Consider the following 55,588-nt stretch of genomic DNA (forward strand, 5'->3'; position numbering starts at 1 on the left):
AAATCCTTCTTCTCGCCGCGCTGCGGCACCGAGATCGACACTTTACGGCCGGCGCGGGTGGACAGCGCTTCGGCCAACAGTTCCTGATCCTGGACGCCTCGCGACAGAAGGATGTTCCGTGGCGTCGGCTTGTCGTCATAGAACTGCGCCAGGAACGAGCCCAGCACTTCCGCCCCCTCCAGTGCCGGATCGGCCTTGGGGAAATAGGCGCGGTTGCCCCAGTTCTGGCCGGTGCGGAAGAAAAACACCTGGATACAGACCTGGCCGCCCTCCTGATGGATGGCAAAGACATCGGCCTCGTCGACCGTGGCCGGGTTGATGCCCTGATGGCTCTGCACATGGGACAGTGCAGCCAACCGGTCGCGATAAATGGCGGCGCGTTCGAAATCGAGCTCCTGCGAGGCCTGCTGCATGGCGGCAGAGATTTCGGTCTTCACCTTCTGGCTGCGGCCCGACAGAAAATCCTTCGCCTCGCTGACCAGCTCGGCATAGTCGCTATGCGAGATCTCCCCGGTACATGGACCGGCACAGCGCTTGATCTGGTAGAGCAGGCACGGCCGGGTGCGGTTTTCGTAAAAGGAGTTGGTGCAGCTCCTGAGCAGGAAGGCGCGCTGCAGCGAATTGATGGTGCGCCCGACCGCGCCGGCCGACGCAAAAGGTCCGAAATAGTCGCCCTTGCGCGAGCGCGCACCGCGATGCTTGTAGATGCCGGGCGAGACGTGATCGCCGGTCAACAGGATGTAAGGGAACGACTTGTCGTCCCGCATCAGCACATTGAAACGCGGCCGCAAACGCTTGATGAGATTGGCCTCGAGCAGCAGCGCTTCGATTTCGGTGCGGGTGACGACGAACTCCATCGTCGATGTCTCGCGCACCATGCGGCCGATGCGGGCGGTGTGGAACCGGCCTTGCGCGTAGTTGGTCACCCGCTTCTTCAGGCTGCGCGCCTTGCCGACATAAAGCACGTCGCCGGCAGCGTTCATCATGCGGTAGACGCCGGGCGCATTGGGCAGCCGCTTGACCAGTGTCTGGATGACCTCCGCGCCGACCATGCCGTCGGCGTCGCTGGCATGCGGCTGCCAGTCTATCGCTGTGAAGGCGACATCGGGCCCGGTGGCCTCGGGCTCGACGATCTCCTCGACCGCTTCATCCTCAAGCTCGATGTCGGGCGGCATATCGTCGGCGGCGCCGGCGCGCGTCTTGTGTTTCTGGTCTGCGGGACTCATTCCACCATGCCTGTCACATCCGGCGTCTGCCATGCAAGATGCTGGCCGCCGTCGAGCGCGATCATCTGGCCGGTCACCGAGCGCGCCTCCCAGAGATAGCGGATGGTGGCGCCGAATTCGGCCAATTGCGGGCCGCGCTTCAGAATCAGGCCATCGACCTGCTTCTGGAAATCATCATCGTCCTGGCGGGCATTCTTCAGCGCCGGACCGGGACCGATGGCGTTGACGCGGATGCGCGGACCGAGCGCCTGTGCCAGCATTTCGGTCTGCGTCCACAAGGCCGACTTCGACAGCGCATAGGAGAAATAGCGCGGCGTCGGCCGCCAGACGCGCTGGTCGATGATGTTGACGATCAGCCCCTCCTGCCCTTGCGGCAAGGCGCGGGCGAAGTTTTGCGCCAACAGCGCCGGCGTCTTCACATGGATGGCGAAGTGAAGGTCCCATGCCGCCCAGTCGAAGTCCTCGACGCTATCGTCGACGAACAGCGACGCATTGTTGACAAGAAGCGTGACCGGGCCGAGCGCTGCCGCGGCGCGGCCGACGAGATCGCCAACCGCATCCATGTCGGTCAGATCGGCGGCTACCACGCCGGCGCGGCCGCCTCCGTCCCTGATGCTCGCAGCCAGCGCGTCGGCCTCGGCGGTCGAGCGGTTGGCGTGGATGGCGACGGCAAAACCGTGCGCGGCCAGATCCTCGACGATCGCCTTGCCGATCCGCTTCGCCCCGCCCGTCACCAGCGCCGTTCCGGCGGCTTCGATCATCTGTCAATCCTCAATCTGCGCCTCAATTCGGCTAGCGGCACATTGTGACGCGTCCAGGGGTTAAATGCCGTTTCCACCTGGGGCAGGAATGTGGCGAAACGGCTTTTTCGCCGCCGGCACCGCCCCGGATTCGGGTCGGCAGGACCGCAATATAGGACGCTGAACCCGTTGCACCAAGCCGAGTGCAGTGCAGCATCGCCTGCGTACTGACATTTCGCTGTTGCGAAGATGCAACGTCAAGCTTCGGCCTCATTCGTGCCGGGGAATGACCCATTTTCAGGTTCGCTGCCGCCGCATTTTGACACGACATTCGGAACCGTTGAGTGCCAGATCCGTTTCACCCCCCGGACGGGTTGATGGCGCTCAGGACAAACAAGCCTACGTGTCTTGTGGCTTAAGGAGTAAACAACAATGCAAACCAATCTCAAATTCGCGCCGCTCGCGGTTGCGCTCGGGCTCTTCGCCCTCAGCGGTACCGCTTTTGCTGCCGATGTCGTCTCGGAAGAGCCCCCGGCGCCAGCCCCGATCGCCGAGCTCCCCGTCGCTTCCTGGGCCGGCCCGTATGCCGGTCTCAGCGCCGGCTACGGCTTCAGCGGTCATGCCAAAGTCCACGACGGCGGCCCCGACATCAAGACCAAGGGCTTTGTCGGCGGCGTTTTCGGCGGCTACCAGTGGCAGCAGGAAAACTTCGTGTACGGTGCTGAAGCCGATCTCGGCTACAATGGCGTCAAGGGTGACAGCGGCGGCGTCAATTCCAAGGGCGGCTTCGAAGGCTCGCTGCGCGCCCGTCTGGGTTACGCCGTGACCCCGGAAATCCTGCTCTACGGCACCGGCGGCGGCGCCCTGAAGAACCAGAAGGTCTCGGTCCCCGGCGACAGCGACAGCAACACCATGCTCGGCTGGACGGCCGGCGTCGGCACCGACATCAAGATCACCGACAATGTGTTCGGCCGTGTCGAGTACCGCTACACCGACTTCGGTTCCAAGAGCTTCGACAGTGTCGGCACCAAGGTCAAAGAGAGCGACAACCGCGTCACCTTCGGCGTCGGTATGAAGTTCTAACTGTCGTTCAAGCCACGACACAAGAAAGCCGGGCCTCGCGCCCGGCTTTTTTTGTTTCGCCCGTCAGGCCGGCACAGCCACCTTCAGCCCCGGAAACTTCTCATCGAAACGCGCTGCCCAGCGGGTCAGGCGGCCGCGGCCCTTTTCCCATTTGCCGGCGAAGCGCAGAGAGAGGTAGCCGAGGCAGGCACGCAACGCCAGCTGGCCAAGCGTGATCTTCTTCGGCAGCTTCGGCGGATTGGCGTTGAGGAAATCGAGTGCGGCGGTGATCTTGGTCCACTGGCGATCGAGCCAGGGTTGATAGACCATCTCCTCCGGACGCGTGCGCCGCTCATAGACCATCGACAGCGCGCAGTCGCATATGCCGTCGGCCAGCGCCTCCAGCACTTCGGCCTTGAGGCGCTTGTCGGCATTGCGCGGCAACAACAGGCTCTTGGAAGCGCGGTTGAGATGCTGAGTGATCGCGCGGCTGTCGTGGATCGAGCGGCCGTCGTCGAGCACCAGCACCGGAATCTTGCCGAGGGGATTGGCTGACATCAGTTCAGCAGGCTTGTCCTCGGTCTTGACCGGCACCAGCTCGACGGCAATGCCGGCATGGAGTGCTGCCATGCGCACCTTGGAACTGTAGGGGGATGAGGACGCGTAGAGCAGCTTCGGCATGATCGGTTCCCTGTTTTCGGACGGCCAGTGCATGTCGCTCAACAATGCGGCTCCGGTCTTGAGAACGACGCGCGTAAAACAAAGGTCTAGAGCGCGTCGCCTGAACCCCATCGGATGCGACCGCCTTAGTGTTGGCCGATCTTCCCTGAGGGAGCAACTGCCAGAAGGGCAAAACCAGGCGGCCAATCCGCCGACAATGAAATCGCCAATGCATGTCTCACAGAAGTGGCGTCAATTTCGAGAGAACGACATGCATCAAAACAAGACCTAAATCACAACAAAAAAGCTCCCGGGAATCTGCCAGTCGGCAAAGTTCCCGGGAGCTTTGAGATGGTCCGCTGTTACTTCTTCTTGGCGGCTGGCTTTTTGGCCGGTGCAGCCTTCTTCACAGCTGCCGTCGACTTGGCGGCGGCGGCCTTCATCGGAGCCTTGGCGGCGGGTTTTGCCGCTGCCTTGGCTGCCGGCTTCTTGGCGGCGGGCTTGGCTGCTGCCTTCGCAGCAGGCTTCGCCACAGCCTTGGCGGCCGGCTTCTTGGCGGCGGGTTTCGCTGCTGCCTTGGCGGCGGGTTTTGCTACTGCCTTAGCTGCCGGCTTTGCCGCTGCCTTGGCGGCCGGCTTTGCCGCTGCCTTCGGTGCTGCCTTCTTTACTGCTGCAGGTTTCGCGGCAGCTTTCGGTGCCGCTTTCTTTGCCGGCGCTTTCGCCGCCGGCGCCTTCGTCGTGGTCTTTGCCATGCGATGCCCCTTGCGTTTGTGCCGATGGCCGTGAGTGACCCGGCGAGCTAATGCATATCTGACTCGTGCGTATCTAGCCAGCGAAGCATTACATAGAATTTCGCAGATTAAGTTTCGGTTACGCTGAGAGCATTATCGGAATGATCGGCACAGAAATCGGCAAGAAATCTTCCCGCTTCGCAGCGAACTGTTGCGAGAGAAATCTCTGATATCGCGACTCACACGTTCTTCTCGTCAAGCTCACATTCTCTTGCAACGCCGTCGATCTCACGCGGTCATCGGCGACCTATCGGATGGCAACCATCATCGCACCGCAGAGGCTGATCTTGCTTCATCCCAGCGGTCGCGGGAACAGCACTAAATTACACGCGAGCTTTTTACTCGTATATTGCGAGTGGGTGGACGGAAGCCAGGAAAGACAGCACTTGAAGGGACAGCCTGTTGTGTCGGACGTCTCCCCGACGAGAAGGGAGATCGCCAGCTTCGGCGCAAGAGATGCCAAACGGAAATGGGAAACGAAAGATCGGGGAATCCTCCTCCCGGGAAGCCGCGATCCCTTGGAAGCCAAGGGGTGCAGGCCCCTAAGCGCCAACCCGCTCGCGCACCTGCAGCCAGCGCAAGGCTCGGCGTGGTGGAGGTGGACGGCAAACGCATCCCACGGCGGCGCAATGCCGATCTGCATCAGGATCCGCCCGATCTCGCCGCGGTGATAGCCGCCATGCGTGACGACATGGGTCAGCATTTCCTTGCGTGACATCATCGCCCTGTCGCCGTCGGTGAAGGTGAAAGGCACAGGCTCTGACATGAGCTTTGGCGAGACGGCTTCGATATAGTCGAGATACCAACGATCCATCGCAGCGACATCAGCGCTCAATTCATCGAGTGCCGGTGTGTCCTCGGTGTTGTCGGACGCATAGCCATGACGCGTGCCGGAAAGATGCGCGGCGAATATCTTCGATACGACAAGGTTGTGGTTGATGAGACGGTTCGCCGTGTGGCGCTGATCGACATGCTCCTGCTGGTCGAGGCCCGCAAGCTTCTGCAGCAATTCACCATTCGCCCAGGCTTGATAAACGAAGAGGCTGCGGAGCAAATCCAGCGCGTCCATGGTCTGTATCCTTTCCAAAAAATGTGAGTATGTTATCTATATTCTTGGCTGCTGGAGCAGACATGTCTACTCGCATTGCAAAGCCGCGCTCACGCATGCGCAAGCAGCCGCGCCAGGCGCGTTCGAGAGCGACGGTCGAGGCGCTCATCGAAGCCGGTGCTCATGTTCTGAGCGCGCTCGGCTGGGCCGGCTTCACCACCAACAAGGTGGCCGATGCGGCCGGCGTCAGCATCGGCTCGCTCTATCAATATTTTCCCGACAAGCTGTCGCTGGTCGAAGCAATTCGCCGGCGACATTTCGATCAGGTGCTGTCGGTGATCGCCGAATCAGCAGAAGGCGACAAGCCGCTCAAGCGATTCGCGCAGGAGCTGGTGCGCGGCATGATCGATGCGCACAGCATCCATCCGACGCTGCATCAGGTGCTGCTCGACGAGGCGCCGGGCGATCGCGGCTCACGCGCCGCCCATGCCTCGTTCCAGTCGCGCTATCTTGATCACTACACGGCGGCGGTGGCGCAATATCGCAGGCGCAGAAAGGACAATGAGACCGTGGCCCGGGTGCTGTCCTCAGCGGTCGAGGGCGTCATCCACAATGCCGCGCGGCGAGACATGCTCGACTTGCCGGAGCTGCAGAAGCAGTTGGTCGAGCTGATCTGCGCTTACGTGTCTGGTGGGAAGGCGGTGTGAGGCAGCGGCAGCAGTTCGGAGATTGGCGAAACCGGTGCGACATCAGATCTCCCCCTTGCGGGGAGATAGCAGGTTCAACGGCGGTTCTTATCCGACCTTAGCGCAGGACGCGGCAGCGGCCGTTGTAGACCATCCAGCGGTCGAAGCCCGAGACGCAGAATTCGACATTGTCGCCGATCGAGGCAAAACCCTGGCCTTCCTCGATCAAGTACCAGATGGTGCGGGCGCGGCCATCGGAAAGGCTGACGGTGGCGCCGCAATAGCGGCGGCCGATCGGCCATTCTTCGCTGGCCGGGAGATAGCGATGCTGGTGGATGCGTTGGAAATCGGTGATCGAAACATCCGGCAGATGCGGCACGTGATGCACCTGGTAGGAGAAGCGGCTGGAGATCTTGCTTAGCACCCAGGCCTCGCCGCAAACGCCGCTGTCCTCGTCGGAATAGACGGAAAGATCGGCGGCCTGCGCTGGCTGGCCGAGGGGTGCGGCCAGCGGCGTGCAAAGCGAAATCAGGGCAGCAAGAGCGGATTTGGCAAAGCGAGTCATGGCAGCCTCTCAAAGGTCGACTGCGCCCACTTTGCGGATTCGGCGGCGCGCGGTCAAGCGGTCGCGCTGCCGATGGTTTCCCGCTCCGCAACCGGTTTTTCCGGTGCGAAGCTGCGAAACCACGTCCTGACGTTTGAAAAAGCTCGCCTTGCCCATTAGGAAAAGCGGCCTGCCCATGGCCGGCGGGCCGCCGAAACCCGGTTCAGCCTTGCTTGGCGTCGCCCTGCGGTATGGCGGCCGGGTCCATCCACATCGCTTCCCAGACGTGGCCGTCAGGATCGGCCAGGCTGCGATTGTACATGAAGCCATAATCCTGCTGGGCGTTGATGTCGGCGGCGCCGCCATTTTTAGCCGCCGCCTCATTCATCGCATCGACCGCCGCGCGGCTGTCGCAGGACACGGCAAGCATGACCTCGCTCGAGGTGGCCGGTGGGATGGGGCGATCGGTGAACTGACGCCATTTGGCATGGGTGAGCAGCATGACGTTGATCGTTTCGCTCAGCACCATGCAGGCTGCGGTGTCGTCGGTGAAGTGCGGGTTGTTGTCGAAACCGAGAGCTTTGTAGAAGGCCATCGACGCAGCGAGGTCGGCGACGGGCAGGTTGACGAAGATCATACGGGGCATAGGGTCTCCTTGACAGTACACAGTTGAAACCGGACCGGCGTTGCGCCGGACCATCCTTCGATGCCTTCTCTCAAGGCACCGGTTTTGCTTTGCCGCGCAGCCTCTCGGTCTACACCTTCTGCATCGCTTCGACCTCTTCGATGAAGCCGAGCAAAACTGCATCTCGGCCACCGTGTATTTCTCCAGCAATGCGGCACCTGCCTCGAAGATCGGATGGTAGCAGCGCCGGACGAGTTCCTCGGTCTTCTTGCCCGCCGCGACCATGACCTTGCGCCTGTCACCGGGATCCGGCTGGCGGCTGACGAAGCCGCGCTTTTCCAGCCGGTCAATCAACGTCGTAGCCGCCGCCGGCGTGAGATTTGTCTCCCTCGCTACGACGTTTGCCGGCCGCGGGCCGTGACTGATCGCGCCGAGACAGCGGCGCTCGGCAGCGCTCAGCACATAGATTTCGGCAACGGTCCCATCGAACGTTTCAATGGCATCCTGCCAGCGCGACATCGCGAAGCCTATCGCGTTGACCAGTTCCTTTTTTGTCGATCTTGGCTTCGATTCGAAATCTAATAATTAGATATCTATCTATCTGATTCTGGGATTAGCGTCAACGCCAAGCCGATTAGATGTGCATCTCCATGGTTTCGGTTCGTTCAACACAACTGAGCATTCGCGGATGGCGCCACCGTCAAAACTTCTAGCGACTTTGTGTCTTTGCCGCGGGCGTCGCCCGCTGCGAAGCGTCGCTACTCCCCGGCCAGCCATTCCAGCGACCAGTGCGCCGGCTTTTCGACCGCCAGCAATCTGTGCAGGACCGGCAGCACGATGCGCAGTTCGCGCTCCAGCGTGAAGGGCGGGTTGACCACCACCATGCCGCTGCCGTCGAGGCTTGGTTCACGCGATGCCGGCCGGATCTCGAACTCGATGTCGAGCAGTTTTGGAACGCCGGATTGCTTGAGCGCCTTGCGGAAGGCGATGATCGCTTTGCGGTCCTTGATCGGATACCACAGCGCGTAGATGCCACCCGGCCAGCGCCTGTGCGCTTTCTGCATGCCATCGACCAGGCGGTCGAATTCGCCGGCTTCTTCGAACGGCGGATCGATCAGCACCAGGCCGCGCTTTTCCTTTGGCGGCAGATGCGCGCCAAGCGCCAGCCAGCCGTCGAGTTCGATCACCCTTGTCTGGAAATCGCCGGCAAACAGCGTCTTCAGCCTGGCAGCATCTGCCTCGTGCAGTTCGATCGCCGACAACCGGTCCTGCTTTCGCATGAGGTGCCTGGCGATCAATGGCGAGCCCGGATATTTCTTCACCCCGCCATCGGGATTGAGCGAACGCACCGCTTCAAGATAGGGGGCAAGCAGCGCAGCCGCCGATTTTTCGATCGGGGCGTGGATGAGGTGGCCGATGCCGCCTTGCCATTCGCCGGTCTTTTGCGCTTCCGCCGACGAAAGATCGTAGCGGCCAATGCCGGCATGAGTGTCGACGACACGGAACGCCTTGTCCTTTTGCTTCAGATAGTCGAGCAGAAGGCTGAGCACGACATGCTTGACGACGTCGGCGAAATTGCCGGCGTGATAGGCGTGACGGTAGTTCATGCTGCGCTCATGTCGAGGAGCCTCTGCCCCAACGCGGCGGTGGCGGCTTCGAGTTCGGGTTCTCCGGCCGGCGACCGCCGAAAGCCAGAGTAAGCAGGAAGCCGATCAGGCCGACGGCCATCAGCCCATAGCCAACCGGCCGTGCGCGTTGATCGATCTCACCGGCGCCGGAGCGCAGTATCAGATCCACTGCGCGTATCGGGATATCGTCGGCGTCGCCCGGGCCGGCGGTGAAGAGATAGGCGCCGGGACTGACGGTTTCGATCACGCCGGCCTCGTCGCGAAAGATCTTGTCGGGCAGTTGCGGGCTGACCTGGCGCGGATTGTCGGCGTGGTTGAATTGCAGCGTCGAGGCAAGCACCGTGCGGCCGGCTGTGGCGGCAGTCAGCGTCAGCACAGTGCGCTGCTGCGAGACAATGCGCTCGGCCCTCGCCGTCAGGTCGACCAGCACTCTGACCGGCGCGTCGCCAGCTTTCAGCGTCACCGTCACAGGCCTAAACCGTCCCTGGTCGTAGACGCGCCAGGCGCCGATCTCGTGGCCGGAGAAATTGCTCATGGCCCAGGGATACACGAAGCCAATGGCGGCGCCGGCAAGCAGTATCAGGACAAACAGAAAGCGCATTGAGGAGATCCGGGTGTTCAACAGATTGCCAATAACGCCCCGAAGGCCAAAAAGCGATGGCTGACGCAGCGGAGCCACCTTTGTGGAGTCCGTTGGCGGCACGCAAGCCATGTGGCACTTATGGCGAATGAAGCCTTCCGCAGAAGCATCGACTCGTCTTTTCCAACCGATGCCGGTGGCTCATGCCCAATAGCACCGTGCTGATCACCGGTGCCCGCGCGCCGGTGGCGCTGCACCTGGCGCGGCTGCTGCATGGCGCCGGTCGCCGGGTGATCCTGGCCGACAGCCCGGCCCGGCCGATCGCCGCAGCGAGCACGGCCTGCGCCGCCTACCATCGCCTGCTGCCGCCGCGCTTTGCCGCCGACGCCTATGCCAAGGCGGTCGAAGCGCTTGTCCGCGCGGAAGGCATCGAACTCGTTATCCCGACCTGCGAGGAAGTCTTTTATCTCGGTCGTCTCTGGCAGCACCGCGCCATGCCGGCCCGCCTCTTCGCACCCGAGATGGCGATGCTCGCCAGCGTTCACGACAAGCATGCCTTCATCCGGCTGGCGCAGAGCCTTGGGCTCGACGTGCCGGAAACGATACTGCTGCAAAGCGAGGCCGATCTCGACGGCGTTCGTGGCCAATCGCGCGAATTGGTGTTCAAACCTGTGTGGTCACGTTTTGCCCGTGACGTACTGCTGCGGCCATCGCCGGACGAACTCGACGCCGTCCGCCCCTCGCCCGCCGCTCCTTGGGTGGCGCAGCGCTACATCGCCGGTGAAGAGATCAGCGCCTATGCGGTGGCGGTCGAGGGTGAACTCAAAGCGCTGGCGCTCTACCGTTCGCTCTATCGCGCCGGCAAGGGCGCCGGCATCTGTTTCGAGCCGGTCGAGGATATCGCGGCGCGGCGCTTCGTCGAAACCTTCGTCGCCGGCGCCGGCTGGACCGGCCAGATATCCTTCGACCTGATGCGCGAGAACAACGGCAGGGTGCTGCCACTGGAGTGCAATCCGCGCGCCGTGAGCGGCCTGCACTTCTTTCGCGATCCGCGGCGCTTCGCCGACGCGGTGCTGGAGGATGGCGCCGAGGTGAAGCCCGACGTGACGGCGCCGCAGACGGTGAGGCTGGCGATGTGGATCTACGGGATGCCGGCGGCACTGCGCTCCGGTGGTCTCGGCAGCTTTCGCCAGGCGATGCACGATGCCGATGAGCTGCTCGACTGGCCGGGCGACCCCGCGCCGAAGCGGGCGCAGTGGCGCACGCTGGCCGAGATCGCCGGCACAGCACTGCGCCAGCGCATCAGCCTTCAGGCTGCGTCGACGCGCGATATCGAGTGGAATGGGCCGGAGCAGGACTAGTCGAGTTGAAGCGGAACTTCCCGTTTTCAGCTGAGTGCGTAAGTCCTGCTAAGGTTGCCTAAACGGGATAACTGGCTTTGCGGACAATTGCAGGCCAAGCGCCTTGGTTACGCCCAGCAATGTACTGAGGCGCGGATCGCCCTTTTCGCTCAGCGCCTTGTAGAGTGCCTCTCGGGTCACGCCGGCGTCCTTCGCTATGCTTGTCATGCCGCGGGCGCGCGCGACAATGCCGAGGGCGTGCGCAATATAAGTCGCGTCCCCGGTCTCGAACGCATCAGCGAGCAGTTCGGCTTGAGACTCAGCGTCATCAAGATATTCGGCGGCGTCGAATGGTGTGGTTCTGAGGGTCATATCAAACTTCCTTTGCCATTTTCCTGGCTTTTCCGATGTCCCTGTCCTGCGAGCCTTTGTCACCGCCGCAGAGCAGGATAATGACCGTGTTGCCGCGCCGGACGAAGTACACGCGGTATCCCGGACCGTAATCTACGCGCAATTCTCCTATGCCATCGAAGAACTTGGCGTCTCCCAACAGCCCAGCCTGAACGCGGACAATCCGTTGGGTGATCTTCTTTACGGCGCGAATGTCCGTGAGCCCTCTGAGCCATTTTCGGAATTCGTCAGTGGATCGAACTTCGATCATCCGTGAACTATAATTTACAGCAGAACTGGAATCAAGTGCCGTGAACTTTAGATTACAACTCGATTTGGTGCACCCGCGGCTCTGCCGCCGCCGGTGGCATCTTGCCGTCGATGATCGCCGCTATGTCGCGGCGCAGGAAATCCAGCGGGCCGATCGCCGGCTGAACCTGCGGCGATATACGGGCGTTGTCGCTGGCCGATTTCAGCACACGGCGATCCTGCTGCAGGGCAAAGGCAAAGAGCGGCCGGAAAGCAAGCGCCTTGAGTTCGCCGAACAGGCCCTGTCGCGGGCCGATCAGCCAGCCGACGCCTTCGACGGTCCGTTCGTCCGCCTGACGCAAATGGAAAGTGGTCGCCAGCGCCAAGCCGCCCTTGCCCCAATATTCGAGTTCGACGATGCCGGGATGGCGGTAGCGGCCGATGGTCTTGGCGCGCTTGCCTTCCAGCAGCCGGCTGACCAGCCCCTGTTGGCGGTCCTCGCCGGTGTAGCAGCTTTCGACCCAGCCCTTGCCGCCGGTCACCTCGACGCGCACGAGATGGCGCTTTGCGGTCAGGCCGCGCAGCACACCCTTGTGGGTGAAGTGGGTGTGAGTGGCGTCGAGAATGTTCTCGGCGGCGTCGAGCACCGTCGATCGCGCCGAGCTTCGCACCCGCTTCACGACGACATCCTTGCCTTGCATGCAATGGAGATAGGGCTCGCCCTCAGGCGTGCCTGCCGAGACGAAGACGACGCCGTCGCGCTCGATCGCGCTGTAGCGGCGGATACGGTAATGCGGGACGTCGCCGACATGGCCGGGAATGGCGGTGCAGCGCCCTTCCCCATTGTAGCGCCAGCCATGATAGGGACATTCGATCTCGCCACCGACGACCTTGCCGGTCGAGAGTTCGACCAGGCGGTGAGCGCAGCGGTCGAAGAGGGCGGCAATGCCTTTCGCCGAGCGGAACAGCACCAGTGGCGCGCCGTCGAACAGGATGCGCTTCGGCTTGGCTTTGATGTCGGCAGACCGCATCACCGCCTGCCAATAGTCTTTGTCTTTCTGCTGCCGGGTGTCGCTCAAAGTTCAAATCTCCTGAGCAGGGGAATGCCGATCTTCGCGAGCACAAATTCCATGATCCGCACCGCCATGCGTTGGCGGCGCGGCAGATGGGCAGCATAGACGGCGTTGTATTCCACCGTCGCCACGGCGCCGCGCAAGCGTTTGAAGGCGGCGGCACCGGCGCTCATGTTGAAGAACAGGCTGTGCGCCATCGCATGATCCTGCGCCAGCGCCATCATCATGCGGTAAAGGCCTTCGCTCACCGGGAGGCCGGTGTCGTAGCCGACGATGGGCTGCGTCAGTGTCCTGCCGTTCTGAGACAAAGCGGCGACGGCGACCAGTTCACCGCCGGGACGACGCAGGCCTGCCAGTTGCAGGATGCCGCGACGGTGCGTCTCGCCGATATAGCGGGCCGTGTAGTGCGGGTTGAGCGGCGTGTATTTGTCGAGATAGAGCATCCGGTAGAGCGCTTCGGCGCGCGCATAGTCGGCCTCGGTGAAGTCGCCATTGCCGACCTGCTCGAAAGGCGTCGTGGGCAGCCGCTTGCGGTCGCGCTTCATGTCGTTGGTCATGGCCGAACCGTCGCCTGCGAAGATGTAGATCTGCCGCGCCGCCAGCATTCGAAAACCCTCCGCCTTCAGCGCTGCGATTGTCGAGGGATCGGCGATCTCGTTCAGGGAGCGGATGAGAACAGCGCGATCGGGAAAACGCGCCGTGAGATCGTCGCGGATCGCCGCGACCGCGTTGCGATCGAGCAGCGGCACCGGATTGGTCGAATAGAGCCAGTTGTTGAGCTGCACCTGATGGTCGAGGCCGCTCATCCTGACCAGCGGCGCGCACAGGCCAATCAGCATCCGGATCGTTTTTTGCAGCAAGGGCGAGGAGACGAAATTGCGCGTCTCGTCGATGGCATAGTCGATATAGGCGCTGGACGGGCAGCAGATATAGCAATTCGGCGCTTCGCTTCTGTCGTTCAGCGTCAGCGGAAAGGAGCGGCCGGCGATGGCGAAGGTTTCAACAGCCACCGTCAGATTGCGCACGAGGTTGCGCGCCGGCACCTCGTTGAATAGCTGAACGAAGGCGTCGACCTCACGCGGGTTGTTTTCAACCTGGTCCAGTTGAGCGAGTGGCAATGCGGCAGGCCGGTTCATGATGCCGCTCCCAGGCGGCATTCGACCCGACGCAGTTTACGGCTGGTCTCCAGCGGCAGGCTCTTGCGCAGGAGGCTGACTCTCACCGTCGCCTGGCGCGCGGCCAGTAGCGTTCGCACGGCTGCATGGGCGGCGGCGGCAGCTTCGTCGGCAAGCCCGGGGGCCAGGCTGAGTTCGATGACGTCGGCAGCGGTCTGGACCAGGCGGAAATCGTCGATGCGCCGGTCGGCCTTGAGCACCGCATTGCGTAGTATGTCGGGCGTGACGAGGAGCTGCCCGTGCGGCGAGGCGAGCCGGAAAGCGTCGTCCATTCGGCCGACGATCTCGTCCAGCGTGCGCAGCGGCGAGCCGCAGCGGCATGGCTTTTCGGACAGCCGCAGCAGATCGTTCATCCGGTAGCGCGCCATGATCTGGGTCCGGCGGCGAAAGGCGGTGATCAGCGGCATGACCAGGCCGTCGCCGGCCGGTTCGAACTCGAAGAACACCGAATCCTCGGCCAGATGCAGCCCGCCCTGGCGGCAGGTGACGGCGAACAGCCCTTCCGTCGCCATGTAGATCTGGTCGAGCTGACGACCAAAGAATGCCTGGATGACCGGCCGGTCAACCGGGTCGAGCGTTTCGGCGGCGCTGAAGACACGCTGCGGCTTGAGCCTAAAGCCCTCGGCCGCGAAGTGCCGCAGCATCTTCGGCGGCGCGATGATCACCGTAGGCGCGAAATCTTCGAGAGCGCCGCGCCAGCTCTCCGGACCGCGCGTCAGATCGAAGAAGCGCAGGTCGATACGCCGCGATTTGCGCGCGCTGTCGTAGAGCCGGGTGTTCTGCGGCAGGATCACCGCCACGCGCTGCCGGCGCCAGAGCAGATCGGGCACGGCCTTGGCCAGGATGGTGCCCAGCCAGCGGTATTTTTCCGCTTCGGAAATGATGAACAGGCCGCGATTGCCCGACGTGCCGGTGCTGGAGCCGACTGTCAGTTCGCCAATGCGGCCATCGCCGGCCTGCGCCTTCCAGGCCTCGGCGGCCGAGACGCCACGGATGTTGAAGCGCTCGAAATTGCCCATCAGCGTCGCCTTGTCGGTCACCGGCAGATCGCCGAGATGACGCGGCGTCTTGCCGTAGAACGGCGCGCGCGGCAGGTCGCGGTCGAGAAAGCGGCGCAAGGCATGACCTTGCCAGCGTTCGAAATTCTCACGGCTCTTGCGCGAGAGCCATTGCGTCAACACAAACGAACGGGCCGCTTCCGTCGGCCCGTTCATGCGCTCTCTCCGGCCAGATCGTAGGCCGTCACCGCCGGATCATGACAAAGAACAACCTCGCCGCCGGTCGCCAGAAACCGGCGCAACATTACGCTGGTCGGCTCGATCGCGGCGGCATCCTCGGCCAGCAGGGTTGCCGGCAGACCGGGAGTTCGGTTTTCGACAAGGGCCGCGAACAACCATTGCGCGTCGACGGCGTAGAGCAGCGGCCGCTCCAGATTTGGGAACGAAAGGCCGAACTGGCCATCGGCATGGCCGGGCAGACCGACTGCGACGACGCTGCCGTCGCCGAACAGATCGGCGCCGCCCGGTACGCCGCCACGCGGCTCGACCTGCCGCTTCGACGACAGCCCGTCGAGTCGGGCCTCGAAGTCAGACGGGAACAGTTCCTTGAAGACGCCATGGCGCAGATTCTGCCGGGAAGTCTTGGCCTTCGCCCGCGCCCAGGCGGTGTCATTGGCGATAAGCCGAGCGTTGGGAAACAGCGACAGGCCCGACATGTGGTCGGCATGGAAATGCGTGACAATGACGGTGCGCACGTCCTGCGGCGAGAGGCCGAAGCGCGCCAGTACCGCGAGCGGCTGCTCGGCTTCGTTGAGCTGGGGCCGGAGGATCGCACTGTAAAGACGCAGCGCCGTGCTGCGCCCACTGCCTTGTGTCACATGCGGCGTGTAGCCGGTATCGATCAGGACGGGGCCGGCTCGCGGATGCATGATCAGGCCGTAGCGGACACGTAGCCTGACCTTCGCCCAGCTGCCGCCGCGCAGGATCAGGCGCTCGGCTGCGCTGACAGAGGCGCTGTTGGCGAAGACGATCTTCACGCTGCCCTCCTGTTTTCCATCGCCTTGCCGAATGTGCGATCGAGCCCTTCCTCGAACGACACTTTCGGCGCCCAGCCGAGGATGCGGCCTGCCTTGGAAAGATCGAGGCTCTGCGCATAGGCGAACAGGCCAAGACCGTAGCGCGTCACCGGCGGTTCCGGGCGGCCGGGCAATATATTCGCTACCGCCTCCGCTATCCCTGCCGTCAGCATGGCGGGCCAGAGCGGCATTCTGCGCCAGCGCGGCTGCACGCCGGCGCGGGCGCAGGCCGCCTCGGCAATGCGGCGGACCGGCACCACTTCGCCGCCGGAGATGTTGAATATCTGTCCCTCGGCAGCGCTCCCGGCGGAGAGCGCGGCAAGCACCGCATCGACGACATCCTCTATATAAGTGAGATCGATGCGCGCCTTGCCGTCGCGAAACAGCGGCAGCGGGCGCTGCCGTGCCACCTGCAGCAGACGCGGCAGCAGCGTGCGGTCGCCGGGACCGTAGAGGCCGCGCGGCCGCAGCACCACCGGGCTGATCTCAGGCGCCGCCAGCACGATCTCCTCGGCCTGCCGCTTGGTGCGGGCATAGTGATTGACCGGAGGGGGCAAGGCCGCATTCTCGGAAACTCCGAGCTGGTCGCGATAGGCGAAACAGACCGTCGGGCTGGAGATATGGACGAAGCGGCGCACGCCTTGCCCGCGCGCGAAATCGCTGAGGTTGCGGGTAGCTGTGACATTTCCCGTCTGGAAATCCGCCAACCTGCCGAAGGGCGCGGAAAGTGCCGCGCAGTGGATGATCGCATCGACGCCGTCGAGAGCGCGCGCGGCAGCTGCATCGAATGGTTGAGACAAATCGAGCCGAACGACCCGATGACCAGCGGCTTCGAGCGCCGCGCAGCGTTTGGCGTCCCTGCCAAGACCCAGCGCCGGTGTGCCCACTGCCGCCAGCCGCGCCATGATATGCGCGCCGAGGAAGCCGCTGGCGCCGGTGACGAGGACGCGTCCCACGGTCATGCTTCCAGCGCCATGCCGCCGAACGACACGCCGGCCGAGGTGCCGAGGAACAGCACTTTGGCGCCGGGCACAATGCGTTGTTCGCGGCGCGCGACGTCGAGCGCAAAGGGGATGGAAGCGGCGATCTGATTGCCGTAGCGCGCCGCGATGTCGACGAGCTTTTCCCTGGCGAAGCCGGTCTGGCGCGCCATGTGGGCGAGCGCGAAAGGGCTTGCCTGATGCGGCACGACGAGGTCGACATCGTCGTGACGCCAGCCGGCGCGATCGAGCAACTCCGCTACAAAGCCGTTGAAATGGCGTGACGTGACGCGAAACAGTTCCTTACCCTCCATGTGGAACAGGCTGTGGCGGGCGAATTCCTCGGGCTCACGATGAAAGTCGAACCGGGTGCCGCCGGAGCCGATGCTGCAGGCCGCATAGGCGGAAGGGTAGGTGCGCATCAGATTGGCCGCCACCCCACCTTCGCCAGGGGCTGCCTGTTGCAGCACGGCGGCCGCCGCGCCATCGCCGAAGAGGGCCGCAATTTCCGGCTGGTCCTGCCACGGCAGGGCGCGCGAGGCGATTTCAGACGAGAACACCAGCGCCGTCCGGCATTGCCCGGCCTCGATCAGGCGCGACGCGGTCTCGAAGGCTGTGAGGAAACCGAGGCAGGTGCTGTTGACGTCGAAGGCGGCCGCCGACCCATCGGCAAGGCCGAGGCGCTGCATGACCAGCGGAGCCGTCGACGGCAACGGCTGATAAGGCACGCCGCAACCGCCGATGACCAGATCGACACTGCCTGCCTCAAGTTCGGCATCGGCAAGCGCCAGACGGGCTGCGGCACAAGCAAGGTCGACCTGCGATTCGGCGTCGCAGACATAGCGTTCGATGACGCCGGTCGCGGCCTCGAAATGTCCATCGCCAAACCCCAGCCGCGCATCGAGGGCGCGCGACGTCACGCATCGAGCCGGCACGGCCCGCCCGGTTCCGATGATCCTGATCCGCATTCTCAGCCCGCCCAATGAGCCTGCATCCAGTCAATCCATAAAACGGATCCAATGTGATGGCCATCATCAAGACGAATGCGTGGGAACTATGGAGCCTTCAGTGGATTGCGGCTAGAATCTCTCGCAAGTATAAAGACCCGTACGGGGGCGATTATGGCCAGATCTTTTTTCCGCTTTATTTCTTCAATTTTTGGCGCGTCCGACGCCAGACAGGAAGGAAAAGCCGAGGCCAACAGAGCCAATACAGGGGGCTTGATCAGAGCCGAATGGCCCCATGACTATCAGTTCCTCTTTATCGAACCACCTGCGAACGAAGTCGCGGAAGCGTTGGACGGCTGGAAGTGGATCGGACTGGATGGCCTTGAACCAGCTGCGGTGTCAGCTTTCGGCGACATATTTTTCCGTGCCGGCGACGGGTCGGTTCGTCATCTCGATATGCTCGACGGGAAATTGACCAGAATTGCGGGTCATTGGGCGGAATTTCAGGCCGACTTGCAGAATGAAGCGCGCCGCGACGAGTTGCTGCTGGCGGGCCTTGTCGTTGCCGCCCGAAAGAACCGACTGATTCCGGCAGCCGGCCAATGCTATGATTTCAAGAAGCCGCCGGTGCTTGGCGGCGAAATGAGTCTGCGAGAGATGGAAACGACGTTTTTCGTTGTGAAGGTGCATATCGCCGGCCAAATCCATCGGCAGGTGAAAGATCTCCCGCAGGGCGCGAAGATAAACAAGGTTACGATCAGCGACCGATAACGCGACTTACGCCTTGCGCTCCCAGCGACGGTCGGGCGTCTGCTGCCAGTAGGTGACAGCGTGGCCCGCTTCTTTCAACACCTTCCAATGCGTCCGCGCCCCTTCGACCTGGGCCGCGTCATGGCCGTCGAACAGTAACACGGCGCGTTCGTAGCCGGCGAGATCGGCGGGTGCGGCGCCATCGACGAGGAAGCGTATCTGCGCCTGGTTGGGGTTGGCGTCGCTCGTGGTGAGCAGGATTGGCTGTTCGGCCGGATGGGCTTCACGGTCGGTCGCGTGCGCGAGGAACGAATCGTCCCTGAATGTCCACAGATGCAGGTCGAGCGCATCGCGCCGCTCCTCGGTCCCTGTCTGCACCACGGCGCGCCAGCCGCGATCGACGCTGCGCTCGAGCAGGCCGGGAAGCGCATCCTCCAGCGTCGATTCGGTCAGGTGGTAGAACAGGACATCGGCCATTCCCTGCCTTATCCCTCGTAATTGTCGCGCACCAGCCGGTCGAGCAGCCTGACGCCGAAACCCGAGCCCCAGGACTGGTTGATCTCGCTCGGCGGAGAGCCCATCGCGGTGCCGGCGATGTCGAGATGCGCCCACGGCGTTTCCTTGACGAAGCGCTGCAGGAACTGCGCGGCGATGATGGCGCCGCCATAGCGGCCGCCGATGTTCTTCATGTCGGCGTTCTTGGAATCGATCAGCTTGTCGTATTCGGGCCCAAGCGGCATGCGCCACAGCCGCTCCTGACTCGCCTGGCCGGCCGCCGTCAACCTGTCCGAAAGTTCGTCATTGTTGGAGAACAGGCCGGCATAATGCTGGCCGAGCGCGACCATGATGGCGCCGGTCAGCGTCGCCAGATTGACCATGAATTTCGGCTGGAAGCGGTCGTTGCAATACCACAGCGCGTCGGCCAGAACGAGGCGTCCTTCGGCATCGGTGTTGAGCACCTCGATGGTCTGACCCGACATCGAGGTGACGATGTCGCCGGGGCGCTGGGCATGGCCGTCGACGGCATTTTCCACCAGCCCGACGATGCCGACGACATTGGCCTTGGCCTTTCGCGCGGCCAGCGCCTGGATGAGCCCGATGACGGCCGCGGCACCGCCCATGTCGCCCTTCATGTCTTCCATGCCGGAGGCCGGCTTCATAGAATTGCCGCCGGTGTCGAAGGTGACGCCCTTGCCGACGAAGGCGACCGGTGCGTCCTTGGCCTTGCCGCCCTTCCATTGCATGACAGCCATCCGGGCGCCGCGCGGCGAACCCTGCGCGACACCGAGGAGCGAGCCCATGCCGAGCTTCTTCATTTCCTTCTCGGTGAGGATCTCGACCTCGACGCCGAGCGCTTCCAGTTCCTTGGCGCGGGCGGCGAATTCGATCGGGCCGAGCGTATTGGCCGGTTCGTTGACAAGGTCGCGCGCCAGAAGCACGCCGTCGATGACCGCAACCTCGTCGGCGAAGGCCTTTTTCGCCGCGGCAGGATCGGCGGTGTGGATGGTCACCTTGACCGGTTTCTTCGGCTCGGCATCGACCTTGTCTTTCCTGGTCTTGTATTTGTCGAAGGAGTAGCTGCGAAGAATGATGCCGGCGGCAAGGTTCGCCGCTTGCCTGCCGCCAATCTTTGCGCCCGGCACATCGAGGATGACGGCCACCTCCGCTGCCTTGCGCAGGGACGCGGCGATGGTGCCGCCAAGCTTCAGCCAGGCAAAGTCATCGAGGCCGGCGACCTTGCCGGCGCCGACCGCCACCAGTCGGTCGAGCGATGTTCCCTGCGGCGCCAGCACTTCGACGACACCGGCGAATTTTCCGGAAAACTCCGCCACCGGAAACGCCCGCGCCAGCGTTCCTGAGGGGTCGCAGGCCTTTGCCGGTTCGCCAAGACCACCATCGTCGGCCGCCAGCACGATGATGCTGCCCTTTTTGGGTGCGGCAAATTTGGCGAAGGCGATCAATGGTCTCAAAGTCATCAGGTCCTGCTTTCGGGAAACGGCTCAGATTTTCAGGAAAAATGCATTCTCAGGGAAGATGCGCGACATTTGGTCGTTTTCCTTGATTTGGCAAGACTTTGCCGGAATCAGGGATCATATGCGCAGCGGAATCGATAACGATTCGTCGCGGCACGGCTCCGCTTTCCTGCCGCAACCTGTTGTTAACCATTGATGTTCTCCCTTTCTTATTCATTGCCGCCGACACTCCGGCCTGCGGAACGGGCGATGTGGGACGGAGAATCGGATCGAACCGCCTGAAAGAAATGGCCAAACGCACCCAGTTGTACAGCCGCAGCCGGACGACTACCTTGTCGGCGGGCATGATGCCGTTCGGCAAATCGAGAAAAGCCTTACATGAAGGTCGTTGAACGCTACATCATGCGTCGCGCACTGGCGGTGTTTCTCGCTGCGCTGATCTGGACGCTGGCCATTGTCTGGACGACGCAGGTGCTTGCCCGCATCGACCTGGTCACCGACAGTGGCCAATCGGCGCTCACTTTTTTCGAGGTCGCGGGCCTCATCATCCCCACCATCATCCCGATCGTGGTGCCATTCGCCCTGGTGGTGGCGGTGGCCCAGACGCTCAGCGTCATGAACTCCGATTCGGAATTGGCCGTCATCAACGCCGCCGGCGCCTCGCGCTGGACGATTGTGCGGCCGGTCCTGCTGATCGCGCTGGCGGCCAGCGTCTTTTCCTTCGCGGTCGACAATGGCGTCGAACCCTATGCCAGGCAGAAGAACCGCCAGCTGATAGCATCCTCGCGCGCCGATCTCTTGTCGCTGATCATCCAGGAAGGCACGTTCCGCAAGATCGACGACGGGCTGTTCCTGCAGATAGGCGAGCGGCTGCCGGACAACCGGCTCGGCGGCATCTTCGTGGCCGATTCGCGCGAGGAAGGCGCCAATCTGATCTATTATGCCAAGAGCGGCAGCGTCGTCGAAAAGGGTGACGAGAAGGTGCTGATGATGAATGACGGCGTCATTCATCGCAAGACGCTGACCGGCGACCTGTCGGTCATTCGCTTCACGTCCTACGCCTTCGACCTTTCCGCCTTCATGTCGGCGGCGAACGATATCATGCTCCTGCCCAAGGACCGAACGACGCAATACCTGCTCAACCCGGATCCGAACGACAAGATCTTCCAGCGCAGGCCCGGCGCCTACAAGGCCGAGCTCGACCAGCGCTTTTCCGAATGGTCCTATTCGCTGGTGTTCGCGCTGATCGCGCTGGCCGTGGCAGGCGATGCGCGCTCACACCGCGAGGCGCGCATCCACCCGCTGATCACAGCCATCGCCATTGCGCTGTTCGTGCGCTGGCTGGGCTTCTTTGCCGCCGGCAAGGCCGACAAGATCCCGCAATACGCCTATATGGTCTATGGCGTGCCGGTCATCGCCTCGGCGGTCGCCATCTGGTTCATCGTCACCTCGCGAAGCATGGAACTGCCCGGCAGCTGGGCCGACTGGATGACGAATTTCGCCGGCCGCGTCAGCGATGGCTGGACGGCGCTCAAGCTGCGCCTCAATCGGCGCTACACATCCGGCCAGGGAGCCTGACGATGGGCTGGACCCTGGGCCGCTACTTCTTCTTTCGCTACGTGTCGATCACGATCTGGTTCTTCATCGGCCTTCTGGCGCTGGTGTTCCTGATCGACTTCACCGAGCTGTCCGGCCGCATCACCGGCCTGCCGGGCTTCACCTACGGCACGGCGGTCGCCATCTCGGCGCTGAGGATGCCGATGATCATGCTGCAGACGGTGCCGTTCGTCGGCCTGTTCTCGGCGATGGCGACGCTGGTCTCGCTCAACCGAAAATACGAGCTGGTGATTGCGCGCTCGGCCGGAGTGTCGGCCTGGCAGTTTCTGTTGCCCTGCTGCATCGGTGCGCTGTTATTCGGCATATTGTCGGTCGGCGTGCTCAATCCGATCGCCGCGCATGGCTTCTCATGGTCGGAGCAGATGGAAAACCAGCTGCGATCCGGCAATTCGAACGCGGTGGCGGCCGATGCCACGCCGTGGATCCGCCAGAAAACCAACTCCGGCGATACCATCATCGGCGCCCGCGCCATCCTGAACCAGGGCCTGGAAATGGCCGACACCGTGTTCTTCGTCCTCGATCCGCAGGGCAATATCGTCGAGCGCAAGGACGCCGCCCGGGCCTTTCTGCGCGACGGCTACTGGGAATTGCAGGACGTCAAGGTGTTCAAGGACGGCAACATCCGTTCCGAAACGACCGACCAGTTGCCGACCAACCTCAAGCCGGAATTCGTGCAGGAACGGCTGGCGCGCCCCGAAACCATCCCGTTTTACGACCTTCCCGGCAAGATTGAGGTTGCCCGCTCCTTCGGCCTCAAGGCAAATGCCTTCGCCATGCAGTTCGATTCGCTGGTGGCGTTACCGTTCCTGCTTGTGGCCATGACGCTGATTGCGGCAACAGTTTCAATGCGATTTGCGAGGATGGGGCAGTCGGCAACGATGATTCTGGGTGGCGTCCTCGCCGGCTTTCTGCTTTATGTCGTTTCGGTATTGGTCAAGGCATTCGGCGTTGCGGGATTCGTGCCCACAGCCGTGGCTGCATGGGTTCCGGTTGTCGTGGCTATGTTCTTTGGGGTGACATTCCTGCTATACAAGGAAGACGGCTAGTGAGGGAGGCGGCTTTGCGCAGCCATAGGCAGGCCGGTTTGGCGCGCCTCTATTCGGCGAGCGCCTTGGCATGCCTGCTCGCCTGCGGCGTGCTGACGGGCCCTGCGCTGGCGCAGGACGTTACCGACGTGGCAACGAAGGTTCCCTCCGGCTCCCAGATGCTGCTGGCGGCCGACACGCTCGTCTATAACAACGACAACCAGACGGTCACCGCCATCGGCGGCGTCCAGATCGACTATGGCGGCAACAAGCTCGTCGCCCAGCGCGTCGTCTATGATCGAAACACCAAGCGGCTGGTTGCCAGCGGCAATGTCGAGATCGTCAACAGCGACGGCACCAAGATCAACTCGCAGCATATCGACATTACCGACGATTTCGCTGACGGTTTCGTCAATGCGCTGCGCGTCGAAACGCCCGAAAAAGCCTATTTCGCCGCCGAAAGCGCCGAGCGCATGGGCGGCGTGCTGACAACGTTCCACAACGGCGTCTATACGGCCTGCGAGCCTTGCGAAGACAAGCCGGACAAGGCGCCGACCTGGCGGATCAAAGCCAGGAAGATCATCTGGAACGGCGAAAAGAAAACGGTTCGCTTCGAGAACGCGAATTTCGAATTCTTCGGTTTCCCGCTGGCTTATCTGCCGGCGTTCGAGATCGCCGACCCGACGGTCAAGCGCAAAAGCGGCTTCCTGATCCCCAGCATCGGCTACAACAATCGTCTCGGCGTCGGCGTCAAAGTCCCCTACTACTTCGCTTTGTCGCCGACCTACGACCTCACCGTTACCGGCAGCGGCTATACCAAGCAGGGTTTCCTCGGCGAGGCCGAGTGGCGCCAGCGCTTCAACAATGGCCAATACACGCTGAAGCTTGCCGGAATCAACCAGCAGGACCCTGGCGCTTTCCGTGATTTCGCGGCTTTCCCCGGCGGCTACAATGTCAATTCGGGGCCAGCAGGCGATCCGAACAAGTTCCGCGGCATGATGGGCACCAAGGGCCAGTTCGCCATCAATCCGCGCTGGGACTTCGGCTGGGATATCCTGCTTCAGACCGACAAGAATTTTTCGCGTACCTATACGATCGAAGGCTACAACGACGCCGTGCATCAATCGTCGGTCTACCTGACCGGCCTAAACGACCGCAATTATTTCGATGTGCGCGCCATGCGCTTCCAGGTTCAGGAGAACACACCGGACGGCAACGTCGCATCGCGCAGCGACAAGCAGCCCTGGGTGTTGCCGTCGCTCGATTATGCCTACATCCCCGACATGTCGGTGGCCGGCGGCCAGCTGTCGTTCAACGTCAATGCGCGCATCATCCGCCGCGACGATCTCGATCAGGCCTATTTTACCCCCTATGTGCCGGGCTCAGGCGTCCAGCGCGTGCGAGGCATCGAGGGCGAATCCGGTCGCCTCACCGCCGAGGCCGAATGGAAGCGTACCTTCACCACGGACGGCGGATTGCAGTTGACGCCCCTTCTGGCTCTGCAGGGCGACGTCGACTATCTCAACGCTTCTTCGGCTTCGCTGACTGCGGTAAACCAGATGGCAACGAATGTCGGTGCCGCCGACGACATGCGGTCTTCCTTCGCCCGGTACATGGCGACCGCCGGACTTGAAATGCGCTGGCCGGTGCTGTTCTCGATGACCGGCTCCAGCCATATCGTCGAGCCGATGGCGCAGGTCTTCATGCGCCCGAATGAGCAGTATGTCGGCGGGCTCGCCGTTCCCAACGAGGATGCACAGAGCTTCGTCTTCGACGCCACGACGCTGTTCGAGCGCGACAAGTTCTCCGGCTACGACCGCGTCGAAGGCGGCAGCCGCGCCAATGTCGGGTTCCGCTATTCCGGCGCCTACGACAATGGCTGGGGCACCAACGCGATCTTCGGCCAATCCTACCAGTTGGGCGGGCGCAACTCGTTCGATTCACCGGATCTGGTCAATGCGGGCGCCGATTCCGGCTTGGAGACTTCGACCTCCGACTATGTCGGCCTTGTCGGCTTCAGCAGCCCGAGCGGCTTCTCCGGTTCGCTTAGCGGCCGCTTCGACGAGCAGACCTTCGAAGTTCGCCGTGCCGAGGTGAAGGCCGCCTATTCCGGGCTGCCGGTTTCGCTGAGCGCCAAATACGCCTTCATCCAGGCGCAGCCGCTCTATGGTTTCACCACCGACCGCCACGAAGTCACGCTCGGCGCCTCGACACACCTGGCCGAAAACTGGCGCGTCTTCGGCACCGGCACCTATGACCTGCAACAAAGCGTGCTGGTCAAGGACGGCGTCGGCTTTGCCTACAATGATTCCTGCTTCACCTACCTGATGACGTACTCGGAATCACGCGACATCAACACCAAGGAAGTGTCGCAGAATGTCGGCTTCAACCTGTCGTTCCGCACGCTCGGCGATTTCGGCTCGTCCCAAAGCTCGATCGACTCCATCCAGTAGAGCCGGCTGACGACATCGTTTTGCCGCATAAAGCGGGCACGGATTTCGCCAATATCGGGCTGGAATCGGCCAAAACCGGGCTAGAATTGGGATGCTTTCGATGAGGAAATACCTGTTTTCGGCAGGATTCGCGCTCCTGTTGGCGGCGACCTCGGTCTCTGTCACCATGATGGTACCGCCGGCCTTCGCCAGTGAAATCAAGTATGTCGTCAACAACATGCCGATCACCACCGGCGACATCGCGCACCGGGCTGCCTTCCTGAAACTGCAGCGCAAGAAGGGTGACGCGGGTCAGGAAATGATCGACCAGACGCTGCGTATGGCGGAGGCCAGGCGTCTCGGCATCCGCATCTCCGATGCCCAGGTAGAGGCGGCCTATCAGCGCTTTGCCTCGAGCAACAAGATGCAGCTCAAGCAGCTCGACGGTGTCATGGCGCAGTCCGGCGTGACCAAGGAGCATTTCAAGGAATTCATCCGCTCCCAGATGGCGTGGAACCAGGCGCTGAGCGCACGCTACAGCGGCGGCGGCGGGCAGGTGAGCGAACAGGATCTGGTCAAGCGCATGCTCGAAAAAGGCGGCGCCAAGCCAAGCGCCACCGAGTACATGCTGCAGCAGGTGATCTTCGTGGTGCCGAAGGCCGAGCGCAGTGCCACACTCGCCAAACGCAAGCGCGAGGCCGAAGCCATGCGCGCCCGCTTCAATGGCTGCAACACCACGCGTGAATTCGCCAAGGGCCTGATCGACGTCACCGTTCGCGACCTCCCCCGATTGCTGGCGCCGCAACTGCCGCCGGACTGGGCCGAGCAGATCAAGGCCACCAAGCTGGGCGGCGCCACGGCCGTGCGCGAGACCGATCGCGGCATCGAATTCATCGGCATCTGCTCGTCGCGCGAGGTTTCCGACGACAAGGCGGCCCAGATGGTGTTCCAGAGCGAAGGCAGCGGCGACAAGAACGCCGACGAGCTCTCGGCCAAGTATGTCGAAGAGCTGAAGGCGAAAGCCAAGATCGTTACGCGCTGAACCGGCCCAGCCGTGCATGAGACAGAGCTTCCGCTGGCGCTGAGCGTCGGCGATCCATCCGGCGTCGGTCCGGAAATCGCCATTGCCGCGTGGCAGAGCGCCCGCGGTTCCGGTGCCGCGCCCTTCTATCTTCTCGCCGATCCGGCGCTGATTGCCGCGCGGGCGCGCCGGCTCGGCGCGGCGGTGGCAATCGCCGAGACGGTGCCGGCCCAAGCAGCTGGTGTCTTTCAACACGCCTTGCCCGTGGTGCCGCTGGCGGCCCACTTCACCGACGATCCCGGCCGGCCCGACCCGGCCAATGCCGCCGGCATCATCGAGGCCATCGATCGCGCGGTCGCCGACTGCCTTGCCGGTCACGCGGCCGCGGTCGTCACCTGCCCGATCGCCAAGAAGCCGCTTTACGATGCCGGCTTCGGCTTTCCCGGTCACACCGAATATCTGGCGCATCTGGCCTCGCTCCACACCGGCGGCACGGTGACGCCGGTGATGCTGCTCGCCGGCCCCGAATTGCGCACCGTTCCGGTCACCATCCACATCGCGCTGGCCGAGGTGCCGAAGACGCTGACGACGGAGCTGATCGTTGCCATCGCGCGCATCACCGCCGGCGATCTTGCACGCCGTTTCGGCATCGCCAGGCCGAGGCTCGCGCTTGCCGGCCTCAATCCGCATGCCGGCGAAAGCGGCGCCATGGGGACAGAGGACGAGCGCATCATTCGTCCTGCGGTCGACATGTTGCGGGCGCAAGGCATCGATGCCTTCGGGCCGCTGCCGGCCGATACGATGTTTCATGCGCGCGCCCGCGCCGGCTACGACGTGGCGGTCTGCATGTATCATGACCAGGCGTTGATCCCGGCCAAGGCGCTGGCCTTCGACGAGGCCGTCAACGTCACGCTTGGCCTGCCGTTCATCCGCACCTCGCCCGATCACGGCACAGCCTTCGACATCGCCGGCAAGGGCATCGCACGTCCCGACAGCCTGATCGCGGCGCTGAAGCTGGCCCGCCGGCTGGCCGATACCGGCGCAAAGCCCGCAGCTGCATGAGCCCAAAATCATGAGCCAAATTCATGAGCGTTGACGGGCTGCCGCCGCTGCGCGAGGTGATCGAGCGCCATGGACTGCAGGCAAAGAAGGCGCTTGGCCAGAATTTCCTGCTCGACCTCAATTTGACCGGCAAGATCGCGCGGGTCGCCGGCGACCTCACCGACAGCACGGTGATCGAGGTCGGCCCCGGCCCCGGCGGGCTGACCAGGGCGCTGCTCGCTGCCGGTGCCCGCCGCGTCGTCGCCATCGAGCGCGACGAACGCTGCCTTGCGGCCTTGGCCGAGGTCTCCAACCACTATCCGGGCCGGCTCGAGGTGATCAGCGGCGATGCGCTGAAGACGGATTTTGCCGCGCTTGCCAAGACCGCGTCACAAGACGGCCCGGTGAGGATTGCCGCCAACCTGCCCTACAATATCGGCACCGAGCTGTTGATCCGTTGGCTGACCGTGGCGGACTGGCCACCCTTCTATCAATCGATGACGCTGATGTTCCAGCGCGAGGTGGCCGAGCGCATTGTCGCCGGTGCCGGCAGCGATGCTTATGGCCGGCTCGGCGTGCTGGCGGGCTGGCGGACCGAGGCGAGGATCGCCTTCGACGTGCCGCCGCAAGCGTTCACGCCGCCACCCAAGGTAACGTCCTCGGTGGTGCATCTGGTGCCGCGCGCCAGCCCTTTGTCAACCGACGTGAAAAAACTCGGTCGCGTCACCGAAGCCGCTTTCGGCCAGCGCCGGAAAATGCTGCGGCAGAGCGTGAAGAGCCTGGGTGGCGAGGCACTGCTGACGCGCGCCGGCATCGATCCGACCCGGCGTGCGGAGACGCTCAGCGTCGAGGAATTCGTGCGGCTGACAAACGCGGTTTGACCGGCGGCGCTAGCGCCGCCTAGCAATCGTCATTCAAACGCATTACATTGACGTCGAAGGAGATTGCCATGCCAGCAAATGCACTGGTCCAGACGCGTATCGACGCCGACATCCGGGATCGAGCTTCGGCGGTGCTCGAAAGCATGGGGCTGACGGTCTCGGATGCGGTGCGGATATTGCTCACCCGAACCGCCAACGAGGGTGCGCTGCCCATCGGTCTCGTCACAAACAACGAGGCGTATGATTTATGGTTTCGCGCCAAGGTTCGCGAAGCGCTCGACGACACCCGACAAGACATTCCTGATGATCAAGTCGAGGCGCATTTTGCCGAGAGACGCGCCGCGGCGCGGCGTTCGGGTGAACCTAAATCTTGAAGATCGTCTGGTCGCCATTCGCGTTTTCAGATCGCGACGGCATCTTCGCGCATATCGAGGCCGACAATCCTGCGGCCGCGATCGCCACCGATGAGCGGATCGTCGCCGCAATCAACCGTCTTCGGGACCTTCCCCAAAGCGGCCGGATCGGCAGGCTTGCAGGGACACGAGAGATCGTCATCGTCGGCACGCCATATGTCGCGGCCTATCAGCTGACCAACAGCACGATTCGAATCCTGCGCGTGCTTCACGGAGCGCAGCGTTGGCCGGACGATCTGCCAGGCAGCTGATGCGGCTATTTAGATTGCCAGCGGTGGACGAGCTATTCCGTCTTCTCGTCCAGCAACCCCGAGACGAAATCGAACAGCCCGGGCCGGCGGTCGCGCCGCAGCCTTTCCGCCGTCACGATGCCACGCACTTCGGCGAAGGCGCGGTCGAGATCGTCGTTGACGATGACAAAGTCATATTCCTTCCAGTGCTCGATCTCGTTGCGGGCGTTCTTCAGCCTGGTCTCGATCACGTGCTCCTGGTCCTCGGCGCGGCGCTTGAGGCGCGACTTCAATTCCTTCATCGACGGCGGCAGGATGAAGATCGAGACAATGTCGGCGCGCATCTTCTCCTTGAGCTGCTGGGCGCCTTGCCAGTCGATGTCGAAGAGCATGTCACGGCCCTGCGCCAGCGCCAGTTCGGCCGGCTCGCGCGGCGTCGCGTAGCAATTGCCGTGCACCTCGGCCCATTCGAGCAACGCGTCGGAATCGCGCAGCCGCTCGAACTCGCGCGTGGTGCGGAAGTGATAGTGGACGCCCTCGATCTCCGAGCCGCGGCGTGGCCTGGTGGTGACCGAGACCGATAATTCCAGGCTGCCGTCGCTTTCCAGCAGGTTGCGCGCGATCGTCGACTTGCCGGCGCCCGACGGCGACGACAGGACCAGCATCAGCCCGCGGCGGCGAATGCGGGATCCGAGATCCCTGGCAACCATCGGCTCCTTGCCACCCATTCGGGTTTACTCCAGATTCTGGACCTGTTCGCGAAACTGGTCGACCACCGCCTTCAGTTCCAGCCCGATGGCGGTGACAGTGGCGGCGTTCGACTTGGAACACAGCGTATTCGATTCGCGGTTGAATTCCTGCGCCAGAAAATCGAGCTTGCGGCCGATGGCGCCGCCATTTGCCAGCAGCGCTCTGCCCGACGCCACATGCGTCTTCAGCCGATCGATCTCTTCACGGATATCGGCCTTGGTGGCCAGGAACGCCGCTTCCATGTGCAGCCGGCCGGCATCGAGATTGGCCGACGCATCCATCAGCAGCCGCACCTGTTCGGCGATCCGCTCGCGGATCGCCGCCGGTTCGCGCGACGGGTCGGCCTCGGCTTGAAGCGTCAGCGCCTCAATGGCGTCGATATGGCCGGAAAGCAGCGAACGCAGCGCTTCGCCCTCGTTCTGGCGTGCCTGCTCGAGACCTGTAAGCGCCGTTTCCAGCGCGGACAGGATTGACGCGTCGAGTGCTGCCCGCACCTCCTCGGTTTCGCTGGTTTCAGGGATATCGAGCACGCCGCGCAGGGAAAGCAGACCGTCGGCAGTTGCCGGACCAACACCGAACTGGTCCTGCAGCCGCTTGGCCATGCCCGCCAGATCCCTGAGGAAGGCTTCGTTGACCACCGGCTGCGCCTGCTGGCCGGCGGCGCGGCCGACGGTCAGCGTCGCTTGGAAATTGCCACGCGAAAAGCGCTTCTGCAGCGTCTGCCGCACAGTCGGTTCGAGCCGCTCGAAACCTTGCGGCAACCGCAACCTGACCTCGACGCTCTTGCCGTTGACCGACTTGACCTCCCAGGCGATCGAGGCGCCGTCATGTTCGGCAACAGTGCGTGCAAATCCGGTCATGCTCTGCAAATTCATGATGCGGCTCGTGTCTCCCTGATGGTCCGATTCTAACAATTGCGCATGCGTTCGATATCACGGGCAGCGCGAATGTCAGAATCGCAATACCGGCAAGATGTTGATTGCCGCTGTCGTTTCGATCTCGCAGGGCTGAAATCGAGATTCAGAGGCACCCGAGCAAGACCGAAAACGCTTCGAACCCCGCTGTTCGTTCAAAGCAGCAGCGCGTCCGCCTCTGTCCGCGTCGCTTAAGGTCGATCCCTCTGAAAGCGCCGGCCTGCTACTGGGCGGCACCCGTATCGCCGGCATCACCGCTGTCACCGGCGGCATCGCCACTTGCGTCACCGTTGTCGTCGCCATCCGCCGGCGCATCGGTCTGGCCCGGAGTCTTGGCGCCCTTGGCGGCGTCTTCAGCCTGCTTCTTCTGCAGTGCCCGGTAGCGGGCAACGTTCTCATTGTGCTCGGCAAGCGTGGTGGCAAAGACGTGGCCGCCGGTGCCGTCGGCGACGAAATAGAGATCATCGGTCTTCGACGGGTTGGCGACGGCTTCGAGCGCGGCGCGGCCGGGATTGGCGATCGGCGTCGGCGGCAGGCCATTGATCAGATAGGTGTTGTAAGGCGTCTGTTTCTGGATGTCAGATTGATAAATCGGCCGGTCGGCGGGTTTGCCCTTGCCGCCGAACAGGCCGTAAATGATGGTCGGATCGGATTGCAGCCGCATGCCCTTGGCCAGACGGTTGAGGAAGACGGCGGCAACGCGCGAGCGCTCGTCGCCCCGGCCGGTTTCCTTTTCGACGATCGAGGCCAAGGTGACGAAGTCGTCGACATTGGCCAGAGGCAGGTCGGGCGCGCGCCGCTGCCAGACCTCGTCGACCAGCTTCTTCTGGTCGGCGAGCAGCTTGTCGACCATCTGTTGGCGCGTGGCGCCGCGGGTAAAGCGCAGCGTGTCGGTGGCGAGGCTGCCCTCAGCCGGCTTGGCGGCCGGCATGTCGCCGGTCAGCGCATCCTGCTCGGCGATGCGCTGCAGCGCCTGCTCGACCGTCAGGCCCTCGGGAATGGTCAGCGAATACATCACCGATTTGCCGCTCTTCAGAAGCTCCATGATGTCGCGCATGGAGGCGCGCGGCTTTATCTCGTATTCGCCTGCCTTCAGCGCTGAATCATTGCCATAGACCCGCACGGCGATGCGGAAGATGCGGGCATCGCTGATCAGCCCACGCCGTTCGAGCTGGTCGGCAATATCCTGGACGCCGGTGCTCGGCTTGACCAGGAAGGTGTCGCCGGCCACCGACGGGCCCGGTTCGTTGAATGCCTGCTTGCCGAAATAGAGCGAAACGCCGGCGGCGAGGATCATCAACATCACCGCGGAGATGACGAAGTTCATGAACACCACGACTTGGCTGCGCGAGGCGCGCGAGCGCTTTGGTGGTGGTGTGCCGGCTTCCGGGCGCAAAGCTTCGGCCGCGGTCTTCGGCACGATCGGGCCGGTCTGCTGGTTTTGTCCGAATTGTCCGCTGCCGCCCGGATTGGTGTTCATTAGCGCCCTACCATCTGATCTCTTAGAGCGACCATGCGCCCGATTGGACGCACAGCGTGCCCTAACATTTCAAGCCTACGCATCGTGCTTTTAAAAAAAGCGCCTTCGGTTTCAGGCCGATGCGACGAATCCCCAGCGGCAGAGTAGGCTTGAATATGGCAAAATTGACGACAGACCGCTGGCGCGCCGGTCGATACCGCAATCAGCCTGTATAACGCTGGAATACCAGCGAAGCGTTGGTGCCGCCGAAGCCGAAGGAGTTGGACAGCGCCACGTCGACCTGGCGATGCCGTGGCGTGTTCGGAACAAGATCGATCGCGGTTTCGCGTTCCGGGTTGTCAAGATTGATGGTGGCTGGCGCGATGTTGTCTCTGATAGCGAGGATCGAAAAGATCGCCTCGGCGGCACCCGCCGCACCCAGGAGATGGCCGATCGACGACTTGGTCGACGACATCGAGATTTTCGAGGCGGCGTTGCCGACCAGCCGCTCGACGGCGCCGAGTTCGATCGTGTCGGCCATGGTCGAGGTGCCGTGCGCGTTGATGTAGTCGACGTCGGCGGGCGTCAGCTTGGCCCGGTTCAGCGCCGCCGTCATGCATCGGAAGGCGCCGTCGCCGTCTTCGGCCGGTGCAGTGATGTGATAGGCATCGCCGGTCAGGCCGTAGCCGGTGACCTCGGCATAGATCTTGGCGCCGCGCGCCTTGGCGTGTTCGAGTTCTTCCAGCACGACGACCCCGGCGCCCTCGCCCATGACGAAGCCGTCACGGTCGCGGTCATAGGGACGCGAGGCCTTCTCAGGCGTGTCATTGCGGTCGGTGGACAGTGCCCGGCAAGCAGCGAAGCCGGCAAGCGATAGTCTGGTCACCGGCGATTCCGCGCCGCCGGCCAGCATCACGTCGGCATCGCCGAAGATGATCAGCCGGGCGGCATCGCCAATGGCGTGCGCGCCGGTCGAGCAGGCGGTGACGACGGCGTGGTTGGGGCCTTTCAGCCCATGCCGGATCGATACCTGGCCAGATACCAGGTTGATAATGTTGCCGGGAATGAAGAATGGACTGATACGGCGCGGTCCGCGCTCTTTCAGGATGATAGCGTTCTCGGCGATGCCCTCGAGGCCGCCAATGCCGGAGCCGATCATGACGCCGGTGGCGCAGCGCTCGGCTTCGGTGCTGGGCTCCCAGCCGGAATCCTTCAGCGCTTCGTCGGCGGCCGCAATCCCGTAAAGGATGAAGTCGCCGATCTTGCGCAGTTCCTTGGGCTCGAGCACGGCTTCGGGATTGAGCGTGCCGTTGGTGCCGTCACCGCGCGGAATGACGTGGGCGATCTTGCAGGCAAGATCTCCCACTTCGAACTCGGTGACGCGCTTGGCGGCGCTGCGGCCGGTCAGAAGTTCCTTCCAGCTGTGCTCGAAGCCCATGCCGAACGGCGAAACCAGGCCAAGGCCCGTGACGACGACACGCCTCATCGCAGGTCCTCCCCGGTGATGACTGCGGATAGTGTCAGGCTGAAGCCTTGTCGATGTACTTCACGGCATCGCCGACGGTCAGGATGGTCTCGGCCGCATCGTCCGGAATCTCGACGCCGAACTCTTCTTCGAAGGCCATGACGAGTTCGACCGTGTCGAGGCTGTCCGCGCCCAGATCATCGATGAAGCTCGCCTGCTCCGTCACCTTGTCGGCATCGACGCCAAGATGTTCGATGACGATCTTCTTGACGCGCTCTGCGGTGTCACTCATTTGGGGCATCCTCGTCTTTTGTTTGTCTGTCTTCGTTAGCGGGCAGAATGCCGCTAATCAAGCTGAAAGATGGTCCTGCCGGAAACGCAACGATGCCGGACCGGTTTTTGCCCGAACCGCCGGGTTGCGGGCCGCATTACACGAAAAATGGCTGAGGTCCAAGGCGAAATGGTCTCTTTTCACAAGCCGGCCATGTCTTCTTATCACCCGGCAATATCCTGTCAGATCATGGCCATGCCACCGTTGACATGGATGGTCTGGCCGGTGACGTAGGCTGCCTCGTTGGAGGCGAGATAGGCGACGGCCGACGCCACTTCAACACTCGTGCCCATGCGGCGCGTCGGGATCGCGGCCATTATCGCGTCTTTCTGCTTGTCGTTGAGCTTGTCGGTCATGGCCGATTCGATAAAGCCCGGGGCGACGCAGTTGACGGTGATGTTGCGGGTGGCGATCTCCTGCGCCAGCGACTTGGAAAAGCCGATCATGCCGGCCTTGGAGGCGCAATAATTGGTCTGGCCAGGATTGCCGGTGACGCCGACCACCGAGGTGATGTTGATGATGCGGCCATGGCGGCGGCGCATCATCGGATGGGTCAGCTCGCGGGTCAGCCGGAACACGGCGGTGAGGTTCACCTCCAGCACGCTGTCCCAATCCGCGTCCGCCATGCGCACGAACAGGCCGTCCTTGGTGATGCCGGCATTGTTGACCAGTATGTCGACGCCTTCGAGTTCGGCTTCGGCCTTCTGGCCAAGCGCCTTGACCTCGTCACGGTCGGCAAGATTGGCCGGGAACAGCTTTACCCGGTCGCCGAGTTCGCCGGCCAGGGTCTCCAGTTTCTCGATGCGGGTGCCGTGCAGGCCGACAATGGCGCCTTGCGCATGCAGCACCCGGGCAATCGCCTCGCCAATGCCGCCCGATGCGCCGGTGACGAGCGCCTTGCGGCCGGTCAGTTCGAACATTTTCGTCTCCTGATCTTAAGAGAACACCCTTCCCACGGGAGGGGTTGAATCGCCAGTGGATTATGCAAGCGCGGCCAGCGCCGCCTCGACTTCGGCCGGCGTGCCGACGGCCGATGTGGCGATGTCGCGGTTGATCCGCCGCGCCAGGCCGGAAAGCACCTTGCCGGCGCCGATCTCATAGAGCGTGGCGACGCCATTGGCGCCGAACCACTCCACCGTTTCGCGCCAGCGCACGCGCCCGGTGATCTGCTCGACCAGGCGGCGCGCGATCTCGTCGGGGTCGCTGGTCGGGGCTACAGTGACGTTGGAGACGACGGGCACGACCGGTGCATTCTTGGTCACGCCGGCCAGCGCCTCGCGCATGACATCGGCCGCCGGCGCCATCAGCGCCGAATGGAAGGGTGCGGAGACCTGCAGCATCAGCGCCCGCTTGGCGCCCTTTTCGGTGCACAGTTTCGCGGCGAGTTCCACCGCCGCCCTGGCGCCGGAGATCACCAGCTGGCCGCCGCCATTGTCGTTGGCGATCTGGCAGACCTTGCCGGATCCCGTTGCGGCCTCGGTGCAAGCGGCTTCGACGTCGGGCTGTTCCAGTCCGATGATCGCCGCCATGGCGCCCTCGCCGGCCGGCACCGCCGCCTGCATGGCGTTGCCGCGGATGCGCAGCAGCCGGGCAGCATCGGCGACCGAAACGAAACCGGCCGCGGCAAGGGCGGAATATTCGCCGAGCGAATGACCGGCAACGTAGGCAACCTTGTCCTTCAGCGAAAAGCCGCGCGCTTCCAGCGAGCGGATTCCCGCCAGCGAGACCGCCATCAGCGCCGGCTGGGCATTGGCAGTCAGGGTCAGCGCCTCTTCCGGGCCTTCCCAGATCAGTTTCGACAGCTTTTCGCCCAGCGCATCATCGACTTCCTCGAACACCCTGCGTGCCTCGGGGAAGGCGTCGGCGAGGTCCTTGCCCATGCCGACAGCCTGGCTGCCCTGTCCCGGAAAGGTGAATGCGACGGCCATTTGGGCGCTCTCCAGCGGCTGATTTTTACTGCCTGTGACGCAAGGCGGACCGCCAAGTCAAGCCCGGAGGGGGCATTTCGGCTCTCGCTTGAACCGGAGCTGACCTCGAGTCCCTGTTCCCAAAGGCTTTTTGCCGATCACACCTGATGAAAACCGCTCACGAATCGTTTGCTGGCTCTTCTTATTTTCGCCACAGGCGCTAGCTTTTGCATGACAGTTCTATGACAGAACGGTGGCGCGAGTGGAAATACGCGTTGCTTGGGCCGGGGGAAGAGACGTGGCTAGGATCAGGAAGGGCGCGGCCGTACCCGCGCCACAGTTCTTGGAAGACGATCCGTCCACCGGCTACCTGCCGGGGCGCAGATGGCCGGTCATCCGCTACGGTCTGGTCACGCTGCTTGCCTCCGCCATCCTGGTGTTCGCCATCGAATGGATCGTGCGCGGCGACTTCTTCGGCACGGTCGACTTCTTCCTGCAGCCATTCAAGCCGGGCTGGACCACCATCATTGTCTTTGCATTGGTGCTGATGGGACTGGACGCCGTGCTTGGCCGCAGTCACCAGAGCCTGATGATCGTGGCGCCGCTGACGCTGGCGCTGGCCTTTGTCGGGCATCAGAAGTCGCATTATCTCGGCGATCCGCTCTACCCAACCGATTTTCTTTATTCGCGCCAGATCATGGCACTGATGCCGCTCCTGGTGCGCGAACGGCCTTGGACGGCGCTCGCCATGGCGGTCGGCATCGTCGCCGGCCTGTCGCTGCTGATCTATGGCTGGCGGTTGTGGCGCCGCAAGGTTCCGATCCTCAGCCGCAAAGGGCGGCTGGCGCGGCTGACGCTGGCAGTGCCGCTGCTCGCCTTCTTCGTCTCAATCATGGACTACGCCACCTTCTCGTGGACCCGCGACCGGCTGCAGATCATCCCGATCATGTGGGACCAGAAGGAGAACTACGCCTCCAACGGGTTTGCGCTGGCCTTCGCGCTCAACGTGCCGATGGCGCATGTCTCGGCGCCGGCGGGCTATTCCGACAAGGCGATCGACGCGATCGACAGGCCTGCTGTGGCGGCCTCGGTACCGGATGAGAAACCCGACATCATCGTGGTGATGAGCGAATCTTTCTGGGATCCGACCAAGCTGCCCGGCGTCACAATCACGCCTGACCCGATCCCCAATGTGCGGGCGCTGCGTTCCGGCTATATGTTTTCGCCGGAATTCGGCGGCATGACCGCCAACATCGAATTCGAGGCGCTGACCGGCTTTTCCAATGCCTTCCTGCCGGCGGGCTCGATCCCCTACCAGCAATATGTGCGCACACCGACGCCGTCGCTGGCGACCTTCCTGAAAAGCGAGGGATACCGGGCGCGCGCCATCCATCCGGGCACCAACTGGTTCTGGAACAGGGGCGCCGTCTATGCCGATTTCGGCTTCAACGATTTCCGCTCGGAAGAGACGCTGCCGCCACTGGAAAAGCGCGGGCCGCTGGCTTCCGATGCGTCGATGACCGACGAGATCATCGCAGAGGCCGACGCCAGCGAGCGGCCGGTGTTCTTCTTCGCCGTCAGCCTGCAGAACCACGGTCCCTACGAGCCGTACCGCTATTACAATCCGACCCACAAGGTCGCGGCACCGATCAGCACATGGGCGCGGGAATCGCTGCTCAGCTACGCCGAAGGCTCCGCCGATGCCGACCGTGGCCTCGAACGATTGATCGAATGGGCGAAGAAGCGCGAGCGGCCGACGGTCATCGCCTTCTTCGGCGACCATCTGCCGCCGCTCGGCCCCGTCTATGTCGAAACCGGTTACCTGAAGGACAATGTCGCGCCGCGCAAGGAACCGACGCCGGAGGCGGCACTGGAGCATCATCAGACGCCGCTGGTCATCTGGTCTAACCGCACCGGTCCGGCGCAGGATATGGGCGCGGTGAGCCCGGCCTTCCTGCCCTACCACATCCTGACAACGGCCGGGATCACGCACCCCTACTACACCGGCTTCCTGGGCGCGCTGCGCGAACGCTATCGCGTCGTCGACCGCAATCTGCTTTTGACACCGTCAGGTGAGGCCACGCCGGACTGGGCGCGGCAGAAGGACGTTGATCCGGCGATCAACGACTTCCGCCTGCTGCAATACGACATGATGTTCGGCAAGCGTAAGGCGGCTCCGGACTTCTTCCCCGAAACGATCAACGGTGGTACCCCGCATACGAGTTGATGCCTGGTATTTTTCCAACCCTGCGACGCCAGGACGCTGTCCGGAGCATGCGTTACCCTTGCCTTCCAGCCAATTTGCTTTATAGACGCCCGCAATCTGCCGGTCCTTGCTGGGGGCTGAACGGAGGGCCGGAGGTTTTACCCAAAACCTTCGTGTGAAGCCAGAAGCGCTTCCGCCTCCCGTGTCTCCGCTCTCGACCGTCTCGAAATGCTCCTTTCTTCCCCGCCCCCTCGGGATCAGCGGGTCAGAGAAGTTGCAGAGGCTTTTGCCGCGAGGATCCGGGAGAGAAACGAAGAAAGGCACTGAACCACTATGGCTCTATACGAACATGTGTTCCTTGCCCGGCAGGACCTCTCGCAGCAGCAGGTCGATGCGCTTGTCGAACAGTACAAGGGCGTCATCTCCGCAAATGGCGGGTCCGTCGGCCGGGTCGAGAACTGGGGACTGAAGTCCCTCACCTACCGGGTCAACAAGAACCGGAAGGCTTACTACACGCTTATGGACCTCAACTGCCCGCCGGCAGCGCTCAACGAGATGGAGCGCCAGATGGGCCTGTCCGAGGACGTGCTGCGTTTCCTGACCGTCAAGGTCGAGGCGCATGAGGAAGGCCCGTCGGCCATGATGCAGAAGCGCGAAGAGCGCTCGGAACGCGGCGGCTTCGGCGACCGCGACCGTGGCGATCGTGGTCCGCGCTCGTTCGGCGACCGTGATCGCGGCGACCGTGGCGATCGTCCGCCGCGCTCATTTGGCGATGCCGGTGGCGATCGTGGTCCGCGCCGTCCGCGCGAAGGCGTTGAAGGAGGTGCAGAATAATGGTCGACATCAATCAGATCCCGACCCGGCGCCCGTTCCATCGCCGCCGCAAGACCTGCCCGTTCTCCGGCGCCAATGCGCCCAAGATCGACTACAAGGACGTGCGTCTTCTGCAGCGCTACATTTCCGAGCGCGGCAAGATCGTGCCGTCGCGCATCACCGCCGTCAGCCAGAAGAAGCAGCGCGAACTCGCCAAGGCGATCAAGCGCGCCCGCTTCCTCGGCCTGCTGCCCTACGTAGTTCGCTAAGATCTCCGAAGCAGGCGGTTCGCCGCCTGCTTCCTTCTCCCACGGCGACGGGCGCCGCAGGGGTAATTTGATGATGCATGTCGTTGTCCCAAAACCGGGCCCACTCTTGGCGACGTGCATTGAAATCCCGAGTTGAGGTGAAAAGCCTCTAACTGCCGCGACAGGCAGGACAGCGACACCGGCGCCAAGGCGCTCAGAGCTTCCTGACCTGTTCCATTCAATTCGGCGCCGATCCCGCGGTCGGTGCCCAGACGAAGGAACAAGACCATGCAAGTGATTCTTCTCGAACGCGTTTCCCGCCTCGGCCAGATGGGCGATACCGTCAAGGTCAAGGACGGCTTTGCCCGCAACTTCCTCTTGCCGCAGGGCAAGGCGCTGCGCGCCAACGAAGCCAACAAGAAGAAGTTCGAAGGACAGCGCGCGCAGCTCGAAGCCCGCAACCTCGAGCGCAAGTCGGAAGCCAGCCAGGTTGCCGAAAAGCTCGACGGCAAGAGCTTCATCGCCGTACGTTCGGCCGGCGAGACAGGCCAGCTCTACGGTTCGGTGTCGACCCGCGACATCGCCGACCTGCTGACCGCCGAAGGGTTCTCGGTCAACCGCAACCAGATCCAGCTCAACCAGCCGATCAAGACCATCGGCGTCACCAATGTGGCGATTGCGCTGCATCCGGAAGTCGAGGTCACCATCAGCCTCAACATCGCCCGCACGGCCGACGAAGCCGAGCGCCAGGCCAAGGGCGAGACGCTGACCACCGCCGAAGCCATCTATGGCGACGACATCAACGACAATGCGCGGCCGGAGAACTTCTTCGACCCGAACACCGAGTTCGAAGGCGGCGAAGAAGACAACGCCTGATCCCGCACGGGGCCTGATCGGGAAGCAAGGGGAGCAGCGCTCCAATCACTTTCTCGTCATCCAGCCTTTCTGGACCAATGCCCGGGCCTCTCGCCCGGGCATTTTTGTGCCAAATGGAACTTTTCGAACCCCTATATATTGTTGCAGAATTGGTCCGCCAGTCTGACCGTGAGGGGACATTTGGTGATGAATATTCTGTTGAAACGCGTTCTCGACCGCCTGGTGCGTACGGGCAATCTGAAAGTCACCGGCCCGAAGGGCTCGACAGTGGTTTTCGGCGACGGCAGCGGCGAGCCGGTGCATATGCACATCAAGACCGCGCATGCCGAGCGCGCCATTACCTTCGATCCGATGTTGGCCGTGCCGGAAGCCTATATGGACGGCGAACTCGACATCATCGAGGGCGGCGTACTGGGTATGATGCGCATCGCCTTCCAGAACATGGGCAGTGGCGGTATCGACGCCACCTGGTCGAAGGCCATCGAGGGTCTGCGCCACGCCTTTCGCCGCCTGCAGCAGATCAACACCGCATCACGGGCGCGCCGCAACGTGCAGCGCCACTATGATTTGTCGGGTGACCTCTACCGGCTCTTCCTCGACGACGACATGCAGTATTCCTGCGCCTACTTCGAACAGCCGGACATGACGCTCGACGAGGCGCAGATGGCCAAGAAACGCCATATCGCCGCCAAGCTCAGGCTGAAGGCCGGCCAGACCGTGCTCGATATCGGCTCCGGCTGGGGTGGGCTCGGCCTCTATCTCGCCAAGGCTTTCGATGTCGACGTGCAAGGCGTGACGCTGTCGACCGAGCAGCACGGCGTCGCCACCGACCGGGCGCATGCGCAAGGCTTGCAGGACCGCGTGCATTTCGACCTCAAGGACTACCGCGAACTCAACGAACGCTTCGACCGCATCGTCTCGGTCGGCATGTTCGAGCATGTCGGCGTCAACCACTTCCGAACCTTCTTCGACAAGTCGGCGACGCTGTTGAAGCCCGACGGCGTCATGCTCTTGCACACGATCGGCCGCTCCGGCGTGCCGTGGGCGACCAGCGCCTTTATCCGCAAGTACATTTTTCCGGGCGGCTACATTCCCTCGCTGTCGGAGGTGATGCCGGCGATCGAGAAGTCGGGGCTTGTGGTCACCGACATCGAGATTCTGCGGCTGCACTATGCCGATACGCTGAAGCATTGGGGCCAGCGCTTTGCCGCCAACCGCGACAAGGCCAAGGCCATCTATGACGAGCGCTTCTGCAGGATGTGGGAGTTCTATCTGGCGGCTTCGGAAGCCGCCTTCCGCTGGCAGGATCTGGTCATCTTCCAGATCCAGATCGCCAAGAAGAACGACACGCTGCCGATGACGCGCGACTACATGGCCAAATGTGAAAAGGCGCTCGAAATGCGCGAAATGGGGCATCGTCAGGAGGCGGCGGCCGCCGAGCCTGCTGTCGCCAGGTCTGTGCCTGCCAGGTCCGTTGCTGTCAGGTCCGTTGCGGCCAAGCCAGCGCGCCGTCGCAAGGTGGCGGATCGCGAATAACGCCTCGATTGCGATTGCCGCTTGCCATTGACGGCTCTGACACTGAAAAAGGTCTCGTTCTCGCGAGACCTTTTTTAATGACCTGCCTGCCCACCATCGCCACCACCCTTGTCGAGTTCGCCGGCGCCTCGGTGCTCGCGCCACGCGGAGCCTGAGCGTGGAACTCCCCGCCTCGCTGCGACAAGGCGTCCAGCGCCTGCTCGAAACGATACCGCTGGCGGTGCTGCGCCAGGCGGCGAAGACGCTGTCTGACCGCTACCGCGCCGAATTGCGCGACGGCCGCCTGCACATGGCCGAAGAGATGGCGGTAAAAGCCTATCTGGCGACGCGGCTGCCGGCGACCTACGCGGCGGTACGGGCCGGTCTCGACGAACTCGCCTATGCGCGGCCCGATTTCCAGCCAACGAGCTTGCTCGATGTCGGCGCCGGTCCTGGCACGGTGCTTTGGGCCGCTACAGACCTGTGGCCCGACCTCGAAGAGGCGGTTCTGGTTGAAGCAAGCGCCGCGGTGCGCAAGGTTGGCCAGTCGCTCGCCCTTGATACCATCGCCACCAGGATGGACTGGCGCGCCGGCGACGTGACCATCGACCTTGCCGATCTCAAGCCTGCCGACCTCGTCACCTGCGCCTATGTGCTGGACGAGATCGCGCCGGCATCGCTGCCGAAGCTTGTCGGCCGGCTCTGGCATTTGACCGGCGACACACTGCTGATCGTCGAGCCCGGCACACCGGCAGGCTGGCAGCGCATCCTGGCAGTGCGCAGGCAATTGCTGGAGGCCGGGGCGCATGTGCTGGCGCCTTGTCCGCATGAGGCGCCCTGCCCGCTTGAGCCGCCCGACTGGTGCCATTTTTCGCGCCGCGTCGCCCGCTCGCGCCTTCATCGCCTGGCCAAGGACGCGGACGTGCCGTGGGAGGACGAGAAATTCATCTACGTCGCGGCGTCGCGGCAACCCGCGCCTGTACATCCGCCCCGCGTGATTGCGCCGCCGAAATCGGGCTCCGGCAAGGTGCTGCTCAAACTGTGCCAGCCGGATGGCGGCGCCGGCGAGACACTTTTCACCAAGCGCGAGGGCGAGCTGTTCAAGGCAGCGCGGCGGCTGGACTGGGGCGATACACTGGACGGAAGAAGCGGATAATCACCGAGATTGTTCTTGCTCTGTTCCAACGACTCGGATAAAAGTCAGCGCCTTTCTGAGTCAACCGGAATCGGGGCGCGGAAACACTCTTCTGTGGACGGTTTGCCGCCCCTGTGAACAACGGGCATCGAGGTTGATTGGTCGTGCGGTGATGCAGAAAGGTCAGCACCGATTTATCTCGTTCTGATATCGAGAAGCCGGGATCAAAATCGGGGACATCATGGCAGAGGCAGCGCGAAAATTCGGCGTGGCGGAGCAGCAACCGCTTTATCGTGAAGCGCCGAACAACATCGAGGCCGAGCAGGCGCTGCTCGGCGCCATCCTCGTCAACAACGATGCCTTCTACCGCGTCTCCGACTTCCTCAAGGCCGGCCATTTCTACGAGCCGCTGCACCGGAAAATCTTCGAGGTCGCGGCCGAGCTCATCCGCATGGGCAAGGTGGCGACGCCGATCACACTGAAAACCTTCCTGCCGGCCGACGAGAAGGTCGGCGACATGACGGTGGCGCAATATGTGGTTCGTCTGGCGGTCGAAGCCGTCACCGTCGTCAACGCCACCGACTATGGCCGCGCCATCTACGATCTGGCCACGCGCCGCGCGCTGATCACCGTCGGCGAGGACATGGTCAACATCGCCTATGACGCGCCGGTCGACATGGCGCCGTCCGAACAGATCGAGGATGCCGAGCGGCGGCTGTTCGAACTGGCCGAAACCGGCCGTTACGATGGCGGCTTCGAAAGCTTCACCGATGCGGTCAAGACCGCCGTCGACATGGCCAACGCCGCCTATATGCGCGACGGCCATTTGTCGGGCCTCGCCACCGGCATGCGCGACCTCGACCGCCGCATGGGTGGCCTGCAGGCGTCGGATCTGATCATCATTGCCGGCCGTCCGGGCATGGGCAAGACATCGCTCGCCACCAACATCGCCTTCAACATCGCCGAGATGTATGAGCCGGCGCAGCAGGCCGACGGCTCGTTCAAGGCAGCCAATGGCGGCGTCGTCGGCTTCTTCTCGCTGGAAATGTCGTCCGAGCAGCTCGCCACCCGCATCATTTCCGAACAGACGGAAATTTCGTCGTCAAAAATCCGCCGCGGCGAGATTTCAGAGATGGATTTCGAAAAGCTGGTCGCCTGCTCGCAGACCATGCAGAAGATCCCGCTGTTCATCGACCAGACCGGCGGTATCTCGATCGCGCAGCTGTCGGCGCGGGCGCGGCGGCTGAAGCGTCAGCGCGGCCTCGACCTCATCGTCATCGACTATATCCAGCTGATGCAGGGGTCGAGCGCGAAATCGTCGCAGAACCGGGTGCAGGAAATCACCGAGATCACCACCGGCCTCAAGGCGCTGGCCAAGGAACTCTCCGTTCCGATCATCGCGCTGTCGCAGCTGTCGCGTCAGGTCGAAAGCCGCGAAGACAAACGCCCCCAGCTGTCCGATCTTCGCGAATCCGGCTCGATCGAGCAGGACGCCGACGTGGTGATGTTCGTCTACCGCGAGGAATATTATCTGAAGAACCGCGAACCGAAGCCCGGCACCGACGAATACATCAAGTGGGAACACGAGATGAACGAGATGCGCGGCAAGGCCGAAGTCATCGTCGCCAAGCAGCGCCACGGCCCGACAGGTTCGGTGAGCCTCGCCTTCCATGGCGAGTTCACACGGTTTTCCGACCTCGCCGAAGAGCATCATATTGCGGAGAGGTTCGAGTAGCTTTTTGGCCTACCGCAGCGCTCCGTCACACCCCCCTCTGGCCTGCCGGCCATCTCCCCCGCAAGGGGGGAGATCAGCAGCTTTGCGGACGGCGCTCATCTTGCCACGTTGGCGATTGGCGAAAGCAGCGACGATAGCCAATCTCCCCCCTTGCGGGGGAGATGTCCGGCAGGACAGAGGGGGGTGTGCAGGATCACCCTCCTTCGGTCATTTGCAGGCAGCATCACTCCATGGCTAAATCGCGCGTCCAGTTCATCTGCCAGAATTGCGGGTCGGTGCATCAGCGCTGGGCCGGTAAATGCGATGCCTGCGGCGAGTGGAACACGCTGGTCGAGGAAGGCACCTCGGGCGGCATCGGCTCGGGACCGGCCAACACGCGCAATGCGCGCAAGGGCCGCGCCGTGGTGCTGACCAGCCTGTCCGGTGACATCGAGGATGCGCCGCGGATCATCTCCGGCATTGGCGAACTCGACCGCGCCACCGGCGGCGGCTTCGTGCGCGGCTCGGCGCTGTTGGTCGGCGGCGATCCCGGCATCGGCAAGTCGACGCTTTTGACCCAGGCCGCGGCCGCACTCGCGTCAAAGGGCCACCGCATCGTCTATGTCTCGGGCGAAGAGGCTGTCGCGCAGATCCGGCTGCGGGCGCAGCGGCTTGGCGTCGCCGACACGCCGGTCGAACTTGCCGCCGAGACCAATGTCGAGGATATCCTGGCAACAATAGCCGACGGCAAAAGGCCGGACCTCGTCATCCTCGATTCCATCCAGACGCTGTGGACCGACATGGCCGACTCGGCGCCCGGCACCGTCACCCAGGTGCGCGCCTCGGCGCAAGCGATGATCCGCTACGCCAAATCCACCGGTGCTGCCATCGTGCTGGTCGGCCATGTCACCAAGGAAGGCCAGATCGCCGGTCCGCGCGTCGTCGAGCACATGGTCGACGCCGTTCTCTATTTCGAAGGCGAAGGCGGCCATCACTACCGCATCCTGCGCACGGTGAAGAACCGTTTTGGGCCGACCGACGAGATCGGCGTCTTCGAGATGTCGGACAAGGGCTTGCGCGAGGTCGCCAATCCGTCGGAGCTGTTCCTCGGCGAACGCCACGCAAAATCGCCGGGTGCCGCGGTATTTGCCGGCATGGAAGGGACACGTCCGGTGCTGGTCGAGATCCAGGCACTGGTGGCGCCGTCCACATTGGGCACGCCGCGCCGTGCCGTCGTCGGCTGGGACGGCGCACGGCTGTCGATGATCCTTGCCGTGCTCGAAGCCCATTGCGGCGTGCGCTTCGGCACCCACGATGTCTACCTCAACGTCGCCGGCGGCTACCGGATTTCCGAGCCGGCGGCCGATCTGGCGGTTGCCGCTGCACTGGTTTCGTCGCTCACCGGTCTTGCCCTTCCCGCCGATTGCGTCTATTTCGGCGAAATCAGCCTGTCGGGCGCAGTGAGGCCGGTTGCGCATGCGCAGCAGCGCCTTAAAGAGGCCGAAAAGCTGGGTTTTGGAAGTGCGGTTCTGCCCTTGGGCAGCGAGGAGGTTGTCGGGGGGATCGGGGCCGGCGCTTTCCAGCCGACCGAACTTGCCGATCTCGTCGCACGCATAGCCGGCTCACGGCGCAGCCGTGTCGACGTGGAAGATTGACGCGGCTCGCCCGAGCCGTGAAAAGACAATCTGAGTGGGGCGAATGACATGCCGATTACGCTGCTGGACGGAATTCTCGTCGGCTTCACCCTGGTCTCGGCGATGCTCGCCATGGTTCGCGGCCTGTCACGCGAAATCCTGTCCGTCGTGTCCTGGGCGGCTGCCGCCGCGGCGGCATTCTTCTTCTACAAGCCGGTGCTGCCTTACGTTCAGCCCTATGTCGAAAGCGACAAGATCGCCATGGCGGCATCCGCCGGCATCGTCTTCCTCATCGCGCTGATCGTCGTTTCCGTCATCACCATGAAGCTTGCCGACTGGATCATCGATTCCAGGATCGGCGCGCTCGACCGTACGCTGGGCTTCCTCTATGGCGCCGCGCGCGGCGTCCTCGTCGTCGCCGTGGCGCTGCTGTTCTTCAACTGGCTGGCCGGCGCCAAGGCCCCTGCCTGGATCGCCAACGCCAAGTCGAAGCCGCTGCTCGAGACCATCGGCGCCAAGCTGGAAAGCCTGCTGCCCGAAGATCCGGAAAACGCCATCCTGAAGAAGCTCAATCCGAATCAGCCGGCAGCCGAGACGCCTCCGGCGGCCGATGCACCGGCGGTGGATGCTCCGGCAACCGGTGACGATACGCCGGCGCCCGACGACGAGACCGACGCTCCGGCCGATAACGCACCCGCGCCCGCTGCTCCGGCTCCGGCTCCGGCCGCGCCGGCAAACTGATACGGACGGATGGTGCCTGACAGGCGCCATCCCGGCAGTTCCGGCCTGACTTTGATGTGAACGGCGCACGACGTGCGTTGCTTTCGCGGTGCTATCGCACTATATGGCCATTTTAGCGGAGCTTGAGCCCCATGGCAGTTTCGAAGGCAGACGCGGACGACGTCCTTTCCGCCGAAGCAGACGATCATTTCCACGATGAATGCGGGGTGTTCGGCATTTTCGGCCGGCAGGACGCTGCGGCCATCGTCACACTAGGCCTGCATGCGCTGCAGCATCGCGGCCAGGAAGCGGCCGGCATCGTCTCCTATGACGGCACGCAGTTCCATGTCGAACGCCATGTCGGCCTGATCGGCGACACCTTCACCAAGCAGCACGTCATCGACAGCCTGCAAGGCAACCGTGCCATCGGCCACACGCGCTATGCCACGACGGGCGGCGCCGGCATGCGCAACATCCAGCCCTTCTTCGCCGAACTCGCCGATGGCGGCTTTGCCGTCGCCCATAACGGCAATCTCACCAACGCCATGACCGTGCAGCGCGCGCTGCAGAAACAGGGCGCGATCTTCTCGTCGACCTCCGACACCGAGACGCTGCTGCATCTCGTTGCCACCAGCAAGGAACGCGATTTGAATTCGCGCTTCATCGACGCCGTGCGTCAGGTTGAAGGCGCTTTCTCGCTGGTTGCGATGACCTCCAAGAAGATGATCGGCTGCCGCGATCCGCTCGGCATCCGCCCGCTGGTGCTCGGCGACCTCGACGGCGCCTGGATCCTGGCCTCCGAAACCTGCGCGCTCGACATTATCGGCGCCCGCTTCGTGCGCGACCTGAAGCCCGGCGAAATGGTCGTGGTGACCTCGAAGGGCATCGAGAGCCTGTTCCCCTTCGAGCCGCAGAAGACCCGCTTCTGCATCTTCGAATATGTCTATTTTGCCCGCCCGGACTCCTCGGTCGAAGGCCGCAATGTCTACGAAGTGCGCAAGCGTATCGGCGCCGAATTGGCGCAGGAAAGCCCGGTCGAGGCCGATATCGTCGTGCCGGTGCCGGATTCCGGCACGCCGGCGGCAATCGGCTTCTCCCAGGCGGCAGGCATCCCCTTCGAACTCGGTATCATCCGCAACCACTATGTCGGCCGAACCTTCATCCAGCCCGGCGATTCGATCCGCCATATGGGCGTCAAGCTCAAGCACAACGCCAACCGCCGGATGATCGAGGGCAAGCGCGTGGTGTTGGTCGACGATTCGATCGTGCGCGGCACCACCAGCCAGAAAATCGTGCAGATGGTGCGCGACGCCGGCGCCAAGGAAGTGCATATGCGCATCGCCTCGCCGCCGACCAGCGCGTCGTGCTTCTACGGCGTCGACACGCCGGAGAAGTCGAAGCTTTTGGCATCGCGCATGTCGATCGAGGAAATGGCCGAGTTCATCCGTGTCGATTCGCTCGGCTTCCTGACCATTGACGGGCTCTACCGCGCCGTCGGCGAAGCCAGCCGCGACAATGAGCAGCCGCAATTCTGCGACGCCTGTTTCACCGGCCAGTACCCGACCCGCCTGCTCGACTTCGAAGGCCACGACAATGTGCGCACGCTGTCGCTGCTGGCGAACAACGGGGCGTAAAGCCCAACTGCTATCCTTGAAAGCGCTCGCATGACCCTCGACCTCTCCGGCCGCGTCGCGGTCGTTACCGGCGCCTCGCGCGGCATCGGCTACTTCATCGCCAATGAACTTGCCGCCGCTGGCGCCCATGTCATTGCGGTTGCCCGGACCGTCGGCGGGCTGGAAGAACTCGATGACCAGATCAAGGCCGAACGCGCGAAAACCGGCAAGGGCGAAGCGACGCTGGTGCCTCTCGACCTCTCAGACATGGCCGGCATCGACCGGTTGGGCGGGGCCATTCACGAGCGTTGGGGCAAGCTCGACATTCTGGTGGCCAATGCCGGCGTGCTCGGCGTCATCTCGCCGATCGGCCATGTCGAGGCCAAAACCTTCGAGAAGGTAATGACCATCAATGTCACCTCGACCTGGCGGCTGATCCGCTCGGTCGACCCGCTGCTCAGGCTGTCCGACGCCGGCCGCGCCATTCTCATGTCCTCCAGCTCCGCGCATTCGGCGCGCGCCTTCTGGGCGCCCTATGCGGCGTCGAAGGCGGCGGTGGAAGCCATGACGCGTTCCTGGGCGCATGAGACGCAGAGCCTGGCGCTCCGCATCAATGCGGTCGACCCCGGCGCCACCCGCACCGCCATGCGTGCGCAGGCCGCGCCCGGCGAGGATCCGGAAACGCTGCCGCACCCGTCAGAGGTGGCAAAACGCATCGTGCCGCTGGCGAGCCCCGAGATGAAAGAGACGGGGCTGATCTTCCAGGTCAAGAACAACCGCTTCGTCGCCTACCGGCAGCCGGAATAAACCGGGTTGTAGCGGGATTAAACAGGCCTCCAGTTACGTTTCTTCGAATGTAGGACATTCGAAACCGGAGGACCGACATGCGTAGACTTCTTCTCGTTGCCGCCGCCGCGATTGCCGCCACAGCCGGCGTGGCGCTGGCGCAAGACGCCAAGATGAGTTTCTTCGTCACCAGCGTCGGTTCCGGCAAGGGCGCCGATCTCGGCGGTCTCAAGGGTGCCGACGCGCATTGCGCCTCGCTGGCGGAAGCGGCTGGGGTTACCGGCAAGGAATGGCACGCCTATCTCTCGAGCGCCAATGTCGATGCGCGCGACCGTATCGGCAAGGGTCCCTGGGTCAACGCCAAGGGCGAGAAGATTGCCGATGACGTCGCCTCGCTGCACAGCGACGCCAACGCCATCACCAAGCAGACGGCGCTCAACGAAAAGGGCGAGGTGGTCAATGGCCGCGGCGACAAGCCGAACCGGCACGACATATTGACCGGCTCGAAGCCCGACGGCACCAAGATCGCCGACCAGACCTGCGGCGACTGGACCTTGAGCGGGGCGGAGGGCGCGGCGATGATGGGCCACCACGACCGCACCGGCCTTGACGAGTCGGCGGCGGCGAAATCCTGGAACTCCTCGCATGCCTCGCGCGGCGGCTGCAGCCAGGAGGCGCTGAAAGGCACCGGCGGCGACGGCCTGTTCTACTGCTTTGCCGCGAACTAAGCGGGCTCGGGAGCGGTTCGTTCACGGGTCTGTGATGGTCCGGCGAGCCGCTCCCCCATCGCCCTGCTTTCGCCATCAGCCGGGAGTTGCTAGGGTCAACCGACTCCGACACCCAGCAAAGCGAGGAATTCCCATGGCTGCTCCCAGCGTAGCATTGGTCTGGTACCTGGTGATCGCCGGCCCGCAAGGCGGCATGGTGGTGCTGCCCAGCACCTTCGACACCCGCGAACAGTGCACCAACGCCATCACCGAATATCAGAAGCAGCCGACGCCGGCCGGCTGGGCGGTCAACTGCGTGCCGAGCGCCTCGCCTTTCACCGATGAGGGTGATGCGGAAGAGCCGGCGGCGCAGTAGCGCAATCTCCCCCCTCGAGGGGAGATGGCCGGCAGGCCAGAGGGGGTCGCCTCGCGTAGAGTGCCAACCTCCTTCCGCACAAAGGGCGTCGCGTCCAGTCGGCCCGACCCCCTCTGTCGCCTTCGGCGACATCTCCCCCTCAAGGGGGGAGATCAGGCGCGCGCACTCACCGTCAGCTCCGGCTTGCTGTTGATGGTCTGGAACACCACGCAATAGCGTTCGGTCAGCTTGATGAGCGAATCGATGCGCGCCTGCGGCTCATCCGTGTCGAGGTTGAAATTCAGCCGGATGGCGCGAAAGCCCACGGGGGCGTCCTTGGCCACGCCCAGCGTGCCGCGAAAGTCGAGATCGCCTTCGGCCTCGACGGTGGCTGCGCCGAGTTTGAACTCTAGTGCGGTGGCCACCGCCTTCAGCGTCACCCCGGCGCACGCCACCAGCGCCTCGAGCAGCATGTCGCCCGAACACAATTCGAGCCCGGAACCGCCGGTCGCCGGATGCAGGCCGGCGACCGCCAGCGCCCTGCCCGTCTCGACCTTGCAGGCAATCGACTGGTCGTCGATGGAGCCTTTGGCGCGAAGCGTGATCAGCGCTCGCGAGGAATCGTCGCGATAAGCCTCCTTGATCGGTGCCTGCATGGCCTTGAGTGCGGTGGCGTCCATGTTGCATTCCTTTTCGAGTCCGTCGCGCTTTGATAGCACTGATATGCTGGCGAGACAGCGCCCCCCTCTGCCTGCCGGCCACCTCCCCACAGGGGGGAGATCTGCAGCTTCGCCGATGGCGCTTTCTACGCCGGCGATTAGCGAAGGCGGTCGCGACATCCAATCTCCATCCCTGTGGGGGATGTCCGGCAGGACAGAGGGGGCGTGAAGGAACGCTAGCTCGCGAAGAGTTACTTTGACTTCGACCGCCCGAGCCATACCTAAGCAGAGTCATTCCCGCGGAGGCATCATGCCGTTCAAGCTGAAACTGATCTCGCTTACCCTGTTGGTGCTTGCAGCCTTCGCGCAGCCAGTCGTCGCCGAAACGCCCGAGCGCCCCGCACCGGCAGGCGGCGTGCTGTCGCTGCTGCCGGCACCGCAGACGACCAGCCATTCAATCACCATTGCCGGGCGCAAGCTGGACTATCAGGCTAAGGCCGGCACGCTGTCACTGCTATCCGGCAAGGGCGAGGTCACCGCGGAAATCTTCTATGTCGCCTATACGCTGCCGCCACTGGCGGGCGCGGAGAAGGCTCGCCCCATCACCTTCGTCTTCAATGGCGGCCCGGGCGCGGCATCCGCCTATCTGCATCTCGGCGCACTCGGCCCGCGTGTCGTCGCGACCGGCGCCGATGGCCAATTCCTGCCGCCGCCGCAAAAGCTGATCGACAATCCCGACAGCTGGCTCGACATGACCGACCTCGTCTTCGTCGATCCGGTCGGCACCGGCTACAGCCGCGAGGCCCCCGGCCAGGACACAAAAGATTTTTGGGGCGTCAGCCAGGACGCCAGTTCGATCGGCGCTTTCATCCGGCTCTATCTCGCCCAGAACGGCCGCACCGGATCGCCGCTCTTCCTTGCCGGCGAAAGCTATGGCGGGTTCCGCGCGGCACTTCTCGCCAGGACCCTGCAGGAAGATGTCGGCCTGAGCCCCAACGGCATCGTGCTGATCTCGCCTGCACTGGAGTTCACGCTGGTGCTGCCCGACGAATTCCAGCCGCTGCATTGGGCGCTGGAACTGCCCTCGATGGCGGCGGTGCGCCTGCGCAGCGAAGGCCTCAGCGGCGAAGCACTGCGCGAAAAGGTCGCCGAGGTCGAAAAGTATGCGCTGGGCGACTACCTCACGGCTCTGACCGGCGGGCTGGAACAGGGCGGGCGGCTGGCCAGCCAGCGCGTGGCCGAGATCACCGGCCTGCCGCTCGACCTCGTGCAGCGCAATTCCGCCCGCATCCCGACCGGCCTGTTCGCGCGCGAATTCCAGCGCGCCAGTGGCAAAGTGCTCAGCCCGTATGACGGCACCATCGCCACCAGCGACATGGCCCCGGAGAGCGCCCGCAGCGCCGGCCCGGATCCGGTGCTCGACCGCAGCGTGCCGGCGCTGACCTCGGCCTTTGTCGGTTATGCGCGCGACGAGCTGAATTTTCGCACCGATGTCAGCTACAGGTTGCTCAATGGCGATGTGACCCACGCCTGGGACTATGGCGGCTCGCGGCAAGGCTATGCCGGGGTGATGGACGATCTGCAGCGGGCGCGCTCGCTCAACCCGGCGCTCGGCGTGGTGATCGTCAACGGCGACACCGATCTGGTCACTCCCTATCTGGCCTCACGCTATCTGGTGAGCCAAATCCCGACGCTCGGCGGGGCAAAACCTATCCGTCTCGACGTCATCGAGGGCGGCCACATGATGTATCTCAGGCCGGGCGGCCGGCGCGCCCTGAAGGAGGCCGCTTCGGAGCTCTACCAGGCAACACAGTGAACGGCGTGCCCACGCTGTCGGCCAGGCTGCGCCAACGCAAGCTTGCCACTGGCGTAGCGCTCCGCAGGCTTTCGCCCGTATAGCCTGCAATGGGAGCCTGTTGGGGCAGGCTTCTTCTTCGTCCTCTTGACAGCGCCGGACACGCCGCATGGCCGATATTGCCATTCTGGAAACCCGCGAAAGGGTGCTTGCCGGCATCCTGTTCACCGGCTGCGCCTATTTCCTGTTTTCGACGCAGGACGCCGCGATCAAGCTTCTGGTCGTCGGCATCAGCGTCTGGCAGATCATGTTCTTCCGCTCGATCGCTGTGCTTATCGGCTGTGCTGCAATCGGCGGACCGCCCATCTTTGCCGACACAATGCGCTCGCCCATCGTGCGGCCGATGCTGGTGCGCAGCGCCTTCACGCTCGGCGCCTGGCTCTGCTACTACAACGCGGCCCGCTCCCTGCAGCTGGCCGAACTCACCACCATCTATTACGCCGCCCCGATCATCGTCACCGTGCTGTCGGTGGTGATGCTTGGCGAAAAGGTGCCGCTGTTGCGCTGGCTGGCGGTGTTCATCGGCTTCGTCGGCGTCTTCATCGCCTGTGATCCCACTCGTCTCGGCTTGTCCGTGCCGATGCTCTTGGTACTGGCTGCGGCAGTGCTGTGGGGCATTGCCGTGGTGCTGTTGCGCAAGACGGCGCTGGCCGAGCGCACGCTGATCCAGCTTGTGCTCAACAATTTCTACTTCCTGGTGTTTTCCGCGGTGCCGGCGCTGTTGGTCTGGCAGATGCCGGACTGGCGCCAGTTGCTGCTTTTGATCAGCGTCGGCGCGCTCGGCGGCGTGGCGCAATTTATGCTGTTCGAAGGCATGAAGCGGGCGCCGGTGTCGATCGTGGCGCCGTTCGAATACACCTCATTGGTCTGGGCCTTCGGGCTCGGCTTTGCGATCTGGGGCGACGTGCCGCGTCGCGAGGTGTTTCTGGGGGCGGCGTTGATCGTCGGCGCCGGCCTGCTGATCATCGGCAACGAGCATTTCCGCAAGCGGCTATGAGTACCCCCGTACTGACAGCATGGTGGCAGGAGAAGACGGATAGGCTGCTGAGATGACGGAAGCGCTCGACGGCCCAGGCACCACAGATACCGCTGCCGAGCGTACGCTCGGCATTATGCTGGTGGCGGCCTCGGCGGCTTTCTTCGCCCTCACCGGCGTGCTGACCAAATCGATCCACGCCGACCCGCTGACCATCACCTGCTGGCGCGGCTTTGTCGGCGCGATCCTGATCACCTTCTATGTGCTGTGGCGCCGGCGCCGCTCCGGCGGGCCGGAAAGCTTGCGGCTTGGCTGGCGCGGCTGGCTGCTGGCCCTCGAGGGCGCCGCGGCCAGCATCGCCTTCATCTCGGCGTTCAAATTCACCTATGTCGCCAATGTCGCGGTCATCTACGCCACCGCGCCTTTCATCACCGCGCTGCTCGCCTTCGTGCTGGTGCGCGAGCCGTTCCGGGCGCAGACGCTTGCCGCCGCCGCCGTTTCGCTGTGCGGCGTAGCGATCATGGTCGGCTCCGGCTTCGGCAGCGGTCATCTGTTTGGCGATGGGCTCGCGCTGCTGATGACCGCCGGCAGTGCGCTCTACATGATCATGGTGCGCGCCTTCCGCGACACGCCGGTGGTGTGGGCGGGCGCAGTCTCGGCGCTTCTGCTGTTCGTGCTCGGCTGGTTCGTCACCGACCCCCTGGCGATTTCTGCTCGCGACGCCGTGCTGCTCGTCGCCTTCGGAGGATCGTTCGCAGCGGCGTCGATCCTGTGGACGGAAGGCTCGCGGCTGATCCCGGCGCCTGAGTCCGGCCTTCTCGGTGCCGCCGAAGTGCCGTTTGCGATCCTGTTCGCCTTCCTGTTCCTCGGCGAGATCGCGCCGGCCGCCAGCCTGATCGGCGGCGCCATAGTACTGTGCGCGGTTTTCGCCCATGCGGGGCGCGACTGGCTGGCTGCGAGAAAAAGTGCGGCAACCCAATAATTATTTTCCAAGTCATGGAACCATCATGCGGATCAGGCAGTTTTATGTGCGACGGGTCACCCCCCAAGTCCCCCCAAACCCCTCGACCCGTCCTCCTCAAAGCCGACCGTAAAGGTCGGCTTTTTCTTTGGACATCAGCCGGCAAAGCCGGGCAAGGCGAGGTTGTCGCTGAGCAGGATGGCAAGATCGCGCGCCGGCCGCTCAGCGCCCTGGCCGAGTTTTATCGCGAATTGCGCTGTCGGCACCGGCGGCAGGGCGAATTCGCGCGGTGCTTCGGCAATGCCTGAATGGGCAAAGCGGGCGGTGCGCAAGGTCAGCGCGATGCCGGCATTGACCGCCGTACGCAAGCCGGCAAGGCTGGCGCTGCCGGCGGCGATGCGGTAGCGGCGGCCGGCAGCATCGAGGGCCGCGAGTGCTGCTTCGCGAAAGCCGCAATAGGGGTCGAGCAGCGCCAGCGGCAATTCCTCTTCCCGCACGGCAAGCCCTTTTTGCGAGCACAGCCACAGCATCGGCTCACTGAACAGCCCGACTTCGTCATTGGCCGGCGTCTTGCGCATGACAACGGCCAGATCGAGCTGCCCGGCCTGCAGCGCCTCGCCAAGCTCGGCCGAACGGCCAACGCGGAGTTCGACCCTGACGCGCGGATGGCTGGTCGCGAAGGCGCGCAGCAGCTCCGGCAGGCCGCTATCGGCGAAATCCTGTGTCGTGCCGATGGCGACGCGACCAGCGGCACGCGCGCCCTTGAGCGCCAGCCAGGCCTCGCTGTG

At 63.6% G+C, this 55,588-nt stretch carries 57 protein-coding genes and 1 pseudogene (2 of these 58 cut by a window edge); 28 read left to right on the top strand and 30 right to left on the bottom strand.

The genetic code is table 11. From position 1 onward, the window contains the following. Together uvrC and NKI32_RS14660 are read right to left on the bottom strand one after the other, a co-directional pair. On the bottom strand, window positions 1–1,226 hold the 5' portion of the coding sequence (uvrC, locus tag NKI32_RS14655) for an excinuclease ABC subunit UvrC (RefSeq protein WP_353002892.1). It extends 850 nt beyond the left edge of the window; 1,226 of the gene's 2,076 nt are visible here — the first part of the coding sequence; the start codon lies at window positions 1,224–1,226; the stop codon falls past the left edge of the window. Further along, a complete protein-coding gene (locus NKI32_RS14660; RefSeq protein WP_023684725.1) occupies window positions 1,223–1,987 on the bottom strand; it encodes an SDR family oxidoreductase in 765 nt (254 codons plus the stop codon). Before NKI32_RS14660 ends, uvrC begins: the two co-directional genes overlap by 4 nt. Window positions 1,988–2,398: 411 nt before the next feature. On the opposite strand from NKI32_RS14660, the gene NKI32_RS14665 reads away from it, so the two are divergent. Beyond that, window positions 2,399–3,049, top strand: coding sequence for an outer membrane protein (locus tag NKI32_RS14665; protein ID WP_023684724.1), 651 nt, complete (start codon window positions 2,399–2,401; stop codon window positions 3,047–3,049). Window positions 3,050–3,112: 63 nt separating this feature from the next. Here the strand turns inward: NKI32_RS14665 and NKI32_RS14670 are convergent, their stop codons facing one another. The 3 genes from NKI32_RS14670 to NKI32_RS14680 form a co-directional block, all read right to left on the bottom strand. Further along, window positions 3,113–3,709 (bottom strand): glutathione S-transferase family protein, encoded by a 597-nt coding sequence (locus tag NKI32_RS14670; RefSeq protein WP_023705339.1) that lies wholly within the window; start codon window positions 3,707–3,709, stop codon window positions 3,113–3,115. A gap of 341 nt (window positions 3,710–4,050) precedes the next feature. Continuing rightward, a complete protein-coding gene (locus NKI32_RS14675; protein ID WP_023673454.1) occupies window positions 4,051–4,440 on the bottom strand; it encodes a hypothetical protein in 390 nt (129 codons plus the stop codon). Window positions 4,441–4,771: 331 nt separating this feature from the next. Continuing rightward, on the bottom strand, window positions 4,772–5,548 hold the full coding sequence (locus NKI32_RS14680) for a DinB family protein (RefSeq protein WP_353002893.1): 777 nt from the start codon (window positions 5,546–5,548) through the stop codon (window positions 4,772–4,774). A 62-nt stretch (window positions 5,549–5,610) separates the two neighbouring features. On the opposite strand from NKI32_RS14680, the gene NKI32_RS14685 reads away from it, so the two are divergent. Next, window positions 5,611–6,234, top strand: a complete 624-nt coding sequence (locus tag NKI32_RS14685) for a TetR/AcrR family transcriptional regulator (protein ID WP_353002894.1) — start codon at window positions 5,611–5,613, stop codon at window positions 6,232–6,234. 97 nt (window positions 6,235–6,331) lie between these two features. On the opposite strand, the gene NKI32_RS14690 is transcribed toward NKI32_RS14685, so the two are convergent. From NKI32_RS14690 to NKI32_RS14710, 5 genes and pseudogenes are all read right to left on the bottom strand, one after another. Beyond that, on the bottom strand, window positions 6,332–6,778 hold the full coding sequence (locus tag NKI32_RS14690; RefSeq protein WP_023673457.1) for a hypothetical protein: 447 nt from the start codon (window positions 6,776–6,778) through the stop codon (window positions 6,332–6,334). Window positions 6,779–6,980: 202 nt separating this feature from the next. Then, on the bottom strand, window positions 6,981–7,403 hold the full coding sequence (locus tag NKI32_RS14695; protein WP_023684718.1) for a VOC family protein: 423 nt from the start codon (window positions 7,401–7,403) through the stop codon (window positions 6,981–6,983). A 315-nt stretch (window positions 7,404–7,718) separates the two neighbouring features. Continuing rightward, a pseudogene (locus tag NKI32_RS14700) lies at window positions 7,719–7,901 on the bottom strand (MarR family winged helix-turn-helix transcriptional regulator); the annotation flags it as partial. A 239-nt stretch (window positions 7,902–8,140) separates the two neighbouring features. Next, the gene (locus NKI32_RS14705; RefSeq protein WP_353002895.1) at window positions 8,141–8,989 is read right to left on the bottom strand and encodes a 23S rRNA (adenine(2030)-N(6))-methyltransferase RlmJ; all 849 of its coding nucleotides are present in this window, start codon (window positions 8,987–8,989) and stop codon (window positions 8,141–8,143) included. Window positions 8,990–8,996: 7 nt separating this feature from the next. Continuing rightward, window positions 8,997–9,611 carry a hypothetical protein gene (locus NKI32_RS14710; RefSeq protein ID WP_023673461.1) on the bottom strand — a complete coding sequence of 205 codons (615 nt, stop codon included), beginning with the start codon at window positions 9,609–9,611 and terminating at the stop codon, window positions 8,997–8,999. A gap of 182 nt (window positions 9,612–9,793) precedes the next feature. On the opposite strand from NKI32_RS14710, the gene NKI32_RS14715 reads away from it, so the two are divergent. Continuing rightward, complete coding sequence (locus NKI32_RS14715; protein ID WP_031205215.1) at window positions 9,794–10,951, top strand: ATP-grasp domain-containing protein; 1,158 nt, start codon at window positions 9,794–9,796, stop codon at window positions 10,949–10,951. A 48-nt stretch (window positions 10,952–10,999) separates the two neighbouring features. On the opposite strand, the gene NKI32_RS14720 is transcribed toward NKI32_RS14715, so the two are convergent. Genes NKI32_RS14720 through NKI32_RS14755 form a run of 8 tightly spaced genes read right to left on the bottom strand, consistent with a single transcriptional unit; the run spans window position 11,000 to window position 17,791 of the window. Beyond that, window positions 11,000–11,302: an addiction module antidote protein gene (locus tag NKI32_RS14720; protein WP_023814929.1), complete on the bottom strand. Its 303-nt coding sequence runs from the start codon at window positions 11,300–11,302 to the stop codon at window positions 11,000–11,002. 1 nt (window position 11,303) lies between these two features. After that, on the bottom strand, window positions 11,304–11,591 hold the full coding sequence (locus NKI32_RS14725) for a type II toxin-antitoxin system RelE/ParE family toxin (protein ID WP_023672746.1): 288 nt from the start codon (window positions 11,589–11,591) through the stop codon (window positions 11,304–11,306). A 52-nt stretch (window positions 11,592–11,643) separates the two neighbouring features. Then, complete coding sequence (locus NKI32_RS14730; protein ID WP_023715077.1) at window positions 11,644–12,648, bottom strand: Rieske 2Fe-2S domain-containing protein; 1,005 nt, start codon at window positions 12,646–12,648, stop codon at window positions 11,644–11,646. After that, the gene (locus NKI32_RS14735) at window positions 12,645–13,778 is read right to left on the bottom strand and encodes a GNAT family N-acetyltransferase (protein ID WP_353002896.1); all 1,134 of its coding nucleotides are present in this window, start codon (window positions 13,776–13,778) and stop codon (window positions 12,645–12,647) included. Before NKI32_RS14735 ends, NKI32_RS14730 begins: the two co-directional genes overlap by 4 nt. Beyond that, complete coding sequence (locus NKI32_RS14740) at window positions 13,775–15,031, bottom strand: F390 synthetase-related protein (RefSeq protein WP_353002897.1); 1,257 nt, start codon at window positions 15,029–15,031, stop codon at window positions 13,775–13,777. The genes NKI32_RS14735 and NKI32_RS14740 overlap by 4 nt, the downstream gene beginning before the upstream one ends. Further along, entirely contained in the window at window positions 15,028–15,852 is an 825-nt protein-coding gene (locus tag NKI32_RS14745) for an MBL fold metallo-hydrolase (protein WP_353002898.1), read from the bottom strand. The genes NKI32_RS14740 and NKI32_RS14745 overlap by 4 nt, the downstream gene beginning before the upstream one ends. Then, complete coding sequence (locus NKI32_RS14750; RefSeq protein ID WP_353002899.1) at window positions 15,849–16,853, bottom strand: NAD-dependent epimerase/dehydratase family protein; 1,005 nt, start codon at window positions 16,851–16,853, stop codon at window positions 15,849–15,851. The genes NKI32_RS14745 and NKI32_RS14750 overlap by 4 nt, the downstream gene beginning before the upstream one ends. Then, on the bottom strand, window positions 16,850–17,791 hold the full coding sequence (locus NKI32_RS14755) for a 3-oxoacyl-[acyl-carrier-protein] synthase III C-terminal domain-containing protein (protein ID WP_352597510.1): 942 nt from the start codon (window positions 17,789–17,791) through the stop codon (window positions 16,850–16,852). The genes NKI32_RS14750 and NKI32_RS14755 overlap by 4 nt, the downstream gene beginning before the upstream one ends. A gap of 201 nt (window positions 17,792–17,992) precedes the next feature. Here NKI32_RS14755 and NKI32_RS14760 point away from each other — a divergent pair, with 201 nt between their 5' ends. Continuing rightward, the gene (locus NKI32_RS14760) at window positions 17,993–18,589 is read left to right on the top strand and encodes a T6SS immunity protein Tdi1 domain-containing protein (protein ID WP_023693959.1); all 597 of its coding nucleotides are present in this window, start codon (window positions 17,993–17,995) and stop codon (window positions 18,587–18,589) included. A gap of 6 nt (window positions 18,590–18,595) precedes the next feature. Here NKI32_RS14760 and NKI32_RS14765 read toward each other — a convergent pair whose 3' ends face one another. The 3 genes from NKI32_RS14765 to NKI32_RS14775 are packed head-to-tail and all read right to left on the bottom strand — an operon-like array spanning window position 18,596 to window position 20,887. Then, window positions 18,596–19,045 (bottom strand): DNA polymerase III subunit chi, encoded by a 450-nt coding sequence (locus NKI32_RS14765; RefSeq protein WP_352512273.1) that lies wholly within the window; start codon window positions 19,043–19,045, stop codon window positions 18,596–18,598. 8 nt (window positions 19,046–19,053) lie between these two features. Then, window positions 19,054–20,544, bottom strand: coding sequence for a leucyl aminopeptidase (locus tag NKI32_RS14770; RefSeq protein ID WP_352512275.1), 1,491 nt, complete (start codon window positions 20,542–20,544; stop codon window positions 19,054–19,056). A gap of 49 nt (window positions 20,545–20,593) precedes the next feature. Then, window positions 20,594–20,887: a hypothetical protein gene (locus tag NKI32_RS14775; RefSeq protein WP_155923815.1), complete on the bottom strand. Its 294-nt coding sequence runs from the start codon at window positions 20,885–20,887 to the stop codon at window positions 20,594–20,596. A 32-nt stretch (window positions 20,888–20,919) separates the two neighbouring features. Here NKI32_RS14775 and lptF point away from each other — a divergent pair, with 32 nt between their 5' ends. The 8 genes from lptF (at window position 20,920) to NKI32_RS14815 (ending at window position 29,222) form a co-directional block, all read left to right on the top strand. Further along, entirely contained in the window at window positions 20,920–22,119 is a 1,200-nt protein-coding gene (gene lptF, locus NKI32_RS14780; RefSeq protein ID WP_023672737.1) for an LPS export ABC transporter permease LptF, read from the top strand. A gap of 2 nt (window positions 22,120–22,121) precedes the next feature. Beyond that, the gene (gene lptG / locus NKI32_RS14785; RefSeq protein WP_023695591.1) at window positions 22,122–23,204 is read left to right on the top strand and encodes an LPS export ABC transporter permease LptG; all 1,083 of its coding nucleotides are present in this window, start codon (window positions 22,122–22,124) and stop codon (window positions 23,202–23,204) included. Beyond that, a complete protein-coding gene (locus tag NKI32_RS14790) occupies window positions 23,204–25,636 on the top strand; it encodes an LPS-assembly protein LptD (protein ID WP_023819176.1) in 2,433 nt (810 codons plus the stop codon). The genes lptG and NKI32_RS14790 overlap by 1 nt, the downstream gene beginning before the upstream one ends. A gap of 91 nt (window positions 25,637–25,727) precedes the next feature. Beyond that, window positions 25,728–26,657 carry a peptidylprolyl isomerase gene (locus tag NKI32_RS14795; RefSeq protein WP_023738609.1) on the top strand — a complete coding sequence of 310 codons (930 nt, stop codon included), beginning with the start codon at window positions 25,728–25,730 and terminating at the stop codon, window positions 26,655–26,657. Between the two features lie 12 nt (window positions 26,658–26,669). Beyond that, window positions 26,670–27,698, top strand: a complete 1,029-nt coding sequence (pdxA, locus tag NKI32_RS14800) for a 4-hydroxythreonine-4-phosphate dehydrogenase PdxA (protein ID WP_031202010.1) — start codon at window positions 26,670–26,672, stop codon at window positions 27,696–27,698. A gap of 23 nt (window positions 27,699–27,721) precedes the next feature. Further along, complete coding sequence (gene rsmA, locus NKI32_RS14805; RefSeq protein ID WP_353002900.1) at window positions 27,722–28,558, top strand: 16S rRNA (adenine(1518)-N(6)/adenine(1519)-N(6))-dimethyltransferase RsmA; 837 nt, start codon at window positions 27,722–27,724, stop codon at window positions 28,556–28,558. Between the two features lie 68 nt (window positions 28,559–28,626). Next, a complete protein-coding gene (locus tag NKI32_RS14810) occupies window positions 28,627–28,932 on the top strand; it encodes a type II toxin-antitoxin system RelB/DinJ family antitoxin (protein WP_353002901.1) in 306 nt (101 codons plus the stop codon). Next, window positions 28,929–29,222, top strand: a complete 294-nt coding sequence (locus NKI32_RS14815; RefSeq protein ID WP_352626446.1) for a type II toxin-antitoxin system RelE/ParE family toxin — start codon at window positions 28,929–28,931, stop codon at window positions 29,220–29,222. Before NKI32_RS14810 ends, NKI32_RS14815 begins: the two co-directional genes overlap by 4 nt. A 32-nt stretch (window positions 29,223–29,254) precedes the next feature. Here the strand turns inward: NKI32_RS14815 and gmk are convergent, their stop codons facing one another. From gmk to fabD, 7 genes are all read right to left on the bottom strand, one after another. Then, window positions 29,255–29,929: a guanylate kinase gene (gene gmk / locus NKI32_RS14820; RefSeq protein ID WP_023672729.1), complete on the bottom strand. Its 675-nt coding sequence runs from the start codon at window positions 29,927–29,929 to the stop codon at window positions 29,255–29,257. A 6-nt stretch (window positions 29,930–29,935) separates the two neighbouring features. Beyond that, a complete protein-coding gene (locus NKI32_RS14825) occupies window positions 29,936–30,826 on the bottom strand; it encodes a YicC/YloC family endoribonuclease (RefSeq protein WP_352545396.1) in 891 nt (296 codons plus the stop codon). A 262-nt stretch (window positions 30,827–31,088) separates the two neighbouring features. After that, complete coding sequence (mltG, locus tag NKI32_RS14830) at window positions 31,089–32,345, bottom strand: endolytic transglycosylase MltG (protein WP_023715070.1); 1,257 nt, start codon at window positions 32,343–32,345, stop codon at window positions 31,089–31,091. A gap of 202 nt (window positions 32,346–32,547) precedes the next feature. Continuing rightward, window positions 32,548–33,810 carry a beta-ketoacyl-ACP synthase II gene (gene fabF, locus NKI32_RS14835; protein ID WP_023702951.1) on the bottom strand — a complete coding sequence of 421 codons (1,263 nt, stop codon included), beginning with the start codon at window positions 33,808–33,810 and terminating at the stop codon, window positions 32,548–32,550. 34 nt (window positions 33,811–33,844) lie between these two features. Then, entirely contained in the window at window positions 33,845–34,081 is a 237-nt protein-coding gene (locus NKI32_RS14840) for an acyl carrier protein (protein WP_006203723.1), read from the bottom strand. Window positions 34,082–34,302: 221 nt separating this feature from the next. After that, entirely contained in the window at window positions 34,303–35,040 is a 738-nt protein-coding gene (gene fabG / locus NKI32_RS14845; protein ID WP_023685686.1) for a 3-oxoacyl-[acyl-carrier-protein] reductase, read from the bottom strand. 60 nt (window positions 35,041–35,100) lie between these two features. After that, the gene (gene fabD / locus NKI32_RS14850) at window positions 35,101–36,048 is read right to left on the bottom strand and encodes an ACP S-malonyltransferase (RefSeq protein WP_023695599.1); all 948 of its coding nucleotides are present in this window, start codon (window positions 36,046–36,048) and stop codon (window positions 35,101–35,103) included. 277 nt (window positions 36,049–36,325) lie between these two features. On the opposite strand from fabD, the gene NKI32_RS14855 reads away from it, so the two are divergent. The 13 genes from NKI32_RS14855 (at window position 36,326) to NKI32_RS14915 (ending at window position 50,370) form a co-directional block, all read left to right on the top strand. Next, window positions 36,326–38,254 carry an LTA synthase family protein gene (locus NKI32_RS14855; RefSeq protein ID WP_023695600.1) on the top strand — a complete coding sequence of 643 codons (1,929 nt, stop codon included), beginning with the start codon at window positions 36,326–36,328 and terminating at the stop codon, window positions 38,252–38,254. 312 nt (window positions 38,255–38,566) lie between these two features. Then, the gene (rpsF, locus tag NKI32_RS14860; protein ID WP_023672722.1) at window positions 38,567–39,067 is read left to right on the top strand and encodes a 30S ribosomal protein S6; all 501 of its coding nucleotides are present in this window, start codon (window positions 38,567–38,569) and stop codon (window positions 39,065–39,067) included. Next, complete coding sequence (gene rpsR / locus NKI32_RS14865) at window positions 39,067–39,315, top strand: 30S ribosomal protein S18 (RefSeq protein ID WP_006203718.1); 249 nt, start codon at window positions 39,067–39,069, stop codon at window positions 39,313–39,315. The genes rpsF and rpsR overlap by 1 nt, the downstream gene beginning before the upstream one ends. Before the next feature lie 267 nt (window positions 39,316–39,582). Then, window positions 39,583–40,170, top strand: coding sequence for a 50S ribosomal protein L9 (rplI, locus tag NKI32_RS14870; protein ID WP_023672721.1), 588 nt, complete (start codon window positions 39,583–39,585; stop codon window positions 40,168–40,170). A gap of 186 nt (window positions 40,171–40,356) precedes the next feature. Next, the gene (locus tag NKI32_RS14875; protein ID WP_023672720.1) at window positions 40,357–41,706 is read left to right on the top strand and encodes a cyclopropane fatty acid synthase; all 1,350 of its coding nucleotides are present in this window, start codon (window positions 40,357–40,359) and stop codon (window positions 41,704–41,706) included. A gap of 157 nt (window positions 41,707–41,863) precedes the next feature. Further along, window positions 41,864–42,841, top strand: a complete 978-nt coding sequence (locus tag NKI32_RS14880) for a small ribosomal subunit Rsm22 family protein (RefSeq protein ID WP_353002902.1) — start codon at window positions 41,864–41,866, stop codon at window positions 42,839–42,841. A 220-nt stretch (window positions 42,842–43,061) separates the two neighbouring features. Continuing rightward, complete coding sequence (locus tag NKI32_RS14885) at window positions 43,062–44,555, top strand: replicative DNA helicase (RefSeq protein ID WP_023672717.1); 1,494 nt, start codon at window positions 43,062–43,064, stop codon at window positions 44,553–44,555. Between the two features lie 230 nt (window positions 44,556–44,785). Further along, window positions 44,786–46,189: a DNA repair protein RadA gene (gene radA, locus NKI32_RS14890; RefSeq protein WP_023685682.1), complete on the top strand. Its 1,404-nt coding sequence runs from the start codon at window positions 44,786–44,788 to the stop codon at window positions 46,187–46,189. 48 nt (window positions 46,190–46,237) lie between these two features. After that, on the top strand, window positions 46,238–46,909 hold the full coding sequence (locus tag NKI32_RS14895) for a CvpA family protein (protein ID WP_023685681.1): 672 nt from the start codon (window positions 46,238–46,240) through the stop codon (window positions 46,907–46,909). Window positions 46,910–47,040: 131 nt separating this feature from the next. Beyond that, on the top strand, window positions 47,041–48,522 hold the full coding sequence (gene purF / locus NKI32_RS14900; RefSeq protein WP_023672714.1) for an amidophosphoribosyltransferase: 1,482 nt from the start codon (window positions 47,041–47,043) through the stop codon (window positions 48,520–48,522). A 30-nt stretch (window positions 48,523–48,552) separates the two neighbouring features. Further along, window positions 48,553–49,308 carry an SDR family NAD(P)-dependent oxidoreductase gene (locus NKI32_RS14905; protein ID WP_353002903.1) on the top strand — a complete coding sequence of 252 codons (756 nt, stop codon included), beginning with the start codon at window positions 48,553–48,555 and terminating at the stop codon, window positions 49,306–49,308. Window positions 49,309–49,385: 77 nt separating this feature from the next. Beyond that, window positions 49,386–50,015, top strand: coding sequence for a hypothetical protein (locus tag NKI32_RS14910; RefSeq protein ID WP_352443818.1), 630 nt, complete (start codon window positions 49,386–49,388; stop codon window positions 50,013–50,015). Between the two features lie 133 nt (window positions 50,016–50,148). After that, the gene (locus NKI32_RS14915; protein WP_023689120.1) at window positions 50,149–50,370 is read left to right on the top strand and encodes a hypothetical protein; all 222 of its coding nucleotides are present in this window, start codon (window positions 50,149–50,151) and stop codon (window positions 50,368–50,370) included. Between the two features lie 152 nt (window positions 50,371–50,522). On the opposite strand, the gene NKI32_RS14920 is transcribed toward NKI32_RS14915, so the two are convergent. Beyond that, window positions 50,523–51,029: an OsmC family protein gene (locus NKI32_RS14920; RefSeq protein ID WP_352443819.1), complete on the bottom strand. Its 507-nt coding sequence runs from the start codon at window positions 51,027–51,029 to the stop codon at window positions 50,523–50,525. Between the two features lie 289 nt (window positions 51,030–51,318). Between NKI32_RS14920 and NKI32_RS14925 the strand changes: the two genes are divergently transcribed. The 3 genes from NKI32_RS14925 to NKI32_RS14935 all read left to right on the top strand — a co-directional run bounded on the left by NKI32_RS14925 (window position 51,319) and on the right by NKI32_RS14935 (window position 54,821). After that, window positions 51,319–52,824 (top strand): S10 family peptidase, encoded by a 1,506-nt coding sequence (locus tag NKI32_RS14925; protein ID WP_352443820.1) that lies wholly within the window; start codon window positions 51,319–51,321, stop codon window positions 52,822–52,824. A gap of 148 nt (window positions 52,825–52,972) precedes the next feature. Next, entirely contained in the window at window positions 52,973–53,860 is an 888-nt protein-coding gene (locus NKI32_RS14930; protein ID WP_023685677.1) for a DMT family transporter, read from the top strand. Between the two features lie 52 nt (window positions 53,861–53,912). Next, on the top strand, window positions 53,913–54,821 hold the full coding sequence (locus NKI32_RS14935) for a DMT family transporter (RefSeq protein ID WP_023685676.1): 909 nt from the start codon (window positions 53,913–53,915) through the stop codon (window positions 54,819–54,821). A 134-nt stretch (window positions 54,822–54,955) separates the two neighbouring features. Here NKI32_RS14935 and NKI32_RS14940 read toward each other — a convergent pair whose 3' ends face one another. Continuing rightward, window positions 54,956–55,588, bottom strand: the 3' portion of a protein-coding gene (locus NKI32_RS14940; RefSeq protein ID WP_023693978.1) for a LysR substrate-binding domain-containing protein. It continues 231 nt past the right edge of the window; the window shows 633 of its 864 coding nt (coding positions 232–864); its start codon lies off the right edge, out of view — the gene reads right to left on this strand; it ends in the stop codon at window positions 54,956–54,958.

Source organism: Mesorhizobium sp. M0761, assembly GCF_040320205.1.
Taxonomy (GTDB): Bacteria; Pseudomonadota; Alphaproteobacteria; order Rhizobiales; family Rhizobiaceae; genus Mesorhizobium.

Coding starts and splice junctions, on each gene's coding strand:
- NKI32_RS14895 (WP_023685681.1), top strand. CDS start 46,238: ATGCCGATTACGCTGCTGGACGGAATTCTCGTCGGCTTCACCCTGGTC.
- NKI32_RS14875 (WP_023672720.1), top strand. CDS start 40,357: ATGAATATTCTGTTGAAACGCGTTCTCGACCGCCTGGTGCGTACGGGC.
- NKI32_RS14765 (WP_352512273.1), bottom strand. CDS start 19,045: ATGGCCGATGTCCTGTTCTACCACCTGACCGAATCGACGCTGGAGGAT.
- rpsF (WP_023672722.1), top strand. CDS start 38,567: ATGGCTCTATACGAACATGTGTTCCTTGCCCGGCAGGACCTCTCGCAG.
- NKI32_RS14810 (WP_353002901.1), top strand. CDS start 28,627: ATGCCAGCAAATGCACTGGTCCAGACGCGTATCGACGCCGACATCCGG.
- NKI32_RS14680 (WP_353002893.1), bottom strand. CDS start 5,548: ATGGACGCGCTGGATTTGCTCCGCAGCCTCTTCGTTTATCAAGCCTGG.
- NKI32_RS14760 (WP_023693959.1), top strand. CDS start 17,993: ATGGCCAGATCTTTTTTCCGCTTTATTTCTTCAATTTTTGGCGCGTCC.
- NKI32_RS14750 (WP_353002899.1), bottom strand. CDS start 16,853: ATGACCGTGGGACGCGTCCTCGTCACCGGCGCCAGCGGCTTCCTCGGC.
- NKI32_RS14825 (WP_352545396.1), bottom strand. CDS start 30,826: ATGAATTTGCAGAGCATGACCGGATTTGCACGCACTGTTGCCGAACAT.
- rsmA (WP_353002900.1), top strand. CDS start 27,722: ATGAGCGTTGACGGGCTGCCGCCGCTGCGCGAGGTGATCGAGCGCCAT.
- NKI32_RS14665 (WP_023684724.1), top strand. CDS start 2,399: ATGCAAACCAATCTCAAATTCGCGCCGCTCGCGGTTGCGCTCGGGCTC.
- NKI32_RS14705 (WP_353002895.1), bottom strand. CDS start 8,989: ATGAACTACCGTCACGCCTATCACGCCGGCAATTTCGCCGACGTCGTC.
- NKI32_RS14735 (WP_353002896.1), bottom strand. CDS start 13,778: ATGAACCGGCCTGCCGCATTGCCACTCGCTCAACTGGACCAGGTTGAA.
- fabD (WP_023695599.1), bottom strand. CDS start 36,048: ATGGCCGTCGCATTCACCTTTCCGGGACAGGGCAGCCAGGCTGTCGGC.
- NKI32_RS14660 (WP_023684725.1), bottom strand. CDS start 1,987: ATGATCGAAGCCGCCGGAACGGCGCTGGTGACGGGCGGGGCGAAGCGG.
- fabG (WP_023685686.1), bottom strand. CDS start 35,040: ATGTTCGAACTGACCGGCCGCAAGGCGCTCGTCACCGGCGCATCGGGC.
- rplI (WP_023672721.1), top strand. CDS start 39,583: ATGCAAGTGATTCTTCTCGAACGCGTTTCCCGCCTCGGCCAGATGGGC.
- purF (WP_023672714.1), top strand. CDS start 47,041: ATGGCAGTTTCGAAGGCAGACGCGGACGACGTCCTTTCCGCCGAAGCA.
- NKI32_RS14725 (WP_023672746.1), bottom strand. CDS start 11,591: ATGATCGAAGTTCGATCCACTGACGAATTCCGAAAATGGCTCAGAGGG.
- NKI32_RS14775 (WP_155923815.1), bottom strand. CDS start 20,887: ATGCCCGCCGACAAGGTAGTCGTCCGGCTGCGGCTGTACAACTGGGTG.
- rpsR (WP_006203718.1), top strand. CDS start 39,067: ATGGTCGACATCAATCAGATCCCGACCCGGCGCCCGTTCCATCGCCGC.
- NKI32_RS14675 (WP_023673454.1), bottom strand. CDS start 4,440: ATGGCAAAGACCACGACGAAGGCGCCGGCGGCGAAAGCGCCGGCAAAG.
- lptG (WP_023695591.1), top strand. CDS start 22,122: ATGGGCTGGACCCTGGGCCGCTACTTCTTCTTTCGCTACGTGTCGATC.
- NKI32_RS14770 (WP_352512275.1), bottom strand. CDS start 20,544: ATGACTTTGAGACCATTGATCGCCTTCGCCAAATTTGCCGCACCCAAA.
- gmk (WP_023672729.1), bottom strand. CDS start 29,929: ATGGGTGGCAAGGAGCCGATGGTTGCCAGGGATCTCGGATCCCGCATT.
- NKI32_RS14690 (WP_023673457.1), bottom strand. CDS start 6,778: ATGACTCGCTTTGCCAAATCCGCTCTTGCTGCCCTGATTTCGCTTTGC.
- radA (WP_023685682.1), top strand. CDS start 44,786: ATGGCTAAATCGCGCGTCCAGTTCATCTGCCAGAATTGCGGGTCGGTG.
- fabF (WP_023702951.1), bottom strand. CDS start 33,810: ATGAGGCGTGTCGTCGTCACGGGCCTTGGCCTGGTTTCGCCGTTCGGC.
- NKI32_RS14720 (WP_023814929.1), bottom strand. CDS start 11,302: ATGACCCTCAGAACCACACCATTCGACGCCGCCGAATATCTTGATGAC.
- NKI32_RS14670 (WP_023705339.1), bottom strand. CDS start 3,709: ATGCCGAAGCTGCTCTACGCGTCCTCATCCCCCTACAGTTCCAAGGTG.
- NKI32_RS14685 (WP_353002894.1), top strand. CDS start 5,611: ATGTCTACTCGCATTGCAAAGCCGCGCTCACGCATGCGCAAGCAGCCG.
- NKI32_RS14885 (WP_023672717.1), top strand. CDS start 43,062: ATGGCAGAGGCAGCGCGAAAATTCGGCGTGGCGGAGCAGCAACCGCTT.
- NKI32_RS14840 (WP_006203723.1), bottom strand. CDS start 34,081: ATGAGTGACACCGCAGAGCGCGTCAAGAAGATCGTCATCGAACATCTT.
- NKI32_RS14930 (WP_023685677.1), top strand. CDS start 52,973: ATGGCCGATATTGCCATTCTGGAAACCCGCGAAAGGGTGCTTGCCGGC.
- NKI32_RS14715 (WP_031205215.1), top strand. CDS start 9,794: ATGCCCAATAGCACCGTGCTGATCACCGGTGCCCGCGCGCCGGTGGCG.
- NKI32_RS14925 (WP_352443820.1), top strand. CDS start 51,319: ATGCCGTTCAAGCTGAAACTGATCTCGCTTACCCTGTTGGTGCTTGCA.
- NKI32_RS14910 (WP_352443818.1), top strand. CDS start 49,386: ATGCGTAGACTTCTTCTCGTTGCCGCCGCCGCGATTGCCGCCACAGCC.
- NKI32_RS14795 (WP_023738609.1), top strand. CDS start 25,728: ATGCTTTCGATGAGGAAATACCTGTTTTCGGCAGGATTCGCGCTCCTG.
- NKI32_RS14920 (WP_352443819.1), bottom strand. CDS start 51,029: ATGGACGCCACCGCACTCAAGGCCATGCAGGCACCGATCAAGGAGGCT.
- lptF (WP_023672737.1), top strand. CDS start 20,920: ATGAAGGTCGTTGAACGCTACATCATGCGTCGCGCACTGGCGGTGTTT.
- NKI32_RS14710 (WP_023673461.1), bottom strand. CDS start 9,611: ATGCGCTTTCTGTTTGTCCTGATACTGCTTGCCGGCGCCGCCATTGGC.
- NKI32_RS14905 (WP_353002903.1), top strand. CDS start 48,553: ATGACCCTCGACCTCTCCGGCCGCGTCGCGGTCGTTACCGGCGCCTCG.
- mltG (WP_023715070.1), bottom strand. CDS start 32,345: ATGAACACCAATCCGGGCGGCAGCGGACAATTCGGACAAAACCAGCAG.
- NKI32_RS14935 (WP_023685676.1), top strand. CDS start 53,913: ATGACGGAAGCGCTCGACGGCCCAGGCACCACAGATACCGCTGCCGAG.
- NKI32_RS14915 (WP_023689120.1), top strand. CDS start 50,149: ATGGCTGCTCCCAGCGTAGCATTGGTCTGGTACCTGGTGATCGCCGGC.
- NKI32_RS14695 (WP_023684718.1), bottom strand. CDS start 7,403: ATGCCCCGTATGATCTTCGTCAACCTGCCCGTCGCCGACCTCGCTGCG.
- NKI32_RS14740 (WP_353002897.1), bottom strand. CDS start 15,031: ATGAACGGGCCGACGGAAGCGGCCCGTTCGTTTGTGTTGACGCAATGG.